General features: G+C 56.6%; 50 protein-coding genes and 1 other annotated feature (2 of these 51 cut by a window edge). Of the genes, 39 read left to right on the forward strand and 11 right to left on the reverse strand.

All coding sequences use genetic code 11. From position 1 onward, the window contains the following. The 6 genes from C2E16_RS03805 to deoD all read left to right on the forward strand — a co-directional run. Nucleotides 1-507, forward strand: partial view of a patatin-like phospholipase family protein gene (locus C2E16_RS03805; protein ID WP_084970038.1) — the 3' end only. 549 nt of this gene lie to the left of the window's left edge; only the last 507 of its 1056 coding nucleotides appear in the window; its start codon lies beyond the left edge, outside the window; it ends in the stop codon at nt 505-507. Beyond that, nucleotides 504-1277 carry a TatD family hydrolase gene (locus tag C2E16_RS03810; protein ID WP_038628452.1) on the forward strand — a complete coding sequence of 258 codons (774 nt, stop codon included), beginning with the start codon at nt 504-506 and terminating at the stop codon, nt 1275-1277. The genes C2E16_RS03805 and C2E16_RS03810 overlap by 4 nt, the downstream gene beginning before the upstream one ends. A 338-nt stretch (nt 1278-1615) precedes the next feature. Beyond that, nucleotides 1616-2395, forward strand: a complete 780-nt coding sequence (deoC, locus tag C2E16_RS03815; protein ID WP_084970037.1) for a deoxyribose-phosphate aldolase — start codon at nt 1616-1618, stop codon at nt 2393-2395. A gap of 107 nt (nt 2396-2502) precedes the next feature. Next, on the forward strand, nt 2503-3822 hold the full coding sequence (gene deoA, locus C2E16_RS03820) for a thymidine phosphorylase (protein WP_038628448.1): 1320 nt from the start codon (nt 2503-2505) through the stop codon (nt 3820-3822). Between the two features lie 164 nt (nt 3823-3986). After that, the gene (gene deoB / locus C2E16_RS03825; protein ID WP_038628446.1) at nt 3987-5210 is read left to right on the forward strand and encodes a phosphopentomutase; all 1224 of its coding nucleotides are present in this window, start codon (nt 3987-3989) and stop codon (nt 5208-5210) included. A gap of 67 nt (nt 5211-5277) precedes the next feature. Then, nucleotides 5278-5997, forward strand: a complete 720-nt coding sequence (gene deoD / locus C2E16_RS03830) for a purine-nucleoside phosphorylase (protein ID WP_038628443.1) — start codon at nt 5278-5280, stop codon at nt 5995-5997. Nucleotides 5998-6083: 86 nt separating this feature from the next. Here the strand turns inward: deoD and C2E16_RS03835 are convergent, their stop codons facing one another. Continuing rightward, nucleotides 6084-6746: a YtjB family periplasmic protein gene (locus tag C2E16_RS03835; protein WP_038628442.1), complete on the reverse strand. Its 663-nt coding sequence runs from the start codon at nt 6744-6746 to the stop codon at nt 6084-6086. 179 nt (nt 6747-6925) lie between these two features. Here C2E16_RS03835 and serB point away from each other — a divergent pair, with 179 nt between their 5' ends. From serB to C2E16_RS03855, 4 genes are all read left to right on the forward strand, one after another. After that, the gene (gene serB / locus C2E16_RS03840; protein ID WP_038628440.1) at nt 6926-7903 is read left to right on the forward strand and encodes a phosphoserine phosphatase; all 978 of its coding nucleotides are present in this window, start codon (nt 6926-6928) and stop codon (nt 7901-7903) included. Nucleotides 7904-7916: 13 nt separating this feature from the next. Continuing rightward, nucleotides 7917-9299: a DNA repair protein RadA gene (gene radA, locus C2E16_RS03845; RefSeq protein ID WP_084970036.1), complete on the forward strand. Its 1383-nt coding sequence runs from the start codon at nt 7917-7919 to the stop codon at nt 9297-9299. Nucleotides 9300-9366: 67 nt separating this feature from the next. Continuing rightward, complete coding sequence (gene nadR / locus C2E16_RS03850) at nt 9367-10599, forward strand: multifunctional transcriptional regulator/nicotinamide-nucleotide adenylyltransferase/ribosylnicotinamide kinase NadR (RefSeq protein ID WP_038628437.1); 1233 nt, start codon at nt 9367-9369, stop codon at nt 10597-10599. 637 nt (nt 10600-11236) lie between these two features. Continuing rightward, nucleotides 11237-12145 carry a LysR family transcriptional regulator gene (locus C2E16_RS03855; RefSeq protein ID WP_038628436.1) on the forward strand — a complete coding sequence of 303 codons (909 nt, stop codon included), beginning with the start codon at nt 11237-11239 and terminating at the stop codon, nt 12143-12145. 77 nt (nt 12146-12222) lie between these two features. Here C2E16_RS03855 and C2E16_RS03860 read toward each other — a convergent pair whose 3' ends face one another. Continuing rightward, nucleotides 12223-13224, reverse strand: a complete 1002-nt coding sequence (locus C2E16_RS03860; RefSeq protein ID WP_038628434.1) for a zinc-binding alcohol dehydrogenase family protein — start codon at nt 13222-13224, stop codon at nt 12223-12225. 95 nt (nt 13225-13319) lie between these two features. Here C2E16_RS03860 and C2E16_RS03865 point away from each other — a divergent pair, with 95 nt between their 5' ends. Further along, nucleotides 13320-14216: a LysR family transcriptional regulator gene (locus tag C2E16_RS03865; protein WP_084970035.1), complete on the forward strand. Its 897-nt coding sequence runs from the start codon at nt 13320-13322 to the stop codon at nt 14214-14216. A 29-nt stretch (nt 14217-14245) separates the two neighbouring features. On the opposite strand, the gene ettA is transcribed toward C2E16_RS03865, so the two are convergent. Further along, the gene (gene ettA, locus C2E16_RS03870; RefSeq protein ID WP_038628430.1) at nt 14246-15913 is read right to left on the reverse strand and encodes an energy-dependent translational throttle protein EttA; all 1668 of its coding nucleotides are present in this window, start codon (nt 15911-15913) and stop codon (nt 14246-14248) included. 144 nt (nt 15914-16057) lie between these two features. Then, nucleotides 16058-16822 carry a DNA-binding transcriptional repressor DeoR gene (deoR, locus tag C2E16_RS03875; protein ID WP_038628429.1) on the reverse strand — a complete coding sequence of 255 codons (765 nt, stop codon included), beginning with the start codon at nt 16820-16822 and terminating at the stop codon, nt 16058-16060. 204 nt (nt 16823-17026) lie between these two features. Between deoR and sltY the strand changes: the two genes are divergently transcribed. Further along, a complete protein-coding gene (gene sltY / locus C2E16_RS03880; RefSeq protein ID WP_244555258.1) occupies nt 17027-18958 on the forward strand; it encodes a murein transglycosylase in 1932 nt (643 codons plus the stop codon). A gap of 44 nt (nt 18959-19002) precedes the next feature. Further along, nucleotides 19003-19326 (forward strand): trp operon repressor, encoded by a 324-nt coding sequence (gene trpR, locus C2E16_RS03885; protein ID WP_084970033.1) that lies wholly within the window; start codon nt 19003-19005, stop codon nt 19324-19326. 6 nt (nt 19327-19332) lie between these two features. Here trpR and yjjX read toward each other — a convergent pair whose 3' ends face one another. Beyond that, the gene (gene yjjX / locus C2E16_RS03890) at nt 19333-19854 is read right to left on the reverse strand and encodes an inosine/xanthosine triphosphatase (protein ID WP_038628423.1); all 522 of its coding nucleotides are present in this window, start codon (nt 19852-19854) and stop codon (nt 19333-19335) included. Between the two features lie 51 nt (nt 19855-19905). Here yjjX and gpmB point away from each other — a divergent pair, with 51 nt between their 5' ends. Beyond that, complete coding sequence (gene gpmB / locus C2E16_RS03895; RefSeq protein ID WP_084970032.1) at nt 19906-20553, forward strand: 2,3-diphosphoglycerate-dependent phosphoglycerate mutase GpmB; 648 nt, start codon at nt 19906-19908, stop codon at nt 20551-20553. Between the two features lie 35 nt (nt 20554-20588). Here gpmB and robA read toward each other — a convergent pair whose 3' ends face one another. Beyond that, nucleotides 20589-21470: an MDR efflux pump AcrAB transcriptional activator RobA gene (robA, locus tag C2E16_RS03900; protein WP_038628418.1), complete on the reverse strand. Its 882-nt coding sequence runs from the start codon at nt 21468-21470 to the stop codon at nt 20589-20591. 198 nt (nt 21471-21668) lie between these two features. On the opposite strand from robA, the gene creA reads away from it, so the two are divergent. Further along, nucleotides 21669-22142 (forward strand): protein CreA, encoded by a 474-nt coding sequence (creA, locus tag C2E16_RS03905; RefSeq protein WP_038628416.1) that lies wholly within the window; start codon nt 21669-21671, stop codon nt 22140-22142. Nucleotides 22143-22178: 36 nt separating this feature from the next. Here creA and arcA read toward each other — a convergent pair whose 3' ends face one another. Then, the gene (gene arcA, locus C2E16_RS03910) at nt 22179-22895 is read right to left on the reverse strand and encodes a two-component system response regulator ArcA (protein WP_038628413.1); all 717 of its coding nucleotides are present in this window, start codon (nt 22893-22895) and stop codon (nt 22179-22181) included. 607 nt (nt 22896-23502) lie between these two features. Here arcA and C2E16_RS03915 point away from each other — a divergent pair. The 5 genes from C2E16_RS03915 (at nt 23503) to thrC (ending at nt 29226) form a co-directional block, all read left to right on the forward strand. Next, nucleotides 23503-24183 carry a tRNA/rRNA methyltransferase gene (locus tag C2E16_RS03915; protein WP_038628409.1) on the forward strand — a complete coding sequence of 227 codons (681 nt, stop codon included), beginning with the start codon at nt 23503-23505 and terminating at the stop codon, nt 24181-24183. A 205-nt stretch (nt 24184-24388) separates the two neighbouring features. Then, entirely contained in the window at nt 24389-24457 is a 69-nt protein-coding gene (thrL, locus tag C2E16_RS21345) for a thr operon leader peptide (protein WP_071883749.1), read from the forward strand. Further along, nucleotides 24396-24514, forward strand: a sequence feature (Thr leader region). It overlaps the preceding gene by 62 nt. A gap of 27 nt (nt 24515-24541) precedes the next feature. Next, nucleotides 24542-27004: a bifunctional aspartate kinase/homoserine dehydrogenase I gene (thrA, locus tag C2E16_RS03925; protein ID WP_084970031.1), complete on the forward strand. Its 2463-nt coding sequence runs from the start codon at nt 24542-24544 to the stop codon at nt 27002-27004. A gap of 2 nt (nt 27005-27006) precedes the next feature. After that, on the forward strand, nt 27007-27936 hold the full coding sequence (thrB, locus tag C2E16_RS03930) for a homoserine kinase (protein ID WP_038628404.1): 930 nt from the start codon (nt 27007-27009) through the stop codon (nt 27934-27936). 3 nt (nt 27937-27939) lie between these two features. Then, nucleotides 27940-29226, forward strand: a complete 1287-nt coding sequence (gene thrC / locus C2E16_RS03935; protein WP_038628401.1) for a threonine synthase — start codon at nt 27940-27942, stop codon at nt 29224-29226. A gap of 52 nt (nt 29227-29278) precedes the next feature. Here the strand turns inward: thrC and yaaA are convergent, their stop codons facing one another. Further along, on the reverse strand, nt 29279-30055 hold the full coding sequence (gene yaaA, locus C2E16_RS03940; RefSeq protein ID WP_038628399.1) for a peroxide stress protein YaaA: 777 nt from the start codon (nt 30053-30055) through the stop codon (nt 29279-29281). A 208-nt stretch (nt 30056-30263) separates the two neighbouring features. Between yaaA and tal the strand changes: the two genes are divergently transcribed. The 3 genes from tal to C2E16_RS03955 all read left to right on the forward strand — a co-directional run bounded on the left by tal (nt 30264) and on the right by C2E16_RS03955 (nt 33369). Beyond that, the gene (gene tal / locus C2E16_RS03945) at nt 30264-31217 is read left to right on the forward strand and encodes a transaldolase (RefSeq protein WP_038628396.1); all 954 of its coding nucleotides are present in this window, start codon (nt 30264-30266) and stop codon (nt 31215-31217) included. Nucleotides 31218-31351: 134 nt separating this feature from the next. Next, nucleotides 31352-31939 carry a molybdopterin adenylyltransferase gene (gene mog, locus C2E16_RS03950; protein WP_038630126.1) on the forward strand — a complete coding sequence of 196 codons (588 nt, stop codon included), beginning with the start codon at nt 31352-31354 and terminating at the stop codon, nt 31937-31939. A 119-nt stretch (nt 31940-32058) separates the two neighbouring features. Continuing rightward, the gene (locus tag C2E16_RS03955) at nt 32059-33369 is read left to right on the forward strand and encodes an MFS transporter (protein ID WP_174705311.1); all 1311 of its coding nucleotides are present in this window, start codon (nt 32059-32061) and stop codon (nt 33367-33369) included. Nucleotides 33370-33404: 35 nt separating this feature from the next. On the opposite strand, the gene satP is transcribed toward C2E16_RS03955, so the two are convergent. Next, nucleotides 33405-33977, reverse strand: a complete 573-nt coding sequence (gene satP, locus C2E16_RS03960; protein WP_038628391.1) for an acetate uptake transporter — start codon at nt 33975-33977, stop codon at nt 33405-33407. 303 nt (nt 33978-34280) lie between these two features. Between satP and dnaK the strand changes: the two genes are divergently transcribed. From dnaK to C2E16_RS03985, 5 genes are all read left to right on the forward strand, one after another. Further along, the gene (gene dnaK / locus C2E16_RS03965) at nt 34281-36185 is read left to right on the forward strand and encodes a molecular chaperone DnaK (protein WP_038628388.1); all 1905 of its coding nucleotides are present in this window, start codon (nt 34281-34283) and stop codon (nt 36183-36185) included. 108 nt (nt 36186-36293) lie between these two features. Beyond that, the gene (gene dnaJ, locus C2E16_RS03970) at nt 36294-37433 is read left to right on the forward strand and encodes a molecular chaperone DnaJ (RefSeq protein ID WP_038628385.1); all 1140 of its coding nucleotides are present in this window, start codon (nt 36294-36296) and stop codon (nt 37431-37433) included. A 255-nt stretch (nt 37434-37688) separates the two neighbouring features. Next, complete coding sequence (nhaA, locus tag C2E16_RS03975; RefSeq protein WP_038628382.1) at nt 37689-38840, forward strand: Na+/H+ antiporter NhaA; 1152 nt, start codon at nt 37689-37691, stop codon at nt 38838-38840. Nucleotides 38841-38900: 60 nt separating this feature from the next. After that, on the forward strand, nt 38901-39791 hold the full coding sequence (gene nhaR / locus C2E16_RS03980; protein WP_038628379.1) for a transcriptional activator NhaR: 891 nt from the start codon (nt 38901-38903) through the stop codon (nt 39789-39791). Between the two features lie 417 nt (nt 39792-40208). Then, the gene (locus tag C2E16_RS03985; RefSeq protein WP_052133951.1) at nt 40209-41453 is read left to right on the forward strand and encodes a ferredoxin reductase domain-containing protein; all 1245 of its coding nucleotides are present in this window, start codon (nt 40209-40211) and stop codon (nt 41451-41453) included. Between the two features lie 72 nt (nt 41454-41525). Here the strand turns inward: C2E16_RS03985 and rpsT are convergent, their stop codons facing one another. Beyond that, complete coding sequence (rpsT, locus tag C2E16_RS03990) at nt 41526-41789, reverse strand: 30S ribosomal protein S20 (RefSeq protein WP_038628374.1); 264 nt, start codon at nt 41787-41789, stop codon at nt 41526-41528. 317 nt (nt 41790-42106) lie between these two features. On the opposite strand from rpsT, the gene ribF reads away from it, so the two are divergent. The 9 genes from ribF (at nt 42107) to C2E16_RS04040 (ending at nt 55030) form a co-directional block, all read left to right on the forward strand. Beyond that, complete coding sequence (gene ribF, locus C2E16_RS04000) at nt 42107-43045, forward strand: bifunctional riboflavin kinase/FAD synthetase (protein WP_084970029.1); 939 nt, start codon at nt 42107-42109, stop codon at nt 43043-43045. 27 nt (nt 43046-43072) lie between these two features. Next, a complete protein-coding gene (gene ileS, locus C2E16_RS04005; RefSeq protein WP_084970028.1) occupies nt 43073-45889 on the forward strand; it encodes an isoleucine--tRNA ligase in 2817 nt (938 codons plus the stop codon). Then, on the forward strand, nt 45889-46401 hold the full coding sequence (lspA, locus tag C2E16_RS04010) for a signal peptidase II (RefSeq protein ID WP_038628366.1): 513 nt from the start codon (nt 45889-45891) through the stop codon (nt 46399-46401). Before ileS ends, lspA begins: the two co-directional genes overlap by 1 nt. Continuing rightward, a complete protein-coding gene (fkpB, locus tag C2E16_RS04015) occupies nt 46398-46853 on the forward strand; it encodes an FKBP-type peptidyl-prolyl cis-trans isomerase (protein WP_038628364.1) in 456 nt (151 codons plus the stop codon). The genes lspA and fkpB overlap by 4 nt, the downstream gene beginning before the upstream one ends. Next, nucleotides 46850-47803, forward strand: a complete 954-nt coding sequence (gene ispH, locus C2E16_RS04020; protein WP_038628361.1) for a 4-hydroxy-3-methylbut-2-enyl diphosphate reductase — start codon at nt 46850-46852, stop codon at nt 47801-47803. The genes fkpB and ispH overlap by 4 nt, the downstream gene beginning before the upstream one ends. 246 nt (nt 47804-48049) lie before the next feature. Continuing rightward, nucleotides 48050-48871, forward strand: a complete 822-nt coding sequence (gene dapB / locus C2E16_RS04025) for a 4-hydroxy-tetrahydrodipicolinate reductase (protein ID WP_084970027.1) — start codon at nt 48050-48052, stop codon at nt 48869-48871. 465 nt (nt 48872-49336) lie between these two features. After that, the gene (carA, locus tag C2E16_RS04030) at nt 49337-50482 is read left to right on the forward strand and encodes a glutamine-hydrolyzing carbamoyl-phosphate synthase small subunit (RefSeq protein ID WP_038628356.1); all 1146 of its coding nucleotides are present in this window, start codon (nt 49337-49339) and stop codon (nt 50480-50482) included. A 26-nt stretch (nt 50483-50508) separates the two neighbouring features. Continuing rightward, complete coding sequence (gene carB / locus C2E16_RS04035) at nt 50509-53736, forward strand: carbamoyl-phosphate synthase large subunit (RefSeq protein WP_038628354.1); 3228 nt, start codon at nt 50509-50511, stop codon at nt 53734-53736. Nucleotides 53737-53881: 145 nt separating this feature from the next. Beyond that, nucleotides 53882-55030 (forward strand): porin, encoded by a 1149-nt coding sequence (locus C2E16_RS04040; RefSeq protein ID WP_084970026.1) that lies wholly within the window; start codon nt 53882-53884, stop codon nt 55028-55030. 100 nt (nt 55031-55130) lie between these two features. Here C2E16_RS04040 and C2E16_RS20725 read toward each other — a convergent pair whose 3' ends face one another. Further along, nucleotides 55131-55589 (reverse strand): bactofilin family protein, encoded by a 459-nt coding sequence (locus tag C2E16_RS20725; protein WP_162287221.1) that lies wholly within the window; start codon nt 55587-55589, stop codon nt 55131-55133. A 957-nt stretch (nt 55590-56546) separates the two neighbouring features. On the opposite strand from C2E16_RS20725, the gene folA reads away from it, so the two are divergent. Both folA and C2E16_RS04055 read left to right on the forward strand, forming a co-directional pair. Next, a complete protein-coding gene (gene folA / locus C2E16_RS04050; RefSeq protein WP_038630125.1) occupies nt 56547-57026 on the forward strand; it encodes a type 3 dihydrofolate reductase in 480 nt (159 codons plus the stop codon). A gap of 103 nt (nt 57027-57129) precedes the next feature. Beyond that, on the forward strand, nt 57130-57671 hold the start of the coding sequence (locus C2E16_RS04055; protein WP_084970025.1) for a PhoX family protein. The gene runs 1342 nt beyond the window's last position; the window shows 542 of its 1884 coding nt (coding positions 1-542); it begins with the start codon at nt 57130-57132; its stop codon lies beyond the right edge, outside the window.

A 57671-nucleotide genomic window follows, 5' to 3' on the forward strand; every position in this document is an offset into this window, starting at 1 on the left:
GGCGGCATTACCGACGCCATACCGGTGCGCGAGGCGGCGCGACGCGGCGCTAATACCATCGTGGTGATCCGCACGGTGCCTTCGCAGATGTTCTATACGCCGGGCTGGATCAAACGCATGGAGCGCTGGTTTAGCGGCAGCCCGTGGCTGAACCTGCTGCAACAGCATGAAAAAAGCTATTATGAGATTCAGCAGTTTATCGAGCATCCGCCCGGCGATCTGCGCATCATTGAAATCTATCCTCCGCGTCCGCTGGCCAGCAGTGCGTTAGGCAGTCGCCTCAGGGCGCTGAATCAGGATTACCATCTGGGACGGCGCTGCGGACGCTATTTCCTCGCCTCGCTGGGGCAGTGGCTGAGCCAGAATGATATGCTGACAAGCCGTCCGATTATCACCCCGCCGGCGCCGGTCGCGAACGAACCAGATAACGTTCCGATAAGTCTGGATGAAGTCGTGAAGAAAAACGCAGAGAATGACGCCGACTACGACAAAGGATCGCTGGCATGAGGTTTATTGATACCCACTGTCATTTTGATTTTCCGCCCTTTACCGATCGTGAGGCGGAAAGCCTGGCGCAGGCGGCACAGGCGGGCGTGGAGCGCATTATCGTGCCGGCAATTGACGCCACGCGTTTCGCGCGCGTTTTGCAGCTAAGCCGACAGCACCCGCCGCTTTATGCCGCGCTCGGTCTGCATCCCATTGTGATTGATCAACACAGCGATGCATCGCTGGAACAGCTGGAGCGGCATCTGCGTCAGCGGCCGGAAAAGCTGGTGGCGATCGGCGAGATCGGCCTCGATCTCTATATGGAAGATCCGCGCTTCGATCGTCAGCAACACTTTCTTGATGCGCAGCTGCGGCTGGCGCGCGATTACGATCTGCCGGTGATCCTCCATTCGCGTCGCACGCACGATAAGCTGGCGATGCATCTGCGGCGTATCGACGTGCCGCGCCGTGGCGTAGTGCACGGCTTTGCCGGCAGCCTGCAACAGGCGCAGGCGTTTATCGCCGCCGGTTACGCGATCGGCGTCGGCGGCACCATTACTTATCCGCGCGCCAGCAAGACGCGCCAGACGATCGCCCGACTGCCGCTCTCTTCGCTGCTGCTGGAAACCGATGCGCCCGATATGCCGCTTAACGGCTTTCAGGGCGAACCTAACCGGCCAGAACGCGTGCGTAACGTGTGGCAGACGCTGTGCGAGCTGCGGGAGGAGCCGCCGGAAGAGATTGCCGACACTATCGCCGCCAATAGTGCGCGCCTGTTCCAGCTGAGCTAACGGATCGGCAGGCCGCTCATCGGTTAAAAAGGGCAAATGTGATAATTCTCACATTTGCCCTTCTGCGTTATGATACGCGGATAAAGCGGTTCCGGTTGCGACCTGTCGCGCTTTTTTGTGACTAAAATCACAGTGAATGTAAATATGACGGTAACGTTCCTTAATTAATTGTGAGCTTACGCACAACAATGAGTCTGCCCGTGGTGTTAAAATCGTAACATCAAAGCGAAACAGCATCGCTGGCAAGGTGAGATGGATCTCAACCCTCTTCAAGGAACCAAGACCTCGTGTTGAGTCTTCCACTGGCGGAAGCTCACTGAATTTGTCTGGAGAGCATTATGACTGATGTAACCGCTGCCGCGCTGCGTGCGCTGAAACTGATGGATCTGACCACCCTTAACGACGATGACACCGATGCGAAAGTGATCGCGCTGTGCCATCAGGCAAAATCCCCGGCGGGCAATACGGCCGCAATCTGCATTTATCCACGTTTTATTCCGGTTGCGCGTAAAGCGCTGCGCGAGCAGGGCACGCCCGATATCCGTATCGCCACCGTCACCAATTTTCCGCACGGTAACGATGATATCGATATCGCGCTGGCGGAAACCCGCGCGGCGATCGCCTACGGCGCCGATGAAGTGGACGTGGTCTTCCCTTATCGTGCGCTGATGGCGGGCGACGCCGATACCGGCTTTAAGCTGGTGAAAGCGTGTAAAGAGGCTTGCGCGGCGGCTAACGTGTTGCTGAAAGTCATTATCGAAACCGGCGAGCTGAAAGAAGAAGCGCTGATCCGTCAGGCTTCTGAAATCGCTATCGATGCGGGCGCCGACTTTATCAAAACTTCTACCGGTAAAGTGCCGGTCAACGCCACGCCGGAAGTGGCGAAAATCATGATGGAAGTGATCCGCGATAAAGGCGTTAAAGATCGCGTAGGCTTTAAGCCTGCCGGCGGCGTGCGCACGGCGGAAGACGCCGCGCGCTATTTGCAGCTGGCCGACGATATTCTGGGCAGCGACTGGGCCGACGCGCGCCACTTCCGCTTTGGCGCCTCCAGCCTGCTGGCCAGCCTGCTAAACGCGGCGGGCTACCAGAGCGCGAGCAGCGCCAGCAGCTACTGATTCTCCTTTCACAACAGCGGGCGTCCGCCGCCCGCTAAATATATCTGTTCTGCACAATTGGATCGGGACACCAGGCCTGACAGCGATCCGTTAAACAGGGGGTTACCTTGTTTCTACCACAAGAAATAATTCGAAAAAAACGTGACGGACACGCCCTGAGCGAAGAAGAGATCCGCTTCTTTATCAACGGCGTGCGTGATAACACCGTGTCGGAAGGGCAGATCGCCGCGCTGGCGATGACCATCTTTTTCCACGATATGACTCTGTCGGAACGGGTGGCGCTGACCATGGCGATGCGCGATTCCGGCACGGTGCTGAACTGGCAGGCGCTGAACCTGAACGGCCCGGTAGTGGATAAGCATTCTACCGGCGGCGTGGGCGACGTGACCTCGCTGATGCTCGGTCCAATGGTGGCCGCCTGTGGCGGCTACGTGCCGATGATCTCCGGGCGCGGGCTGGGTCATACCGGCGGTACGCTCGATAAGCTGGAGGCGATACCTGGCTTCGATATTTTCCCCAGCGATACACGCTTCCGCGAGATGATTAAGCAGAATGGCGTCGCCATTATCGGCCAGACGAATTCGCTGGCGCCGGCAGATAAACGCTTTTACGCCACGCGCGACATTACCGCCACCGTCGATTCGATTCCCCTGATCACCGCCTCGATTCTGGCGAAGAAGCTGGCCGAAGGGCTGGATGCGCTGGTGATGGACGTGAAGGTGGGATCGGGCGCCTTTATGCCGACCTTTGAACTTTCCGAACAGCTGGCGCAGGCGATCGTCGGCGTCGCCAACGGCGCGGGCTGCAAAACCACGGCGCTGTTGACCGATATGAATCAGGTGCTAGCCTCCAGCGCCGGCAACGCGCTGGAAGTGCGCGAAGCGGTACAGTTCCTGACCGGCAGCTACCGCAATCCGCGCCTGCTGGAAGTGACCATGGCGTTGTGCAGTGAAATGCTGCTTTCCGGCGGGCTGGCGAAAGATGACGCCGAGGCGCGGCAGAAACTGCAACAGGTGCTGGATAACGGTCGCGCGGCGGACATCTTCGCCCGTATGGTCGCGGCGCAGAGCGGACCCAACGATTTTATTGAACAGATTGACCGCTATCTGCCAGCGCCGATGCTGAGTAAAGCGGTTTACGCCGACGCGCCCGGCATCGTCACCGCGATGGATACGCGCGCGCTTGGTATGGCGGTCGTGGCGTTAGGCGGCGGCCGTCGCCGCGCCAGCGACGCCATCGATTACAGCGTCGGCTTTAGCGAAATGGCGCAGCTGGGCGATCGCGTGGATGGCGAACGGCCGCTGGCGGTGATTCATGCCGACAGCGAAGAGCGCTGGCAGGAAGCGGCGCAGGCGGTGAAGGCCGCCGTTACGCTCGGCGATCAACCGCCTGCCGCCACGCCGGTTATCTATCGCCGCATCGGCTAAAGGGGCTGGCTGCGAGACGCTGGCGGGAAAGCGCATGCGCAAGTCGCAGGCGCTAAAAATGCCGGAAAGGGCGCGGCTGGCTTGAAGTATGACCGGGATAGCCGTCATACTGTTCTGATCGCTTTTTTATATTTTCTCATCGCGCTAAGGCGCAGGAGAGTCACATGAAACGTGTATTTATCATGGTGCTGGACTCCTTCGGGATCGGCGCCAGTAAAGACGCTGAAAAATTCGGCGATACCGGTTCAGATACGCTGGGCCATATCGCTAAAGCCTGCTTTAACGGCGAGGCTGACCAGGGGCGCAAAGGCCCGCTGCATCTGCCGAATCTGACGGCGTTGGGATTGGGAAAAGCGGCGGAAGCCTCTACCGGCACCTTCCCGCCGGGCCTGGACCCGAACGCGAAAATTATCGGCGCATACGCCTACGCCAGCGAGCTATCGTCAGGCAAAGATACGCCGTCAGGCCACTGGGAAATCGCCGGCGTGCCGGTGCTGTTTGACTGGGGCTACTTCAGCGACACCGAAAACAGTTTCCCGCAGGAACTGCTGGATAAGCTGGTGGAGCGCGCCGATCTGCCGGGCTATCTCGGCAACTGCCATTCATCCGGCACGGTGATTCTGGATAAGCTCGGCGAGGAGCATATGAAAACCGGCAAGCCGATTTTCTACACCTCCGCCGACTCGGTATTCCAGATCGCCTGCCATGAAGAGACCTTCGGCCTGCAACGCCTGTATGATCTGTGCGAGATTGCCCGCGAGGAGCTGGATAAAGGCGACTACAACATCGGCCGCGTAATTGCGCGTCCATTCGTGGGCGATAAAGCAGGCAACTTCCAGCGTACCGGCAACCGTCACGATCTGGCCGTTGAGCCGCCATCGCCGACCATCCTGAAAAAGCTGGTGGAAGAGAAGCAGGGCGAGGTGATCTCCGTTGGTAAAATCGCAGATATCTACGCGCACGTCGGTATCACTAAAAAAGTGAAGGCGACGGGGCTGGACGCGCTATTCGATGCGACGGTGAAAGAGATGGCGGAAGCGCCGGACAATTCCATCGTCTTCACCAACTTTGTGGACTTTGATTCCACCTGGGGCCACCGCCGCGACGTGGCCGGTTACGCTGGCGGCCTGGAGCTGTTTGACCGTCGTCTGCCGGAGCTGATGGCGCTGGTGAAAGAGGGCGACATCCTGATCCTCACCGCCGACCACGGCTGCGACCCAACCTGGCACGGCACCGATCACACCCGCGAACATATTCCGGTGCTGATCTACGGACCAGGCGTTAAACCGGGCTTCCTCGGCTACCGCGAAACCTTCGCGGATATCGGTCAGACGGTAGCGAAATACTTCGGCCTTTCCGATATGGAATATGGCAAAAGCATGCTGTAATACGCGGCTTTCACTTTAACGCCAGCCTGCGGGCTGGCGTGTTTTATTTTTTCAAGGAATAACGACAATGGCTACGCCTCATATTAATGCTGAAATGGGTGATTTCGCGGACGTGGTTCTGATGCCGGGCGATCCGCTGCGCGCTAAGCATATCGCGGAAACCTTTCTGGAAGATGCGGTTGAAGTGAACAACGTGCGCGGCATGCTGGGCTATACCGGCACTTATAAAGGCCGTCGCATCTCTGTGATGGGTCATGGCATGGGCATTCCTTCCTGCTCCATCTATGCAAAAGAACTGATCACCGAATTTGGCGTGAAGAAGATCATTCGCGTCGGCTCCTGCGGCGCGGTGCGCGCCGATGTGAAACTGCGCGACGTAGTGATCGGCATGGGCGCCTGCACTGATTCTAAAGTGAACCGTATGCGCTTTAAGGATCACGATTTCGCGGCCATCGCCGATTTCGAAATGGTGCGCAATGCGGCGGACGCGGCAAAAGCGCTGGGCATCGAGGCGCGCGTGGGCAACATTTTCTCCGCTGACCTGTTCTATACGCCGGACCCGCAAATGTTCGACGTGATGGAGAAGTACGGCATCCTCGGCGTGGAGATGGAAGCGGCGGGCATCTATGGCGTGGCGGCGGAGTTCGGCGCGAAAGCGTTGACCATCTGCACCGTTTCCGACCATATCCGTACGCACGAGCAAACCACGGCGGCGGAGCGTCAGACCACCTTCAGCGACATGATCAAAATCGCGCTGGAGTCGGTGCTGCTGGGCGACAAAGCCTGATAAACCCACCGGGCGAGCCTCGCTCGTCCGGTTATCTTTTCTGTTCTTCGCGTGTTGCCGCCTTTTATTCCTGACACACCTTTTCGCTACGACTTTTCCGTTAAGGGCGTCTCATCCTGCTCGTCGTCATCTTCTTTTACCGGCGTGCTGGCGGTCAACAGGAAGGGAGATTGCTGCCAGCGGGTGCGGCGATCGCGCAGCAGCGTGCGGGTGAGGATAATGCCGATAGCCAGCGCCAGCAGCATCATCAGGCGCAAGATATTGGTGGTGTTGTCCACCTGCTTGGCTTCGGTGACTAATACGTGGGTATCGAGTGTCACGCGCAGAAAGCCCTGCGGGCCGTCGCTGTTCGCGAGCGGCTGCACCAGCTGATGGTTAAAATAGCTGCCCGCGCGTTTGCCATCCAGCGCCAGGCGATCGCGCACGCTGATGCCTTCGCCGCTGCGCGCCACTAACGAGCCTTCGCTGTCGTAAACCGAGGCGTCAAGGATGCGGCTGTTTTCCGTTATCTGCTTCAGGATGGCGACAATCTGCGCGCGATTTTCATCCTCGTTATCCATCAACGGCGTCAGCGTAAAGGCGACCTGACGGGTCAGGGTGCGCGCCAGATCTTCAACCTGCTCGGAGCGCGCCATCTGGTGCCCCAGGCTGAACCAGGAAGCGCCCTGCATCAGCACAACCAGCAGCGTAAGAGAGATCAGCACAATAACCGTGCGGTGCAGACGAAATTTGAGCCGGGATTTAGCCATTTCCAACCTTACTTCCTGAACAACAGGGGGGAGCCTGTTTTTGCGACTTTATGTTGCCAGAAGCGCGGCTGACAAGGTAGCCTCTTGCGAGGTTTTCTCTACAGGCTGTGGCCCGGCACGGATGTCAACAGAACGTCCTCTGATGGCGGCAGCCGATCATCTTCCCGACAGGAGCTGTAATGCCTAATCGTTTGACCTGGTGCGACCTGCCTACCGACGTTTCTCTCTGGCCAGGCCTGCCTCTTTCACTGAGCGGCGATGAAGTGATGCCGCTGGACTATCGCGCCGGGCGTACCGGTTGGCTGCTTTACGGGCACCAGCTTGATAAGGAGCGCCTGACGGCGTATCAACACCAGCTGGGAGCGGCGATGGTGATTGTCAGCGCCTGGTGCGTTGATGATTATCAGGTGATCCGCCTGGCGGGCTCGCTGACGCCGCGCGCCACCCGGCTCGCTCACGAGATGGGGCTGGACGTGGCGCCGCTGGGGAAAATCCCGCACCTGAAAACGCCGGGCCTGCTGGTGATGGATATGGACTCGACGGCGATTCAGATCGAATGCATTGATGAAATCGCGCGTCTGGCGGGATGCGGCGAGCAGGTGGCCGAAGTAACCGAGCGGGCGATGCGCGGCGAGCTGGATTTCACCGCCAGCCTGCGTCAGCGCGTGGCGACGCTGAAAGGCGCCGACGCCAATATTCTTAAACAGGTGCGCGACGCGCTGCCGCTGATGCCGGGCTTATGCACGCTGGTGCAGAAGCTGCAGGCGCTGGGCTGGCAGGTGGCGATCGCTTCCGGCGGCTTCACCTTTTTCGCCGAATACCTGCGCGACAGGCTGCATCTGGCGGCGATTGTCGCCAACGAGCTGGAAATCCGCGACGGCCTGCTGACCGGCGAAGTCATCGGTCCGGTGGTCGATGCGCAATATAAGGCGACGACGCTGGCGAAGCTGGCGCAGCGTTACGCTATTCCTGTTGAACAAACGGTGGCGATTGGCGACGGCGCCAACGATCTGCCAATGATTAAGGCGTCGGGGTTAGGCATCGCCTACCACGCCAAGCCGAAAGTAAACGAACAAACCGAAGTGACGATTCGGCATGCCGATCTGATGGGCGTCTTCTGCATCCTCAGCGGCAGCCTGAATCACGAGACCCGATAATCGAGGAGTTGAGTTGGCCAAAGCGGTAAAACGTGCCTTCGTCTGCAATGAATGTGGCGCAGACTATCCGCGTTGGCAGGGGCAATGCAGCGCCTGCCACGCCTGGAACACTATCACCGAAGTGAGGCTTGCGGCCTCGCCTGCGGCGGCGCGCAATGAGCGTCTTTCCGGCTATGCCGGCACCGCTGGCGCCAGCCGCGTGCAGAAGCTGTCGGAAATCAGTCTGGAGGCGCTGCCGCGCTTCTCCACCGGCTTTAAAGAGTTCGACCGCGTGCTGGGCGGCGGCGTGGTGCCGGGCAGCGCTATTCTGATCGGCGGCAGTCCGGGCGCCGGTAAAAGTACCCTGCTGCTGCAAACCCTCTGTAAGCTGTCGGTGGATATGAAAACGCTTTACGTCACCGGCGAAGAGTCGTTACAGCAGGTGGCGATGCGCGCGCATCGCCTCGGCCTGCCGACCGATAACCTGAATATGCTGTCGGAAACCAGCATCGAGCAGATCTGCCTGATCGCCGAGCAGGAGCAGCCGAAGCTGATGGTGATCGACTCCATTCAGGTCATGCATATGGCGGAGATTCAGTCTTCGCCAGGCAGCGTAGCGCAGGTGCGTGAAACCGCCGCTTATCTGACGCGCTTCGCCAAGACGCGCGGCGTGGCGATTATTATGGTCGGCCACGTCACCAAAGATGGCTCGCTGGCCGGTCCGAAAGTGCTGGAGCACTGTATTGACTGCTCCGTGCTGCTGGACGGCGACGCCGATTCCCGTTTCCGCACGCTGCGCAGCCATAAAAACCGCTTCGGCGCGGTGAATGAGCTGGGCGTATTCGCCATGACCGAGCAGGGGATGCGCGAAGTCAGCAACCCGTCGGCCATCTTCCTGTCGCGCGGCGACGAGGTGACTGCCGGCAGCTCGGTAATGGTGGTCTGGGAAGGCACCCGGCCGCTGCTGGTGGAGATTCAGGCGCTGGTGGACCACTCGATGATGGCCAACCCGCGCCGCGTCGCGGTCGGGCTGGAGCAGAATCGTCTGGCGATTCTGCTGGCGGTGCTGCATCGTCACGGCGGCCTGCAAATGGCGGATCAGGATGTGTTCGTTAACGTGGTGGGCGGGGTGAAGGTCACCGAAACCAGCGCCGACCTGGCGCTGATGCTGGCGATGGTCTCCAGTCTGCGCGATCGACCGCTGCCGCAGGATTTGGTTATTTTTGGCGAAGTCGGGCTGGCAGGCGAGATCCGCCCGGTGCCGAGCGGACAGGAGCGTATCTCTGAAGCGGCCAAGCATGGCTTCCAACGCGCGATCGTTCCTGCGGCTAATGCGCCGAAGAAAGTGCCAGCGAATATGAAGGTTTACCCGGTGAAAAAGCTGGCTGACGCGCTGGCGATTCTGGATGAGTTATAATTTTCACCGCAGGGATTAACCTGTCGTTGGGGTGGGCCTTAGCCCACCCCTTTTTGCAGGAGGCATTATGTCATCATTTGAATATCTGAAAACCGCCATTCGTCAGCAGGGGCACACGCTACAGCAGGTAGCGGACGCCAGCGGCATGACGAAGGGCTATCTGAGCCAGCTGCTCAACGCCAAAATTAAAAGCCCCAGCGCGCAAAAGCTGGAAGCGCTGCACCGCTTTCTGGGACTGGCCTTTCCGCGTCGTGAGAAGCGGGTCGGCGTGGTCTTCGGCAAGTTCTATCCTCTGCACACCGGACATATTTATCTGATTCAGCGCGCCTGCAGCCAGGTCGACGAACTACATATTATTATGGGCCACGATGAGCCGCGCGATCGGCAGCTGTTTGAAAACAGCGCCATGTCGCAGCAGCCGACCGTCAGCGATCGCCTGCGCTGGCTGTTGCAGACGTTTAAGTATCAAAAAAACATCCGCATCCACGCGTTTAACGAAGAAGGCATGGAGCCTTATCCGCACGGCTGGGATGTCTGGAGTGCAGGCATGACCGCCTTTATGGCGGAAAAGGGCATCGAACCGAACTGCGTCTATACCAGCGAAGAACTGGACGCGCCGCAGTATCGTCAGCATCTCGGCATTGAGACGATAGTCATCGATCCCAGACGTTCCTTTATGAATATCAGCGGTGCGCAAATTCGCCAGAACCCTTTCCGCTATTGGGAATATATTCCTACTGAAGTTAAGCCGTTTTTCGTGCGCACCGTAGCGATACTTGGCGGCGAATCAAGCGGCAAATCGGTACTGGTGAACAAGCTGGCCAATATCTTCAATACCACCAGCGCCTGGGAGTATGGCCGCGACTATGTTTTTTCCCACCTGGGCGGCGATGAGATGGCGCTACAATATTCGGATTATGACAAGATCGCGCTGGGCCACGCGCAGTATATCGATTTCGCGGTGAAGTACGCCAATAAGGTGGCGTTTATCGATACGGACTTTGTTACCACGCAGGCGTTCTGCAAAAAATATGAAGGGCGCGAACACCCCTTTGTTCAGGCGCTGATCGACGAATATCGTTTCGATCTGGTGATCCTGCTGGAGAACAATGTTCCCTGGGTAGCGGACGGTTTACGCAGTCTCGGCAGCTCGGTCGATCGGCGCGAGTTTCAGGATCTCTTAATAAAAATGTTGAATGAAAATCAGATAAAATATGAACACGTAACAGAAGACAGTTACGATGAGCGTTTTCTGCGCTGTGTGGAACTGGTAAGAAACATGCTAGAAAACGGTAAGTAAACGGTTTTTCAGGCTGGCCGTAGAGGAATACTGCCAGCGCTGGTTTTTAATTCGGAATGTTCTCATTGTTATTTACCCTCCTGTAATTCAGCTTAATAGTTTAGTTTTCAAAATAGATTTTCGGCTTTTTCGGTTTAATTTTTTTCAGGAAAAAGATGCCTGTTTCACAAGGCATATTAATATTTTTTCTATTTTTGCCATGACTTATCAGTTAGTTAATTGCGAAGTGCGCAGGGAGCGTTAACGCGCTTGTTTTATTAGATCGTTTTTATCGTTCTGGCTCTGGAATCTTCCATTCACAGGCGACCATTGAGCATCTGCGATAACTTGAGACATGACTTATATATTGTCTGAGCCATATTAACTATATTGAATTATATATTTAATTAAGAGACTCCCCTGGTTTAAATGCCAGGAAAGATCTAGATGAATTTAGATACATCTTCGGGCGCTTCAGAAAAGCAAGACGTCGCAGAGAGCTTTAGAGCATAACGCGATTAATAAAAAGATCGCATTACGGACTACGTTAAAAGACATTTTGTGCAATACGGCATTAAGTCATTTATCTCCAGGAAATAACTAACTGCGGCACGTTGCAGAATGGCTATAACCAGGAAGAATCAAGGGAGTGTGAAACATGCATAAAGACATTAATCATCTGGTAAGAATGGATTTAAACCTGCTGCCAATTTTGGATACGCTGTTGAATGAAAAAAGCGTCAGCAAAACGGCGGACAAACTTAATGTCACTCCGCCAGCCATCAGTAAGTCTTTGAATAAAATAAGGGATACCTTTCAGGATCAGCTGCTGGTGCGCTCCGGAATGAGCCTGGAGCTAACGCCGCTGGCGGTGCGTCTTAAGCCTCAGCTCCGGGAGCTGCTGGATAATATACAGACGGTGCTGCATCAGAATATTGAGCTGAACGGCAGCGAACTGCCGCGCTCCTTCAACATCGTGACAAATGATATCCTGATGTCGAAGCTCAGCTACAAGCTGATGAAGAAAAGCATTCAGGAAAATACCCACCACGTTTTTAATTTTAACTATGATAACGCGGCGACCTGCATGTTGCGCAGTGACGATATCGATCTTTATATCGGCGAGGATAAAAACCTTAGCCCGGAAGTTAAAATAAGAACCATCGGACACAGCGAATGCGTCTTTATTGCGAAAAAAGACCATCCCGTTCTGCAGATGGAAAAGTCGCTTAAAGAGTTAAAGGAATATATCCTTATTGTCTCAAAAAATAAGCTGAAGGAAGAGATGGAAAGTCTCTACCGGGAGCGCGGCTATAAGCGCAAAATCCATGGGGTTAGCGCCGGTTATCTTCCCATGGTCGAAAACGTCATTCAGACCGATAGCCTGGGCGTCGTCCCGCTCTATGTGGTTGAGGTTTTGCAACGAATGAATATTGAAGTGGATTTCTTCAGGCCGGAGTTTGAACTGCCGAAAGTCCGCATTATTCAGGCATGGCATCCGCGTTACCATAACTGCTCATCGCATAAATGGCTACGCGATATTTCTAAAGATCTGCTGGAGTTTTAAAGGTCTTAAGAGAGCGACAGATAAGCGCGTCGGCATGAATTAACGCCCCGGTTAAGGGGCGTTTTTATTGCGGCATATCAGTAAACGATAACCACTTTGCCGCGCATATGGCCTTCCAGAACTCTGGCGTGCGCCTGGGTTAAGCTTTCCACGCTCAGACCATGCAGCGTTTCATTCAGCGTTGTTGCCAGTTTCCCTTCATCCAGCAGCTGCGCAACGTCATTCAGGATTTCGCCCTGACGCGCCATATCCGGCGTGGTGTACATGCTGCGGGTGAACATAAATTCCCAGTGCAGCGCCGCGCTTTTTAACTTCAGCTGATCCATATCGAGCGGATGCGCGTTTTCAACGATAGTGCAGATCTGACCCTGCGGCGCGATCAGCTTGCCGATAGTCTCCCAGTGGCCATCGGTATCGTTCAGGCAAAAAATGTAGTCCACCTGCTGGATGCCGTGCTGCGCCAGTTCTTCCGGCATATTTTGATAGTTAATCACCAGATCCGCCCCGCGATCTTTACACCACTGAACGGAATCAGGACGGGAGGCGGTAGCGATCACTTTCACCTTGCTGTGCATTTTGGTGAAGGGAATCGCCAGCGAGCCGACCCCGCCCGCGCCGCCGATAATCAACAGCGTTTGCTCTTCCGTCGCTTCTTCAATACGCAGGCGTTCAAACAGGCCTTCCCATGCGGTTAATGCGGTCAGCGGGATTGCCGCCGCCTGTCCCCAGTCAAGCGTGCGTGGCTTATGGCCGGTAATGCGCGCATCCACCAGATGCAGCGTACTATTGCTGCCCGGACGCGTTACGTCGCCCGCGTAGTAAACCTCATCGCCCGTCTTAAAGCCGGTGACTTTGCTGCCCACTTCTACCACTACGCCGCTGGCGTCCCAGCCCAAAATGCGTGGCTGTTGCAGACCGCTTTTCTGCACGCCTTTATGGACCTTGGTATCGACCGGGTTGATCGAGACCGCTTTCACTTCCACCAGCAGATCATACTCGCCAGGCGTCGGCTGTTCCGGCTGAATTTCAATAAACTGTTCCGGGTTTTCCGGGTTAACGGCAATCGCTCGCATAGTCATTTCACTTCTCCTCAGTTGGTAAGGTAAGTGTAGAGGGGTGAGCCGAAAGTGATAAGATGGACAATAACTCACACAGTGTTCGTAACAGGTGAACAATGGGCTTAAAACGCTTACAGGATATGGCGCTGTTCGCGCTGGTCGCTGAAAGCGGCAGTTTTACTGCCGCCGCACGTCGCGCCGGGCTACCGAAATCGAGCGTAAGCCAGCGCATCAGTCAGCTGGAACAGGCGATTGGCCTGCGCCTGCTTAATCGCACCACGCGTCAACTTAACCTGACTTTTGCCGGCGAACGCTACCTTATCCACTGTCAGGAGATGATACAGGCCAGCGAGCGTGCGGATCTGGCGATTGAGCGTCTGCGCGACAACCCAAGCGGCCGCCTGCGCATCACCAGCCCCGCCGGCATCGGCGCGACGCTGCTGGCGCGCTGCAACGCCGAGTTTCAGCAGCACTACCCGGATGTGACGCTGGAGGTATCGGTCTCTGATGATATGCGCGATCTGGTGCAGGAAGGCTTTGATGTGGCGCTGCGCACCGGCAAGCCGCAAGACTCTTCGCTAATCGGTCGGCGCGTTGGCCTGTGTGAACGACTGTTGGTCGCTTCAGCGCGCTATCTGGCGCAAAAGCCGGTGATAACCCATCCGCAGCAGCTTTCAGCCCATCGTTGCATCGCCCATCGTGCCTGGGCGGAGTGGTTGTTGCGTCGCGGCGAAGAACACTATCGCTGGCTGCTGCCGTCCATGCATCTGACGGATAATCTGCTCTACGCGCGTGAGTGCGCGCTTAACGATGCGGGCATTACGCTGCTGCCGCGTTTTCTTACCGAAGCATTTATTGCGCAGGGCGAACTGGTGCAGGTATTGCCGGAGTGGGAAACGGAAGGGAACGAGCTCTGGCTGGTGTGGCCGGGACGTAAGCTAAACTCGCCGGCGCTGGCGCGCTTTATCGACTTCGCTTTGCAGAATGCGGCGTTTCGAGAATTCTACCGTTAAAAAAAGCGGCCCGTGGGCCGCTTTCTGCATTACTTGCTCATACGCTTGTACTTGATGCGCTTCGGCTCCAGCGCTTCGGCGCCGAGCGTACGCTTCTTGTACTCTTCGTATTCGGTAAAGTTGCCTTCAAAGAACTCCACCTTGCCCTCATCCTGGTAATCGAGGATGTGGGTGGCGATACGGTCAAGGAACCAGCGGTCATGCGAGATCACCATCGCGCAGCCGGGAAACTCCAGCAGGGCGTTTTCCAGCGCGCGCAGGGTTTCGATATCCAGGTCGTTGGTCGGTTCATCGAGCAGCAGCATGTTGCCGCCGACCTGCAGCAGCTTCGCCAGATGCAGACGACCGCGCTCACCGCCGGAAAGTTCGCCAACGCGTTTGCCCTGATCGACGCCTTTAAAGTTAAAGCGGCCGACGTAAGCGCGGCTCGGCATTTCGGTGTTGCCGATCTTCATGATATCCAGCCCGCCGGAGACTTCTTCCCAGACGGTTTTGGCATTATCCATGCTGTCGCGGAACTGATCGACAGAGGCCAGTTTCACCGTTTCACCCAGGGTGATGGTGCCGCTGTCCGGCTGTTCCTGGCCTGACATCATGCGGAACAGCGTCGATTTACCGGCGCCGTTCGGACCGATGATGCCGACAATCGCGCCTTTCGGCACCGAGAAGGAGAGATCGTCGATCAGCACGCGGTCGCCGTACGATTTACGCAGGTTGCTGACCTCCACCACTTTGTCGCCGAGGCGCGGACCCGGTGGAATAAACAGCTCGTTGGTTTCGTTACGTTTCTGGTATTCGGTGCTGTTCAGCTCTTCAAAGCGCGCCAGACGGGCTTTGCCCTTGGACTGACGGCCCTTCGCGCCCTGACGCACCCACTCCAGCTCTTTCTCAATGGATTTGCGACGCGCGGCTTCCTGAGACGCTTCCTGCGCCAGACGCTGATCCTTCTGCTCCAGCCAGGAAGAGTAGTTGCCTTCCCACGGAATGCCTTCGCCGCGGTCCAGCTCCAGAATCCAGCCCGCCACGTTATCAAGGAAGTAACGGTCGTGGGTGATCGCCACTACGGTGCCTTCGAAATCATGCAGGAAGCGTTCCAGCCACGCAACGGATTCCGCATCCAGGTGGTTGGTCGGTTCGTCGAGCAGCAGCATATCTGGTTTTTCCAGCAGCAGACGGCACAGCGCGACGCGACGGCGCTCACCACCGGAGAGGTTGCTGATTTTGGCGTCCCAGTCCGGCAGGCGCAGCGCATCGGCGGCGCGTTCCAGCTGGACATTGAGGTTGTGACCGTCGTGCGCCTGAATGATCTCTTCCAGCTTGCCCTGTTCAGCGGCCAGCTTGTCGAAATCGGCTTCTGGCTCGGCGTACAGCGCGTAGACTTCATCCAGACGCTTCAGCGCGCCGACCACTTCAGCCACCGCTTCTTCCACCGATTCGCGCACGGTGTGTTCCGGGTTCAGCTGCGGTTCCTGCGGCAGGTAGCCGATCTTGATGCCAGGCTGCGGACGCGCTTCGCCTTCGATATCTTTATCGATGCCCGCCATGATACGCAGCAGGGTGGATTTACCCGCGCCGTTTAAGCCCAGTACGCCAATTTTCGCGCCAGGGAAGAAGCTAAGAGAGATGTTTTTAAGAATGTGACGCTTCGGCGGAACGACTTTGCCGACGCGATGCATGCTGTAGACGAATTGAGCCACGTGAAATGAGCCTCTTATGGTCTGTGTGGTAATCGGGGCGTCATCGCCCGCTCAGAACAGCAAGTTTAGCGGTTTTCCCTGCTTAATCACAGCCGTCATCCCGGTGATTGTTCGCTTTTCGCCACCGTAGCGACGCGCGTCGTTTCAGGGCGTCAGCAGGGTCACGCCGGATTGCCGCAGATGCTGCGCCAGCGGTTCCGGCGGCGCGCTGTCGCTGATGAGCGTATCGAAGCGGCCGAGATCGCCGATGCGCGCCGGCAGCACCTTGTTGTACTTGCTGCTGTCCGCCAGCAGCAGCGCGCGCTGCGTTCGGGCGAGGGCGCGCTGCTTCATCGGCAGTTCGTTGAAGTTGTAGCAGGTGGCGCCCTGCTGCGCATCCAGACCTGCCGCTGAGATAAAGGCGAGCGTAGGGCAGATCTCATCGAGAATCGTGACGGCGCCGTGTGGAGAAAAGACGGCGTTGTCAGGATGAAATTCGCCGCCGCTGAGGATCACGCGGCACGCTTTCTTCTCTTTTAACGACAAAAAGGTATTGATCGCGCAGCAGACGGCGGTAAACGGCAGCGCGTCGTCAATCGCATCGATCACCCAGGGCATCGTGGTGCCGCAGTCGAAAAAGACGGTGTCATCGGGGCTAATCAGGCTGGCCGCCAGCTTTGCCAGCCGTTGTTTCTTATCGACATTATGCGATTGTTGATCGGAGACGAAATAGTGCTCATGTCCGCCTTTGGCGGCGCTGACGATATAGCCGCCCAGCAGAACCAGACAAGAAGGCTGTTCGTTAAGATCGCGTCGAATCGTCATCTCCGAGACGCCCAGCAGCCGTGCCGCCTCTTTCAGATGAATTTTATCAATGCGCCTGATCGCCTGCGCCAGTTTACCGATTCGCTCTTCGCGCCGGGTTTCCATGATGCCATTCCCTGTTTGTCTGTTTCTCTTATGTTAACCCTAAACAATCAGAGCGTCAGCCGCCGCAGTGCGACAAGATCCGTACCGCGTGAAATCGAAGAAAAGTAAATTTTGTGAAGAACGTGGCACGACGCCAGCGGCCTGGTTAGCATGAAGAATGCCTGGCATAGGGCCGGACCGGTTAACAACAGAGGAGAGCGTGTGGTGACTCACAGGAAGGAGAGATGGCGTTACTGGCTGGCCAGCATTTGCCTGCTTGCCGTTAGCGGCAGCGCACTGGCCGATTCGCTGGATGAACAGCGTAATCGCTACCAGCAAATTAAACAGGCCTGGGATAATAATCAGATGGACGTGGTGGCGCAGCTGATGCCCACGCTGAAGGATTACCCGCTTTATCCCTATCTGGAATATCGCCAGCTGTCGCAGCATCTCGATCAGGAAACCGGCCTGGCGGTCAACGATTTTATTAAACGCTATCCTACGCTGCCGCCGGTGCGCACGCTGGCGTCGCGCTTTGTCAACGAGCTGGCGCGGCGGGAAGACTGGCGCGGCCTGCTGGTATTCAGCCCGGAAGAGCCGACGCCGGTCGCCGCGCGCTGTAACTGGTACTATGCCAAATGGGCCACCGGCCAGCAGCAGGTCGCCTGGGAAGGCGCGAAGAAGATCTGGCTGCGTGGCACAGCGCTGCCGTCCACCTGCGATAAGCTGTTCAACGTCTGGCAGGCGGCGGGAGAACAGACGCCGATCGCCACGCTGGAGCGCATCCGTCTGGCGATGGTGGCGGGCAACGGCAGTCTGGTGAACTACCTCGCCAAACAGCTGCCGTCCGACTATCAAACGATGGCGAATGCGGTGATGGCGCTGCAAAACGATCCCGCCACGGTAGAAGGCTTCGCCCGCAGCGTCGGGCCGACCGACTTTACCCGTCAGGCGACCTCGCTGGCTTTCGCGCGCGTGGCGCGTGAAGATGCGGAAAACGCGCGGGCGATGATCCCGACGCTGGTGCGTTTGCAGCAGATGAGCGAGCAGGAAGCGCAGGAATTACGTGAGGCGGTGGCATGGCGGCTGATGGGCAACGACGTCACCAGCGAGCAGGCGCGCTGGCGCGATAATGTCGTAATGAGCAGCGGCTCTACTTCTCTTATCGAACGCCGCGTGCGCCTGGCGCTGAGCAACAACGATCGACGCGGATTAAATACCTGGATCGCGCGTCTCGACCCGGACGCCAAAGAGAAAGATGAGTGGCAATACTGGCAGGCGGATCTGCTGCTGGAACGCGGTCGCAAAGAGGAAGCGGAGGATATCCTGCATAAGCTGATGCAGTCGCGCGGCTTTTATCCGATGGTGGCGGCGCAGCGTCTGGGGATGAAATATCCGCTGCGGGTCGATGAGGCGCCGCGTCCCGACAGCTCGCTCGATAACGGGCCGGAAATCGCCCGTGTGCGCGAGCTGATGTACTGGGGAATGGATAACCTGGCGCGTTCTGAATGGAGCCGTCTGGTCGCCAGCAAAACCGCTTCACAGCAGCAGATGCTGGCGCGCTACGCGCTGAACCACGGCTGGTGGGATCTCAGCGTGCAGGCCACCATTACCGGCAAGCTGTGGAACCACCTCACCGAGCGTTTCCCGCTGGCCTGGCAAACGCAGTTTAACCAGTACACGCGCGATAAAAGCATTCCGCCAAGCTACGCCATGGCGATCGCTCGTCAGGAAAGCGCGTGGAACCCGAAAGCGCGATCGCCGGTCGGCGCGTCGGGGCTGATGCAGATCATGCCAGCTACCGCCAGCCATACGGTGAAGATGTACAGCATTCCGGGCTACGTTAACAGCAGTCAGCTGCTGGACCCGCAAACCAACATTCAGATCGGCACGCAATATCTGGAGTACGTTTATCAGCAGTTCGATCAGAATCGCATCTTCTCTTCCGCCGCCTATAACGCCGGGCCGGGAAGGGTGCGCACCTGGCAAAAAGTCAGCAACGGGCAGCTCGACGCCGTCGCCTTTATTGAGACCATTCCCTTCTCGGAGACGCGCGGCTATGTGAAAAACGTACTGGCCTATGACGCTTACTACCGTTATTTACTCGATCAGCCCGATAATATCCTGTCTGACAGCGAGTGGAAGCGCCGCTACTGAATATGCTACTCTTCCGTACTCGCCAATGAGTACGGAAGAATTTCATGACTTCACATTCCCCGATCCCGGTTACCGAACACCCGCAGGATGAAAACTGGCTCCGTTTCGTTAATCTGCTGGAGCGTGCTTTCCCACTGGATCTTCAACTGCCGCTGCTGCAACTGATGATGACGCCGGATGAACGCGAAGCCTTCGGCACGCGCCTGCGTATTATCGAGGAGCTGCTGCGTGGCGAGCTGAGCCAGCGCGAGCTGAAAAATGAACTCGGCGTCGGCATCGCCACCATTACGCGCGGCTCCAACAGCCTGCGCACCGCGCCGCCTGCGCTAACCGCCTGGCTGGAAGAGCAGCTGTCGATCAAGAAATAGCAGGGATTACGCCTGTTTGTAGATAGCATTATGGAACGGACACAGCGCCAGCACTAACGCCTGATGATAGACGCTGGTGCGCGTCAGCAGACCCTGAGTAAAGACGCCGATTGCGCCGCCCTGATGTTTGATATTGTCGATGCCGGTCAAACGCGCCATTTCTTCGCCCAGCTCATGCCCGGCATGAATGCCCGCCATGACCACCGCCGGCAGGGTAAAACTGGCAGAGCGGGACTCGCCGCGCTGCTGGTGATTTTCCACCACCATCCATGCGAAGGCGTCGTCGCCTTCTATGCCCGCTTCAATCGCGACCCAAAAGTCTGCTTCCGGTCTGACCTTTCGCGCGTTCATCACGCGCTGACGTGCGCCAGTTCGCGTTTCTGTATTTGTAAGCGGCTGGGCGGCCACGCCGCTGTCGACCTCGACGCCCTCGATATGGCAGGATCCTTCGCCAAACACATCGTTGAAAGCCTGAGAAATGGCGTTAATTTTTGCCGGATTGATGGTAGCAGCAACAACATGGTGCATAATTACTTGAACCTTCTACGCAATTTTGACGCAGTATAACGGAAAAAACGCATGTTACAGGTCTATCTTGTTCGCCACGGGGAAACGGTGTGGAACGCGGCCAGGCGCATTCAGGGACAGTCTGACAGCGCACTGACTGAAAAGGGAGAGCAGCAGGCTCGGCAGGTGGGGGAGCGGGCTAAATCGCTTGGCATCACCCATGTAATCGGTAGCGATTTGGGCCGTACGCGGCGCACGGCGGAAATTATCGCTGACGCCTGCGGTTGCAGCGTGACGCTGGACGCCCGGCTGCGCGAACTGAATATGGGCGTGCTGGAACAGCGTCCTATCGATTCGCTGAGCGAAGAAGAAGAAGGTTGGCGGCGCTCGTTGGTCAACGGTACGGCGAATGGCCGTATTCCTGAAGGCGAAAGTATGGCTGAGCTGGCGGCGCGCATGCAGCAGGCGCTTAACGCCTGTCTGGCTCTGCCGGCCGGCAGCCGACCGCTGTTGGTCAGCCACGGTATCGCGCTGGGCGTGCTGATCGGCACGCTGCTGGGGCTGCCCGCGCACGCCGAACGCCGCCTGCGGCTACGTAACTGTTCCATTTCACGCGTCGATCATCAGCAGAGCGCCTGGCTGGCGCCGGGATGGGTGGTTGAGACGGCGGGCGACGTTTCGCATCTCGATCTGCCTGCGCTGGATGAATTGCAGCGTTAAGCTAACGGGCCCGCATTAAGCGGGCCCGTACTGTTTCAGTCGGCGGTGCGACGAACGATGGGAATCAGGTATTCGCAGCGGATCTCTTTCGGCGGCTCGGCGCGCTTTTTGCCGCCGTGCGTGTAAAAGCGCTCGATATCCTGACCCTGGCGACGCGTTAGCTGTAACGTCGGCATACAGGTGCCATACAGCATCAGAATGAAATCCTGCAGCTGACTGCGCGGACCTTCGTAATTAAACTGTACGTAATCGCCGCCTTCCAGCAGAACGGTCTGCCCCGACTGCATGGTTTTCGCCAGCTGCTCAGACGGCACGGCGGTAGTGTAAAGGATCTCTTGCTCGTCATCCTTTTCCTGGCTCGGCCGCACCTGATGCAGGCCGTACAGCACGGGCGGCACGGTGTCGGTTTCCAGCAGGAACTGCTGCCAAAAATGGACGCGCATCTCGTCGCGGTAGCGGGAAATTTGCTCCAGCGTACAGGTATAGCTCTGGGTTTGCCCTATCAGCACCGTTTCCGGCAGCGTCACATAGTGCGCTTCAGGCAGCGGCATATCATCCAGGCGAATCGGCGGGCGCAGGCCGTAAGCGTTCCATTCGGAAGCGCGACGATACCAGGCGGGCGTTTGAGCAAACTGCTTTTTAAAGGCGCGCGTAAAAGTCTGCTGTGAATCGAAGCGGTACTGTAACGCGATATCGAGAATAGGACGGCTGGTCAGCCGCAGCGCCACCGCCGCTTTCGACAGGCGTCGGGCGCGAATATAAGCGCCAATCGCATGACCGGTCACTTCTTTGAACATTCTTTGCAGATGCCATTTGGAGTAACCCGCTTTCGCCGCCACGTTATCCAGTGACAGCGGCTGATCGAGATGGCTCTCCAGCCAGACAAGCAAATCGCGAATGATACCAGCTTGGTCCATAAAACATCCTCTTGTACTTAGATTGGCGCAGGCAACGCAAAGTCGCGGGATCATAGCACTAAATGCGCAAAAAACGCCGAAGGTTTTACTTGTTAGATTGTGCTATATCCTTGCAAAGGGAGAGCGGGAAAATTAGCAGCGCTTATCCTTAGCGGAGCGTAATAGCTAACGAAACTAATAATATATAATGGTAACGGTATGATAATAAAAAAATTGTTAATAATTACAATGGCGACTTTGTTTACCGCCAGCGTCGGCGCTGAAGAGATCGGTTCGGTGGATACCGTCTTTAAGATGTTTGGCCCGGATCATAAGATCGTGGTTGAAGCGTTTGACGACCCGGATGTGCAAAACGTGACCTGCTATATCAGCCGGGCAAAGACGGGCGGGATTAAAGGCGGGCTGGGGCTGGCGGAAGATACTTCCGACGCGGCGATCTCCTGTCAGCAGGTGGGACCGGTTACGCTTAGCGACCGCATCGCGCAGGGAAAAGCGCAGGGCGAAACGGTGTTCCGCAAGCGAACCTCGCTGCTGTTTAAGAAGCTGCAGGTGGTGCGTTTTTATGACCAGAAACGCAATGCGCTGATCTATCTCTCATATTCGGATAAGGTGGTGGAAGGTTCGCCGAAGAATGCATTGAGCGCCGTGCCGATTATGCCGTGGGGACGCTAAAAGAAGAAACGGCGAGGAGACTCGCCGTTTGTTTGTTTATTCCTGCAGGTCGCCGCAGAACCGGTACCCTTCGCCATGAATAGTGGCGATAATTTCCGGCGTATCCGGCGTCGATTCGAAATGTTTGCGAATACGACGGATAGTCACGTCAACCGTACGATCGTGCGGCTTCAGCTCGCGGCCGGTCATTTTTTTCAGCAGGTCGGCGCGGGTTTGAATCTTGCCCGGGTTCTCGCAGAAGTGCAGCATGGCGCGGAACTCGCTGCGCGGCAGCTTATACTGCTCGCCGTTCGGGCTGATCAGAGAGCGGCTGTTGATGTCCAGCTCCCAGCCATTAAACTTATAGCTTTCGACCTGCTTGCGCTCTTCGCTGGTGGCGGAGAGGTTCATAGTGCGGGAAAGCAGATTGCGCGCGCGAATGGTTAATTCACGTGGGTTGAATGGCTTGGTGATATAGTCATCTGCGCCAATTTCCAGGCCAAGAATTTTATCCACTTCATTGTCGCGGCCGGTTAAAAACATCAGTGCGACATTTGCCTGTTCGCGTAGCTCACGCGCCAGTAACAGACCATTTTTACCTGGCAGATTAATGTCCATAATCACCAGATTAATATCGTTATCGGTCAATACCTGATGCATCTCTGCGCCATCCGTCGCTTCGAACACTTCGTAGCCTTCAGCTTCAAAGATGCTCTTTAGAGTGTTGCGCGTGACTAGTTCATCTTCAACGATAAGAATATGCGGGATCTGCATGAGTTCGCTACCTAAAATTTGCCAACAAAATCGGAAACAGGATGTACTGCGTTAACGCCGGAAATGATGTTTGCCGGATAACCGAAGTACAGAATTATGTTCTTGATGCACCATCCATCAACGTCAACAACATTGTCAGCTCAGCCATAAGGATGAATCCTGCATGCCCCGGCAGTGCCAAATGGCCGTTATCCTAACTGTATTAACAGCAACATAACAGCGCAGAGTACAACCGATAAGCATTAAAACAACGCTTCGTTGACTTATATCAAATCAAGTGTAGCACGTTAACACTTTTGTGAAAAATGCTCATCAGAATGCCAGCTTAGCTCACAATAATCAGGCTTTACCCCTGGTCTCAGCCTCCTGATAGTGTGCGAAAGTTTACTAAGTTAATTATTAAAATACAATTTTGATTTATAAGAACTTATTTATGATATTTCTTTGTTATTAATGTTTGTATGAGTTGAATTGTTTAAAGGCGTTAAAACCAAATTTTACTATCCTTCTGCGTAAAGTTACTTATTTGTTATGTGATTGATACTGTTATTTAACATGACGTCGTGTCAGAGTAACGGCTACGAGTTTGTTTACTTTCAGGGTTTATATGCGTTTTCCGCTTATTCTTGTTTCTCCCGCCCGTCCGGAAAATATCGGCGCCGCCGCGCGCGCGATGAAAACTATGGGTTTTTCTGAGTTGCGCATTGTGCAAAGCGATGCCTGGCGGCAGCCTGCGGCGCGCATTGTGGCGCATGGGGCAGGCGAGATTATTGATAATATTCAACATTACTCCTCGCTTTCCGCTGCGCTGGCGGATATCGATTTTTCCGTCGCCACTACCGCGCGCAGCCGTGCGAAATTCCGCTATTACGCCACGCCGCAGCAGGTAGAAACTATTCTGCGTGAAAAACAGCAGTGGGTGGGCAGCATGGCGCTGGTGTTTGGCCGGGAGGATAGCGGGCTGACCAACGACGAGCTGGCGCAGGTGGATCTGTTGACCGGCATTCCAATGGCGAACGACTATCCTTCGCTGAATCTGGGGCAGGCGGTAATGGTGTACTGCTATCAACTCTCTGCGTTGATGCAGGTAGCGCCTGCGGTGCCTGCGTTGGCGGACGGCCAGCAGCTGGACGCGCTGCGCCAGCGTGTGACGGCGTTGCTGGAGCGGCTGAATGTCGCCGACGATGAAAAACTGGCGGACTGGCTCCAGCAGCGCATCGGGCTACTGGAGCAGCGCGACAGCGCGATGCTCCACCGGTTGTTGCACGATATTGAAAAAAATCTTTAGCGGAAAATCTGGTCTGATCGCTGAAAGCTGGATAATGATGCCGGAATTAAGGGGCCAGATAATAGATTAGCCCGGCGGGAAGCGGAATTCGGCCTTTCCGCTGTTGTCCGTTTCGCCGTGGGTTGCCGATAAATCCATTGACTTCATTCGGCAATTGCTTTACTTCTGAAAAGCAGACAGACGCGAAACAGACAGACAAAATCACATGCGTACAAACAGCCTGAACACCATCATTATTACTACCACCATTACCACAGGTAACGGTGCGGGCTGACGCATACAGGAAAAAAGAGAAAAAGCCCGCACCTGACAAGGTGCGGGCTTTTTTTTCGGCTTAAATTCAGGAGATCTTTAAACGATGCGAGTGCTGAAATTCGGTGGAACCTCAGTGGCAAATGCGGAACGCTTTCTGCGTGTTGCCGACATACTTGAAAGCAACGCGCAACAGGGACAGGTGGCCACCGTACTCTCCGCGCCAGCTAAAATCACTAACCATCTGGTGGCCATGATTGAGAAAACCATCAGCGGTCAGGATGCCGCGCCGAATATCAGCGACGCCGAACAGATTTTTGCTTCGTTGCTACAGGGCCTACAGGCTGCGCAGCCGGGCTTCGCCTTGGAGAAGATGCAGGCGCTGGTCGATAAAGAGTTCGCGCAGCTGAAGCAGACGCTGCACGGCATTAGCCTGCTGGGGCAGTGTCCCGACAGCGTCAACGCGGCGATTATCTGTCGTGGCGAAAAGCTCTCTATCGCGATTATGGAAGCATTGCTGCAGGCGCGAGGCCATCGCGTCAGCGTTATCGATCCGGTCAGTATGCTGCTGGCGCACGGCCACTACCTGGAATCGACAGTCGATATCGCCGAATCTACGCGTCGCATCGCCGCCAGCCATATTGCGGCCGACAGCATGATCCTGATGGCGGGCTTTACCGCCGGTAACGAACGCGGCGAGCTGGTGGTGCTGGGGCGCAACGGCTCTGACTACTCCGCCGCCGTGCTGGCCGCCTGCCTGCGCGCCGACTGTTGTGAAATCTGGACCGACGTCGACGGCGTCTATACCTGCGATCCGCGTCAGGTGCCGGACGCCCGCCTGCTGAAATCGATGTCCTACCGGGAGGCGATGGAACTCTCCTACTTCGGGGCGAAAGTGCTGCATCCGCGCACCATCGCGCCAATCGCTCAGTTCCAGATCCCCTGCCTGATTAAAAATACCGCTAACCCGCAGGCGCCAGGCACGCTGATCGGCGGCGACGTCAGCGATGACGTCAATCCGGTGAAGGGCATTACCAACCTGAACAGCATGGCGATGTTCAACGTCTCCGGCCCCGGCATGAAGGGCATGATCGGCATGGCGGCGCGCGTCTTCGCCGCGATGTCGCGCGCCGGCATTTCCGTTGTGCTGATTACGCAGTCTTCTTCCGAATACAGCATCAGCTTCTGCGTGCCGCAGAACGAGCAGGCGCGCGCGCGCCGCGTGCTGGAAGATGAGTTTTATCTGGAGCTGAAAAACGGCCTGCTGGAGCCGCTGGATGTGATGGAGCAACTGGCTATCGTTTCCGTCGTCGGCGACAACATGCGCACCCAGCGCGGCATTTCCGCGAAATTCTTCGCGGCGCTGGCGCGCGCCAATATCAATATCGTCGCTATTGCCCAGGGCTCGTCAGAGCGCTCAATCTCCGTGGTGGTCAATAATGATGACGCCACCACCGCCGTGCGCGTGGTGCACCAGATGCTGTTTAACACCGATCAGGTGATTGAGGTCTTCGTGGTCGGCGTCGGCGGCGTCGGCGGCGCGCTGCTGGAGCAGCTGCACCGTCAGCAGGCGTGGCTAAAGAACAAGCATATCGATCTGCGCGTCTGCGGCATCGCCAATTCAAAAGCGCTGCTGACTAACGTGCACGGCATCGATCTCAGCAACTGGCAGGGCGCGTTGCGCGAAGCCAGCGAGCCGTTCAACGCTGAGCGTCTGATCCGGCTGGCTAAGGAGTATCATCTGCTGAACCCGGTGATCGTCGACTGTACCTCAAGCCAGGCGGTCGCCGATCAATATGCCGATTTCCTGGCGGAAGGCTTCCATATCGTCACGCCGAATAAAAAGGCCAACACTTCCTCCTGGAATTACTATCAGCAGCTGCGCGCGGCGGCGGCAAAGTCGCGACGCAAATTCCTCTACGACACCAATGTCGGCGCCGGTCTGCCGGTCATTGAAAACCTGCAAAATCTGCTCAATGCGGGCGATGAGCTAATCAGTTTCTCCGGGATTCTCTCTGGATCGCTTTCCTTTATTTTCGGTAAGCTGGATGAAGGGATGTCGCTGTCCGAGGCGACGAAGCTGGCGCGCGAGATGGGCTTTACCGAGCCGGATCCGCGCGACGATCTGTCGGGTATGGATGTGGCGCGCAAACTGCTGATTCTGGCGCGTGAGGCAGGCTATCAGCTGGAGCTGAGCGATATCGACATCGAAGCGCTGCTGCCGCCGGAATTTACCGCCATCGCCGACGTCGACGCCTTTATGCAGCGTCTGCCTGAGCTGGATGACGCTTTCGCCAGCCGGGTGCAGGCGGCGCGCGAGGCGGGCAAAGTGCTGCGCTTTGTCGGCGCGATAGAAGAGGGCGGGCGTTGCCGCGTGAAGATCGATGCGGTAGACGGCAACGATCCGCTGTATAAAGTGAAAAACGGCGAGAATGCGCTGGCGTTTTACAGTCGTTACTATCAGCCGATTCCGCTAGTGTTGCGCGGCTACGGCGCTGGCAATGACGTCACTGCCGCCGGGGTGTTCGCCGATCTGCTGCGCACGCTGTCATGGAAGTTAGGAGTTTAAACATGGTGAAAATTTACGCGCCGGCCTCAATCGGCAACGTCAGCGTCGGCTTTGACGTATTGGGCGCGGCGGTGTCGCCGGTGGACGGTTCGCTATTGGGCGACTGCGTCACCGTTGAAGCGGCGGAAACATTCAGCCTGGTGAATCAGGGGCGTTTTGTCAGCAAGCTGCCGACGAAGACGGAAGAGAATATCGTCTACCAGTGCTGGGCGCGCTTTTGCGAAGCGATCGGCAAAACCGTGCCGGTGCGCATGACGCTGGAAAAAAATATGCCGATAGGCTCCGGCCTCGGCTCCAGCGCCTGTTCCGTCGTCGCCGGTCTGATGGCAATGAACGAATTCTGCGGCAGGCCGCTGGATGATAACCAGCTCCTGACGCTAATGGGCGAGCTGGAAGGACGCATCTCCGGCAGCGTGCATTATGACAACGTGGCGCCCTGTTTCCTGGGCGGCCTGCAGCTAATGCTGGAAGAGAACGGCATTATCAGCCAGGCGGTGCCCTGTTTTGACGACTGGCTGTGGGTGATGGCCTATCCCGGTATTAAGGTCTCCACCGCAGAGGCGAGGGCGATCCTGCCGGCGCAGTATCGCAAAGAGGATTGTATTAAGCACGGGCGCTATCTGGCGGGCTTCATTCACGCCTGCCATACCGCGCAGCCGCAGCTGGCGGCGAAACTGATGCGCGATGTGATTGCTGAGCCATACCGTACTAAGCTGCTGCCGGGCTTCGCCGACGCGCGTCAGGCGGCGCAGGATATCGGCGCGCTGGCCTGCGGCATTTCCGGTTCAGGCCCGACGCTGTTCGCGGTTTGCGACAATATGGAAACAGCGCAGCGTATGGCGGACTGGTTGCAACAACACTATCTGCAAAATGATGAAGGCTTCGTCCATATATGCCGTGCCGACACGGCGGGCGCACGAAAACTGGGATAACGCATGAAACTCTACAATCTTAAGGATCACAACGAGCAGGTCAGTTTCGCACAGGCCGTCAAGCAGGGCCTGGGCAAGCAGCAGGGGCTGTTCTTTCCACTGGAGCTGCCGGAATTTGAGCTGACCGAAATCGATGCCATGCTGGAGATGGATTTCGTCACCCGCAGCAGCAAGATTCTTTCCGCTTATATCGGCGACGAAATCGCTGCGCATCAGCTGGCGGAGCGCGTAAAAGCGGCGTTCGCGTTTCCGGCGCCGGTGGCGCAGGTGACGGAAGATATCGCCTGCCTGGAGCTGTTCCACGGCCCGACGCTGGCGTTTAAAGATTTCGGCGGCCGCTTTATGGCGCAAATGCTTTCTTACATCAGCGGCACGGATGAGCAAATCACTATTCTCACCGCGACCTCCGGCGATACCGGCGCGGCGGTGGCCCACGCTTTCTACGGCATGGAAAACGTGCGCGTGGTCATCCTCTATCCGCAGGGCAAAATCAGCCCCTTGCAGGAGAAGCTGTTCTGTACGCTGGGCGGCAATATCCACACTATCGCTGTCGACGGTGATTTCGACGCCTGTCAGGCGCTGGTGAAGCAGGCGTTTGACGATGAAGCGCTGAAAAAAGCGATTGGCCTGAACTCGGCGAACTCCATCAACATCAGCCGCCTGCTGGCGCAGATCTGCTACTACTTCGAGGCGGTAGCGCAGCTGCCGCAGGAAAAGCGTAATCAGCTGGTGATCTCGGTGCCGAGCGGCAACTTCGGCGATTTAACGGCGGGCCTGCTGGCGAAATCGCTGGGGCTGCCGGTGAAACGCTTTATCGCCGCCACTAACCGCAACGACACCGTGCCGCGTTTTCTCGCCAGCGGCGCCTGGCAGCCGAACACCACTGTCGCCACGCTGTCGAACGCGATGGACGTCAGCCAGCCGAACAACTGGCCGCGCGTGGAGGAGCTGTTCCGCCGTAAAACCTGGCGCCTGACCGATCTCGGCTTCGGCGCGGTGGATGATGAGACGACCCGCAGCACCATGCGCGAGCTGGCGCAGCTGGGCTATATCTCTGAGCCGCATGCCGCTATCGCGTACCGCATGCTGCGCGATCAGCTGCAGCCGGGCGAGTTCGGCCTGTTCCTCGGCACCGCGCATCCGGCGAAGTTTAAGGAGAGCGTCGAGGAAATTCTGCAGCAGACGCTGCCGCTGCCGCCGGAACTGGCGGAGCGCGCCGAACTGCCGCTGCTCTCGCATGAGATGAAGCCTGACTTTACTGAGCTGCGCTTTTTCTTAACGCAGCTGTAAAAGGCAGCGATAAAAAAGCCGCCTTTCGGGGCGGCTTTTTGCTGCGTGGCGCTTACGCCTGTTCGTGGCGCTTAAACACCAGCTCGTCGCCGCGGCTGCTCGCCGCATCGAAGAAGTAGCCTTCCCGATCGAATTCGGTCAGCTGCTGCGCGTCGCTCAGACGATTTTCAATGATGTAGCGACACATCAGGCCGCGCGCCTTTTTGGCATAGAAGCTGATGACTTTGAATTTGCCGTTTTTCTCGTCAAGGAAAACCGGCTTGATAATCCGTCCGTTGATCTTTTTCGGCTGCACGGCGCGGAAGTATTCGTCCGAGGCGAGGTTAATCAGCAGATCGTCGCCCTGCGCCGCCAGCGCCGCGTTCAGCGTCTGCGTCAGGGTTTCGCCCCAGAAACTGTAAAGATCTTTTCCCGCCGGGTTTTCCAGCTTCGTTCCCATTTCCAGACGGTAAGGCTGCATCAGATCCAGCGGACGCAGCACGCCGTACAGTCCTGACAACATGCGTAAATGCTGCTGGGCGAAATCAAAATCCGCTTCGCTAAAACGCTCCGCCTGAAGGCCGGTATAAACATCGCCTTTGAAAGCCAGAATCGCCTGGCGCGCATTTTCCGGTGTGAACTGCGGATGCCAGTCGTTAAAACGTTCGGCGTTTAACAGCGCCAGTTTGTCGCTGATGCTCATCAGTGAGGCGAGAGCGGCGGGCGACAGCTGTCGCGCCACGGCGACCAGCTCCTGTGATTTTTCTAACAGCGCGGGCTGCGTATAGCGCTGCGTCGCAAGCGGCGTCGTGTAGTCAAGCGTCTTGGCTGGCGATATGACCATCAACATAGGGAATTCCTTAGCGTAACCCGCAGGTTCTGTTCTCTTTTCTCGGTTCTCGCCGCCGATGTTAGCAAAAAAGCGCTGCGCTCAGGCAAATCATTACTATCGGTCTGGCCTGTGCGATTTGCATCATCCGCGCATTGCGCGTCGGATTGCGCATGATATTATCGCAACAGACTTTACCCCTGACAGTGACATATCAAGAGAACCCATCATGACGGATAAACTTACTTCTTTACGTCAGCTGACGACTGTCGTTGCCGATACCGGCGATATCGCAGCGATGAAGCTGTACCAGCCGCAGGACGCTACCACGAACCCTTCTCTGATTCTTAACGCCGCACAAATCCCGGAATACCGCAAACTGATCGACGAAGCTATCAGCTGGGCGCGTCAGCAGAGCAGCAATAAAGAAGAACAAATTCAGTACGCCTCTGACAAGCTGGCGGTAAACATCGGTCTGGAAATTCTGAAACTGATCCCAGGCCGCATCTCTACCGAAGTTGACGCCCGTCTCTCTTACGATACCGAAGCAAGCATCGCTAAAGCGCGCAGCCTGATTAAACTCTACAACGATGCGGGTATCAGCAACGATCGCATCCTGATCAAGCTCGCCTCCACCTGGCAGGGCATTCGCGCCGCCGAGCAGCTGGAAAAAGAGGGCATCAACTGTAACCTGACGCTGCTGTTCTCCTTCGCTCAGGCGCGCGCCTGCGCCGAAGCGGGCGTTTACCTGATCTCTCCGTTCGTGGGCCGTATCTTGGACTGGTATAAAGCCAATACCGACAAGAAAGAGTACGCGCCGCATGAAGATCCGGGCGTGGTCTCCGTCAGCGAAATCTATGAGTACTACAAACAGCACGGCTATGAGACCGTGGTGATGGGCGCCAGCTTCCGCAACGTCGGCGAAATTCTGGAGCTGGCCGGCTGCGACCGCCTGACCATCTCTCCGTCTCTGCTGAAAGAGCTGGCCGAGACCGAAGGCAGCGTTGAGCGTAAACTCTCCTTCAGCGGCGAAGTGAAAGCGCGACCGGCGAAAATGACCGAAGCGGAATTCCTGTGGCAGCATAACCAGGATCCGATGGCGGTAGATAAGCTGGCGCAGGGCATCCGCAACTTTGCGGTTGACCAGGGCAAACTGGAAAAAATGATCGCAGATCTGCTGTAATCAGACGCTGCCGCAGTCGAAAAACCGGCTGCGGCAGCGCAGGACAGGCAACTTTTCTCTCCCTGTAGTATCCTTGGCGACAATCCCAAACCCTTACCGATCGCGCTGCGGCGGTACCTGTCATGACTAACATTATGAATACCTTACGCATTGGACTTATATCCGTTTCAGATCGCGCCGCTAACGGCATTTATCAGGATCAGGGCATTCCGGCGCTGGAAAGCTGGCTCTCTACCGCGCTGACTACGCCTTTTGTTATTGAAACGCGTCTTGTGCCCGATGAGCAGCCGCTGATCGAAGAAGCGCTTTGCGAGCTGGTGGATGAGCGTTTCTGTCATCTGGTATTGACCACCGGCGGCACCGGTCCGGCCCGTCGCGACGTGACGCCGGACGCCACGCTGGCCGTCGCCGATCGGGTGATGCCGGGATTCGGCGAGCAGATGCGTCAAATCAGCCTGCACTTTGTGCCAACGGCGATCCTGTCGCGTCAAACCGGCGTGATCCGCAAACAGTCGCTGATCCTGAATCTGCCGGGCCAGCCGAAATCGATCAAAGAGACGCTGGAAGGGCTGAAGGATGAACAAGGAAAAGTAGTGGTACAGGGCATTTTCGCCAGCGTGCCGTACTGCATTCAGCTGCTGGAAGGCCCGTATATTGAAACGGACCCGCAGGTGGTAGCAGCATTTCGTCCGAAAAGCGCCCGACGTGATACAAATACCTGAAAATCCGCTTTTTAAGGCATAAAATCCAGCGTCGCTGGTGTCGAGAAAAGTTGACGTTATAGTAACGGTTGTTTTACAGCCAAACGCCAACTTTTTTCAACCCTCTGGAAGCGCACGCAATGCTGGATCATCAACAGACCCGCCGGCTCAACCGGCAGGATTACAAGACGCTGTCGCTGGCTGCCCTCGGCGGCGCGCTTGAATTCTACGATTTTATTATCTTCGTTTTCTTCGCGGCGGTGATAGGCGAACTGTTCTTTCCGCCCGACATTCCCGACTGGCTGCGCCAGCTGCAAACTTTCGGCATTTTTGCCGCCGGTTATCTGGCGCGTCCGTTAGGCGGCATTGTAATGGCGCACTTTGGCGATCGGGTCGGAAGGAAAAAGATGTTCAGCCTGAGCATTCTGCTGATGGCGCTGCCGACGCTGGCGATAGGCATGCTGCCCGATTACCATGCTATTGGGATTGCTGCGCCATTGCTGCTTTTGCTGATGCGCATGTTGCAGGGCGCCGCCATTGGCGGCGAAGTGCCGGGCGCCTGGGTTTTTGTCGCGGAGCATGTGCCGGAAAAACGCATCGGTATCGCCTGCGGCACGCTGACCGCGGGTTTGACCGCCGGCATTCTGCTGGGATCGCTTGTCGCTACGTTGATTAACACCACACTTTCGCCTGCGACGCTCGTCGGCGGCGGCTGGCGTATTCCCTTCTTTTTAGGCGGCGTGTTTGGGCTGGTGGCGATGTATCTGCGCCGCTGGCTGCATGAAACACCGGTGTTTCAGCAGATGCAGGCGCGCAAGGCGCTCTCTGAGGCGCTGCCGCTGCGTCGCGTTTTACAGCATCACAAACGCGCTGTAGTTATTTCCATGCTGCTGACCTGGCTGCTTTCCGCCTGCATTGTGGTCGTGATTCTGATGGCGCCCGCGCTGATGCAAAAGCAGCATGGCCTCTCCGCCGCGCTCACGTTACAGGCTAACAGTCTGGCTACCGTGATGCTGCTGCTGGGCTGCATTATCTATGGGCTGCTGGCCGATCGCTTCGGCGCTGCGCGCACGCTGATTGGCGGCTCATTGCTGCTGGCATTATGCAGCTGGCTGTTCTTCACCAGCGCCGCCAGTTCCGTTACGGCGCTGTTTGTCACCTATGCGGCGGCGGGGCTGAGCGTTGGGGTTGTCGGCGTGGTGCCTTTCGTGATGGTGCGCGCGTTTCCGGCGGCGATACGTTTTAGCGGCATCTCTTTTTCCTACAATCTCTCTTACGCGATTTTCGGCGGCCTGACGCCGATTTGCGTCACTCTGATGATGACGTTGACGCCGCTGGCGCCCGCCTTGTATGTGTTGGCGCTCGCCATTATCGGCCTGCTGCTGGGCGTTTGGCTCAAACGCGATCGTGACGGCGCGCCGTTCGCCCAACGCGCCGATATCTGCGGTTAAAAAAAGCCCTGCCGTTCCGGGCAGGGCTTTTAGCCTTAGCAGGTTGCCGTCTCACCGATCGGCAGTACTTTACAACCCAGCTGCTCGTTGATGACTTCCGCCATCGCCAGATAAATGGCGCTGGCGCCGCACAAGATGCCTTCATAGCTCGCAAAGGTCAGCAGCGCTTTATTACCGGTAATATTGCCGATGGCCAGCAGCGCGAACAGCACAGTCAGGCTGGCGAAAACAAACTGCAATGCCCGGTTTGCGCGCAGCGTGCCGAAAAACATAAACAGCGTAAAAACACCCCATAGCGCCAGCCATACGCCAAGGAAAACGGCGCTGGTCGGTTCCGCCAGTCCCATGGCCGGCAGCAGCAGGACGCCGACCAGACTCAGCCAGAAGCAGCCGTAAGAGGTAAAGGCCGTGAGGCCGAAGGTATTGCCCTTTTTATATTCCAGCAGGCCTGCGAAAATCTGCGCCAACCCGCCAAAAAACAGTCCCATGCTGATAATGACGGAAGTCAGGGGAAAAAAGCCCGCATTGTGCAAATTCAGCAGGACGGTGGTCATCCCGAATCCCATCAGGCCGAGTGGGCCAGGATTTGCCAGTTTATTGTTATGCATAAATCCTCTGCATTTAAAAAATGTAAAGTCATTGAATAGATAAGCAGTAAAGACCGGCCGTCCTGGCCAGTACGCGCGGCATCATAATGAGCAGCCGTCCGGCAAACGTTGATCTGAAGAGTGGTAAAACCGAATTTTTTTTCTTCTGGCCCTTGATGCCGTCAGGGATGGCCCCATCTTATTTGGCATCCGAGGTTATGTACCCGGAAAAAAAGCGCGGCGCCGGGAGTTGAAACGGCAAAAACCGCCCGCATTAAGTGTGCATAACCTGATTTGCAATGAATTCAAGTGGGAGACGTTTAGATGGGTAAGATTATTGGTATTGACCTTGGTACAACCAACTCATGTGTTGCCATTATGGACGGCACCAAAGCGCGCGTGCTGGAGAATGCCGAAGGCGACCGCACCACGCCGTCAATTATCGCGTATACACAGGATGGTGAAACGCTGGTTGGTCAGCCTGCTAAACGTCAGGCTGTGACGAACCCGCAGAATACCCTGTTTGCGATCAAACGTCTGATTGGTCGTCGTTTCCAGGACGAAGAAGTACAGCGTGATATTAAAATCATGCCTTACAAAATCACTCAGTCCGACAACGGCGATGCATGGCTTGACGTGAAAGGCCAGAAAATGGCGCCGCCGCAGATTTCTGCGGAAGTGCTGAAAAAAATGAAGAAAACGGCTGAAGATTACCTGGGCGAACCGGTAACGGAAGCGGTTATTACTGTACCAGCCTACTTCAACGATGCTCAGCGTCAGGCGACCAAAGACGCCGGCCGTATCGCAGGTCTGGAAGTAAAACGCATCATTAACGAACCGACTGCTGCTGCGCTGGCTTACGGCCTGGACAAAGGGCAGGGCAACCGTACTATCGCGGTCTATGACCTGGGCGGCGGTACCTTCGATATCTCTATCATCGAAATCGATGAAGTGGACGGCGAAAAAACCTTTGAAGTTCTGGCGACCAACGGTGATACCCACCTGGGCGGCGAAGACTTCGACAGCCGTCTGATTAACTATCTGGTGGCTGAATTTAAGAAAGATCAGGGCATCGATCTGCACAACGATCCGCTGGCGATGCAGCGTCTGAAAGAGGCGGCTGAAAAGGCGAAAATCGAGCTTTCTTCCGCTCAGCAGACCGACGTTAACCTGCCGTACATCACGGCGGACGCCACCGGCCCGAAACACCTGAACATCAAAGTGACCCGTGCGAAACTGGAATCGCTGGTGGAAGATCTGGTTGCCCGTTCTATCGAGCCGCTGAAAGTCGCGCTGCAGGACGCTGGCCTCTCCGTGTCTGACATCAACGACGTTATTCTGGTCGGCGGTCAGACCCGTATGCCGATGGTGCAGGCGAAAGTTGCTGAATTCTTCGGTAAAGAGCCGCGTAAAGACGTTAACCCTGACGAAGCGGTAGCCGTGGGCGCTGCGGTACAGGGCGGCGTGCTGGCGGGCGACGTGAAAGACGTACTGCTGCTGGACGTGACCCCGCTGTCGCTGGGTATCGAAACCATGGGCGGCGTGATGACGTCGCTGATTGCGAAAAACACCACCATCCCTACCAAGCACAGCCAGGTGTTCTCTACCGCTGAAGACAACCAGTCTGCGGTAACCATCCATGTGCTGCAGGGCGAGCGTAAACGCGCAGCGGATAACAAATCGCTGGGTCAATTTAATCTGGACGGCATTCAACCGGCGCCGCGCGGCATGCCGCAGATCGAAGTCACCTTCGATATCGACGCCGACGGTATCCTGCATGTTTCCGCGAAGGATAAAAACTCAGGCAAAGAGCAGAAGATCACCATCAAGGCCTCTTCTGGTCTGAATGAGGATGAAATTCAGAAAATGGTGCGCGACGCGGAAGCGAACGCGGAAGCCGACCGTAAATTCGAAGAGCTGGTGCAGGCGCGCAACCAGGGCGACCAGATTGCCCACAGCACCCGTAAGCAGCTGGACGAAGCGGGCGACAAGATCTCCGCCGAGGATAAAGCGCCGATCGAATCCGCGCTAAACGATCTGAACACCGCGCTGAAAGGCGAAGACAAAGCGGACATCGAAGCGAAAATCCAGGCGCTGGTGCAGGTTTCCGGCAAGCTGATGGAGTTCGCTCAGCAGCAGGGCCAGCCGGCTGACGCCGCTGACGCTTCTGCTAAAAAAGAAGATGACGTTGTCGACGCTGAATTCGAAGAAGTGAAAGACAAAAAATAATTGCCCCTGACCGGGCGCGGCGGTTGCCCTGACAACCGCTGGTAACCAGCACGGGCGTAGGAGTTTCTCCACGCCCGTGCACGCATGTTAAGGGCAGGAAAGATAACAATGGCGAAAACAGACTATTACGAGATTTTAGGCGTCCCGAAGTCTGCGGAAGAGCGTGAAATCAAAAAGGCCTATAAACGCCTGGCGATGAAGTACCATCCTGACCGCAATCCGGGCGACAAGGAAGCCGAAGCCAAATTTAAAGAAGTCAAAGAGGCTTATGAAGTCCTGACCGATGCGCAGAAACGCGCCGCGTACGATCAGTACGGCCATGCGGCCTTTGAACAGGGCGGCATGGGCGGCGGTGGTTTTGGCGGCGGCTTCGGCGGCGGCGCGGACTTCAGCGATATCTTTGGCGACGTCTTTGGCGACATCTTTGGCGGCGGCCGTCGGCAGCGCGCGGCCCGTGGCGCCGATTTACGCTACAACATGGAGCTGACGCTGGAAGAAGCGGTCCGCGGCGTGACCAAAGAGATCCGTATCCCTACGCTGCAGGAATGTGACGTTTGCCACGGCAGCGGCGCGAAATCCGGCACGCAGCCGCAGACCTGTCCGACCTGTCACGGTGCGGGCCAGGTGCAGATGCGTCAGGGCTTTTTCACCGTACAGCAGGCGTGCCCCAGCTGTCATGGTCGCGGCTCTATCATTAAAGATCCCTGCAACGCCTGTCATGGACATGGCCGCGTAGAAAAATCGAAAACGCTGTCGGTGAAAATTCCGGCTGGCGTGGATACCGGCGACCGTATTCGCCTGAGCGGCGAAGGCGAAGCGGGCGAGCATGGCGCGCCGGCGGGCGATCTTTATGTTCAGGTCTCGGTGAAAAAACACCCGATCTTCGAGCGTGAAGACAATAACCTCTATTGCGAAGTGCCGATCAACTTTGCGATGGCGGCGCTCGGCGGCGAAATCGAAGTCCCGACGCTGGATGGCCGCGTGAAGCTGAAAGTGCCGGCGGAAACGCAGACTGGTAAGCTGTTCCGCATGCGTGGCAAAGGGGTTAAATCGGTGCGCGGCGGTAATCAGGGCGACCTGCTGTGCCGCGTAGTGGTGGAAACCCCGGTCAGCCTGAGCGAAAAACAGAAATCGCTGCTGCGTGAGCTTGAAGAGAGCTTTGGCGGACCAAGCGGTGAGAAAAACAGCCCGCGCTCGAAAAGCTTTTTCGACGGCGTGAAAAAATTCTTCGACGATTTGACGCGTTAATCGCATCGCCTCCAGACGCCCCGTCCAGGGGCGTTTTTTTATCTTCCGTTTCTCCTCTGTTCCTCTTCCATCCCTGCATATCTTTCACGCTTTACTATGATTCAGCGCTGGCCCATATCTTTGCACCACGGCGCCGTAACAAGCGAATAGTTCGTTTTTACCGAGCAATAACCGCAAAATAACCTGTTATTGCCGAATCATTAAAAGACGTATGCTTAGCAGCAAAAGCAATCGTATCGGGATGAGGAGATCGGGATGGTTAAGCGTTTTTTTGCCAATGAGGCGTCGGGCGGCATTGTGCTGATCGTGGCGGCGGCGTTAGCGATGCTGCTGGCGAATATGGATGCGACCCAACATTTTTACGCCTCGCTGCTGGCGATGCCGGTAGAGCTTCGTTTTGGCGATCTGCATATCAATAAGGATATGCTGCTGTGGATCAACGATGCGCTGATGGCGGTTTTCTTTCTGTCGATCGGGCTGGAGGTGAAGCGGGAGATGGTTTCTGGTGCGCTCGCCAGCCGTGAAAAAGCGATATTTCCGCTGATCGCCGCGCTTGGCGGCATGGTGGCGCCTGGGGTGATCTTCCTGCTGTTTAACGGCGGCGATGAGGCGACGCGCAGCGGCTGGGCGATTCCCACCGCTACCGATATCGCCTTCGCGCTCGGCGTGCTGGCGCTGCTGGGTAGCCGGGTGCCGGCGGTGCTGAAAATCTTCCTGATGGCGCTGGCGATTATCGACGACCTGGGGGCGATAGTGATCATTGCGCTGTTCTACACCAGCGATCTTTCTCTGCTCTCGCTGTCCGTGGCTGGCGCAGCTATCGTGGCGCTGGCGCTGCTGAACTACTTTGACGTGCGACGCACCTCGGTATATATGGTGGTGGGCGCGGTGCTGTGGGTAGCGGTGCTGAAGTCAGGCGTACATGCGACGCTGGCGGGCGTGATTATCGGCTTTTTTATTCCCCTGGCGGAAAAAGAGGGGAAATCGCCGGCGCGCGTGTTGGAGCATGGACTGCATCCCTGGGTCACCTGGCTGATTCTGCCGCTGTTCGCCTTTGCCAACGCGGGCGTCGCGCTGGATGGCGTATCGGCGAGCGATATCTTCTCGCTGCTGCCGCTGGGCATTATTCTTGGTCTGTTTATCGGCAAGCCGCTGGGCATTACGCTTTTCTGCTGGCTGGGTATTCGCCTGGGCATCGCGAAACTGCCGCAGGGAAGCTCGCTGCGCGATATCGCCGCCATCGGCGTGCTGTGCGGCATCGGCTTTACCATGTCGATTTTTATCGCCTCGCTGGCCTACGGCGATCTGAGCGCTGAGCTGATCGTGTTGGCGAAGCTGGGGATCCTGAGCGGTTCGTTGATCTCGGCGGTAGTAGGGTATCTGCTGCTGCGTAACAGATTGCGTTAAGCGCATAGCTGGCAGGCCGCAGGGAAGGATGATGCTGAGGCTTAGCACAAGGAGTCATTGATGTCGCAGATTAACTATAACCACCTCTACTATTTCTGGCAGGTTTGCAAGCAGGGTTCGATTGTCAGCGCGGCGGAGACGCTTTTTCTCACGCCGCAGACTATCACCGGCCAGATTAAGGCGCTTGAGGAACGGTTGCAGGGCAAGCTGTTCAGGCGACAGGGCAGGGGTATTGTGCCGACTGAGTTAGGGCAGCTGGTGTTCCGCTACGCCGATCGCATGTTTACGCTCAGCCAGGAGATGATGGACATCGTGAACTACCGCAAGGAGTCCAACCTGCTGTTTGATGTCGGCGTGGCGGACGCGCTGTCGAAGCGGCTGGTGAGTAAAGTGCTGGAAACGGCGGTACAGGATGATGAACGCATCCATTTACGCTGTTTCGAATCGACCCATGAAATGCTGCTGGAACAGCTTAGCCAGCATAAGCTCGATATGATCCTGTCCGACTGTCCGGTAGATTCTACCCAGCAGGAGGGGCTGTTCTCCGTTAAGCTGGGCGAATGCGGCGTCAGCTTCTGGTGCACGCCGCCGCTGCCGCAGCGGCCGTTTCCCGCCTGTCTTGAGGAGCGGCGCCTGTTGATCCCCGGACGGCGCTCTATGCTGGGCCGTCAGCTGCAGCGCTGGCTGAGCGCGCAGGCGCTGCAGGTAGAGATTCTCGGCGAGTTTGACGATGCGGCGCTGATGAAAGCCTTCGGCGCCGCTAATCATGCCATTTTTGTCGCGCCCACGCTTTACGGTCAGGATATTTATCACGACAGCGACATTCAGGAGGTGGGAAGGCTGGAAGAGGTGATGGAAGAATACTATGTGATTTTCGCCGAACGCATGATCCAGCATCCAGCCGTGCAGCGTATTTGCAATCATGATTTTTCCGCATTATTTTGCGGTTGATAACGAATTATCATTTAGCGGGATCTCTTTTCCGCGCGGCCTTTATTTTCTTTATTACAGCAGGTGGAAAAACAGATTGTTTCGCTACGACTTTCGATCCACCTGTTAACAGAGTTTTTGCAGTTTTGTCTGGTTTCCTTCATCCATTGGCAATTAGGCAAAATTCTCATTTTTTCAATATTCATTTACTGCCATTTTACCTTTCTTTACGCTACGCCCTGATAACCCACAACCTTGAGGACCCCATACCTCCCCGGCGCGCTGACGGCGGTGTTATGACGTCCATCCAACGGACGGAATAAGGTCATCTCAGGAGCAAATATGCAAAACGAAAAGAATAAAACGGCGTCTGTTTTAAACGTTCCCCACCCGGGATTAACACGGCAATTTTCTTTCCCCGCACTGTCTCATTATCAAATGCTGTTTATTACGGTCAGCATGATCAATTTATCGATAATGAGCTGGGCATTCGCCAGCGGCAGCTGGTGGAACGAGAACCATATTTCCACAGGCAACTTCGGCAATATGGTGATCGCTAATCTTTGCGTTACGGTGCTTATTCGTCAGCAATATCTGATTAACGGACTGTTTCAGCTGGTCTGGCGGGTGCCGACGCACTGGCCGCTGGCGCTGCGTCGGCATCTGGCAAACGTCTATCAGTTTGGCGGGCTGCACTCCGGCTGCGCCACCTTTAGCTGCATCTGGCTGCTGCTGTTTACCCTGGCGGCGTTTTATCAGCAGCGGGCGCAGGGCGGCCTGTCAACGGAGCTGCTGACGATTAACGCGCTGCTGGTGATAATGCTCACTCTGATCTGCCTCACCGCGTTGCCGCAGGTAAGGCGGCGCTATCATAACCTGTTCGAGCATATGCACCGTTACGTCGGCTGGGGCTCGCTGGCATGCTCCTGGCTGCAGGTGCTGTGGTTTATTCGCGACAGCCACCATGGAGAATGGCGCTGGCATCACGTCAGTCACGCGTTCGCCTTCTGGGGACTGCTGACCATTACCTGCAGCATCATCCTGCCCTGGCTGCGTCTGCGACGCGTGCCGGTGAAAGTGACGCGGCCTTCCTCGCACGCCGTCATTATTGAGTTTGCGCTACCGCACGATCCCTTCCCGGGATCGACGCTGCCCATCAGCCTCGATCCGCTGACGGAATGGCATGCGTTCGCTAATATTCCGCTGGTGACTCGACCGGGCTGCCGGATGCTGATCTCGCGCGCCGGCGACTGGACCGGACGCTTTATTGATAACCCGCCTTCGCACGTCTGGTTTAAGGGCATTCCTACCCCTGGCGTCGGCAGCATGAACAAAATTTTCAACTCGGTGGTTTACGTGGCGACCGGCAGCGGCATTGGCCCGTTGTTGCCGCATCTGGTGAACAATCCGCGGCCCTGCAAACTCATCTGGTCAACGCGCAATCCAATCGTGACCTACGGCGAAGCTTTCGTGAATGAGATTATCGCGGCGCATCCCGGCGTGCTGATTTGGGATACCGACGCCCACGGCAAGCCCGACCTGCTTTCGCTGGCCTGTCAAAAGGTGAAGGAGATCGATGCGGAGGCGGTGATTTGTATCGCTAACCGGCCGCTGACCGACTATGTGGTGGAAGGGTGCGAAGCGCAGGGGATTGCGGCCTACGGCGCCATTTGGGATTCGTGATTCGCCTGAATCGCAGACAAAAAAAAACCGGCCAGATGGCCGGTTCTTTCAAAGCTGATTAACAAGCGGCGATTAAGCCAGTTTGTTGATCTGTGCAGTCAGGTTTGCTTTATGACGTGCAGCTTTGTTCTTGTGGATCAGACCTTTAGCAGCCTGACGGTCCACGATCGGTTGCATTTCGTTAAATGCTTTCTGTGCAGCTTCTTTGTCGCCAGCTTCAACTGCTGCGTATACTTTCTTGATGAAAGTACGCATCATGGAACGACGGCTTGCGTTATGCTTGCGACGTTTCTCAGATGTTACGGCGCGTTTCTTAGCTGATTTGATATTAGCCAAGGTCCAACTCCCAAATATGTTCTATACGGACAAATCAAAGGCCGAGGACTATGCCTTTTACGCCTTATTTTGTCAATGGATTTGTGCAAATAAGCGCCGTTTTACAAACAACGCCCGGTTACGTAATTGATGGCGCAAGATTCTACCAGTTTCCCTTCGCTGAATACAGTATTTCGCAAGAAAAAAAGCGCTATTCCCGGCGCTCAGGCTCTGCGGCAAGGAAATCGTCGCCAGAACGACGGAAAGGCGCCGCGACGGGTTAACCTTGGCGGTTGTACAAGGTATAATCCGCTGATTTCCACCAACTTGAGTCAGCCATGAAGTTTATACGCGGCATTCACAATCTTCGGACGCAGCATCGCGGCTGTGTGCTGACTATCGGCAATTTCGATGGCGTGCATCGTGGCCATCAGGCGCTGCTGGCTCGCCTGCGCGAAGAGGGACAGCGTCGCGGCCTGCCCGTGATGGTTATGCTGTTCGAGCCGCAGCCGCTTGAGCTGTTCGCAGCCGATAAAGCGCCGGCGCGCCTGACGCGTCTGCGTGATAAACTGAAATACTTGGCGCAGGAGGGCGTCGACGCCGTGCTGTGCGTACGCTTCGACCGCCGTTTCGCCGCGGTTAGCGCGCAAAGCTTCGTGAACGATCTGCTGGTCGATAAGCTGGGCGTACAGTTTCTCGCCGTTGGTGATGATTTCCGTTTCGGCGCTGGTCGCGAAGGGGATTTCCTGTTATTACAGAAGGCGGGCGCGGAGTATGGCTTTGACGTCATCAGCACCCAAACCTTCAGTGAAGGCGGCAGACGCATCAGCAGCACGGCGATTCGCCAGGCGCTGGCGGAAGATAATCTGACGCTGGCCGAGGCGCTTCTGGGGCACCCGTTCGCCCTGTCGGGCCGTGTTGTGCATGGCGATGCCCTGGGCCGCACCATCGGTTTCCCTACGGCGAATATTCTGCTGCGGCGCATTGTTTCGCCGGTAAAGGGCGTTTATGCCGTAGAAGTCCACGGCTTAAGCGAACATCCCCTGCCTGGCGTGGCGAACATCGGAACGCGGCCAACGGTCGCCGGCCTGCGTCAGCAGCTGGAGGTGCATCTGCTGGATACGGCGATGAATATGTACGGACGCCATATCGACGTGGTGCTGCGCCAAAAAATACGTAACGAGCAGCGTTTTCCATCCCTGGATGCGCTTAAAGAGCAAATTGCTAAAGATGTGGTGACGGCCCGCGCATTCTTCGGGCTTAAAACACCGGTGTAACAACCGAAACACGGAATCGAGAATCTGATGAGTGACTATAAATCTACCCTGAATTTGCCGGAAACGGGGTTCCCGATGCGTGGCGATCTCGCCAAACGCGAACCGGGTATGCTGCAACGCTGGTATGATGACAATCTGTACGGCATCATCCGCGAAGCCAAAAAAGGGAAAAAAACCTTTATTCTGCACGATGGCCCTCCCTATGCGAACGGCAGCATTCACATTGGTCACTCAGTCAATAAGATTCTGAAAGACATTATTATCAAATCCAAAGGTCTGTCGGGCTTCGACTCGCCGTACGTGCCGGGCTGGGACTGTCACGGTCTGCCGATCGAACATAAGGTCGAGCAAATGATCGGCAAGCCGGGCGAGAAAGTCAGCGCCGCCGAATTCCGCGAAGCCTGCCGTAAATATGCGGCTGAGCAGGTCGCCGGCCAGAAAACCGACTTTATACGTCTTGGCGTGCTGGGCGACTGGGAACATCCTTATCTCACGATGAACTTCCAGACGGAAGCCAACATCATCCGTGCGCTGGCGAAAATCATCGGCAACGGCCACCTGCATAAAGGCGCGAAGCCGGTGCACTGGTGTCTCGACTGCCGTTCCGCGCTGGCGGAAGCGGAAGTGGAATACTATGACAAAACGTCGCCGTCTATCGACGTGATGTTCAACGCCACCGACGCCGCCGCGGTCGCCGCGAAATTCGGCGCGAGCAGCGTACAAGGCCCGATTTCGCTGGTGATCTGGACCACCACGCCGTGGACCATGCCGGCCAACCGCGCCATCTCGCTGCACCCAGAGTTCGAATATCAGCTGGTGCAGATCGAAGGCCGCGCGCTGATCCTGGCGAAAGACCTGGTGGAAAGCGTGATGAAGCGCGCTGGCGTCAGCGAATGGACGGTATTAGGCAGCACGACCGGCGCGACGCTGGAGCTGATGCGTTTCCAGCACCCGTTCCTCGCTTTTGACGTGCCGGTCGTACTGGGCGAACACGTCACGCTGGATGCCGGTACCGGCGCGGTGCATACGGCGCCGGGCCACGGCCCGGATGACTATGTGATCGGTCAGAAATATGGTCTGGAAACCGCTAATCCGGTAGGGCCGGACGGCTGCTATCTGCCAGGCACCTACCCTGAACTGGACGGCGTGAACGTTTTCAAAGCCAACGATATGATCGTCGAGCTGCTGCGCAGCAAAGCGGCGCTGCTGCACGTTGAAAAGCTGCATCACAGCTATCCGCACTGCTGGCGGCATAAAACGCCGATCATCTTCCGCGCGACGCCGCAATGGTTCGTCAGCATGGATCAGAAAGGGCTGCGCGCGCAGTCGTTGAAAGAGATCAAAGGCGTGCAGTGGATCCCGGACTGGGGTCAGGCGCGCATCGAATCGATGGTGGAAAACCGTCCTGACTGGTGTATCTCTCGCCAGCGCACCTGGGGCGTGCCGATGGCGCTGTTCGTGCATAACGAAACCGAACAGCTCCACCCGGATACCCTGACGCTGATGGAAAAAGTGGCGAAGCGCGTTGAGCAGGACGGCATTCAGGCGTGGTGGGATCTCGATCCGCGCGATCTGATGGGCGACGATGCCGATCATTATCGCAAGGTGCCGGATACGCTGGACGTCTGGTTCGACTCTGGATCGACGCACGCGTCGGTGGTCGACGTGCGCCCGGAATTCCACGGCCACAGCGCCGATATCTATCTGGAAGGTTCGGATCAGCACCGCGGCTGGTTCATGTCCTCACTGATGATTTCCACGGCGATGAAAGGCAAAGCGCCTTACCGTCAGGTGCTGACGCACGGCTTCACCGTCGACGGCCAGGGCCGCAAGATGTCCAAATCGTTGGGCAACACCGTCAGCCCGCAGGATGTGATGAACAAGCTGGGCGCGGATATTCTGCGTCTGTGGGTCGCCTCGACCGACTACTCCGGCGAAATGGCCGTATCGGACGAGATCCTGAAGCGCTCTGCCGACGCCTACCGTCGTATCCGCAACACCGCGCGTTTCCTGTTGGCCAACCTGAACGGCTTTAACCCGGAAACCGATCTGGTGAAGCCGGAAGAGATGGTGGTGCTGGATCGCTGGGCCGTGGGCCGCGCGCAGGCGGCGCAGGCGGACATCATCAACTCTTACGAAAACTATGATTTCCATGAAGTGGTGCAGCGCCTGATGCAGTTCTGCTCGGTGGAGATGGGGTCGTTCTACCTCGACATCATCAAAGACCGTCAGTACACCGCGAAAAGCGACAGCGTGGCGCGTCGCAGCTGCCAGAGCGCGCTCTGGTATATCGCCGAGGCGCTGGTGCGCTGGATGGCGCCGATCATGTCCTTTACCGCCGACGAAATCTGGAGCTACCTGCCGGGCAAACGCGCGCAGTATGTCTTCACCGAAGAGTGGTACGACGGCCTGTTCGGTCTGGCGGACAATGAGTCGCTGAACGACAGCTACTGGGCTGAGCTGCTGAAAGTGCGCGGCGAAGTCAACAAGGTGATCGAGCAGGCGCGCGGCGACAAGCGCATCGGCGGCTCGCTGGAAGCGACGGTCACGCTGTATGCCGACGCCGCGCTGGCCGAAAAGCTGACCGCGCTGGGCAACGAGCTGCGCTTCGTGCTGCTGACTTCCGGCGCGCAGGTGGCGGACTACGCGCTGGCGCCTGAAGAAGCGCAGCAGAGCGAGACGTTAAAAGGTCTGAAAATTGCGCTGCATAAAGCGGAAGGGGAGAAATGCCCGCGCTGCTGGCATTACACTACCGATATTGGCCTGGACGCCGCGCACCCGGATATTTGCGGACGCTGCGTCACTAACGTCGCCGGTAATGGCGAAGAGCGTAAGTTTGCCTGATGCGTAAATCACTTTCTGCAACCGGACTGCGCTGGCTCTGGCTGGTGCTGGTGGTTATCGCCGTCGATTTCGCCAGTAAGCAATGGGTATTGGATAACCTTGCGCTGCACGAAACGATGCCGGTAATGCCGTTTTTTAATCTGTTTCATGCTCATAACTACGGGGCGGCGTTTAGCTTCCTCGCGGATAAGGGCGGCTGGCAACGTTGGTTCTTCGCCGGCATCGCTATCGCTATCGTTGTGGCGCTGCTGGTGATGATGTATCGCACAGCGGCCAGCCAGAAACTTAACAATATCGCCTACGCGCTGATTATCGGCGGCGCGCTGGGCAACCTGTTTGATCGCGCCTGGCACGGCTTTGTCGTCGATTTCATCGACTTCTATATTGGCGGGTGGCATTTCGCCACCTTCAATATTGCCGACTGCGGCATCTGCGTCGGCGCCGCGCTGATCGTGCTGGAGGGCTTTTTTACCCCTTCCGGCAAACAGGCGAAGCAAAAGGGCAAGGCATGACCGACTCTGTACAGCGCGATAGCGCGGTGCTGCTGCACTTCACGTTAAAGCTGGAAGATGGTTCGACGGCGGAATCGACGCGCGCCAACGGCAAACCGGCGCTGTTTCGCCTTGGCGACGGCAGCCTCTCTGACGCGCTGGAAACGGCGCTGCTCGGACTGCGCGTCGGCGAGAAAAAAGCGTTTACGCTGGAGCCGGAAGCGGCGTTCGGCAGCGTCAGCCCCGATCTGATTCAGTACTTCTCACGACGCGATTTTATTCAGACGGGCGAGCCGGAAGTCGGCGCCATCATGCTGTTTACCGGTATGGACGGCAGTGAAATGCCGGGCGTTATCCGCGAAATCGCGGGTGACTCGATTACCGTTGACTTTAACCATCCGTTAGCCGGTCGCACCGTTCACTTCGATGTCGAGGTGCTGGAGATCGACCCGGCGCTGGAGAGTGACGCATGAAAATCCTGTTAGCGAATCCGCGCGGCTTTTGCGCCGGCGTCGATCGCGCCATCAGTATCGTAGAACGCGCGCTGGAGATGTACGGCGCGCCAATCTACGTGCGTCATGAGGTGGTGCATAACCGCTACGTGGTGAACAGCCTGCGCGAACGCGGCGCCATTTTTATCGAGGAGATCGCAGAGGTGCCGGACGGTGCCATTCTGATCTTCTCGGCGCACGGCGTGTCACAGGCGGTGCGCGCGGAAGCGAAAGCGCGCCAGCTGACGATGCTGTTCGACGCCACCTGTCCGCTGGTGACTAAAGTGCATATGGAAGTAGCGCGCGCCAGTCGCAAGGGCACCGAAGCGATCCTGATTGGTCACGCTGGCCACCCGGAAGTGGAAGGCACCATGGGGCAGTACAGCAATCCGGCGGGCGGCATGTATCTGGTGGAATCGCCGGAAGATGTCTTTACGCTGCAGGTGAAGAATGAAAACAACCTGTGCTTTATGACGCAAACCACGCTGTCGGTTGATGATACATCAGCCGTTATTGATGCGCTGCGCCAGCGTTTCCCGCAGATAGTCGGGCCGCGTAAGGATGATATCTGTTATGCCACGACTAATCGCCAGGAAGCGGTGCGTAGCCTGGCCGCAGAGGCAGATGTGGTATTAGTGGTGGGGTCGAAAAACTCCTCTAACTCTAACCGCCTGGCTGAGCTGGCGCAGCGCGCCGGCAAGCGCGCGCAGCTGATCGATTCCGCAGAGGATATTCAGGAAAGCTGGCTGGACGGCATTGATTGCGTCGGGGTTACCGCAGGCGCCTCCGCGCCCGATATCCTGGTGCAGGAAGTGATCCAGCGGCTGCGGCAGTTTGGCGGCCAGGAGGTGATCGAGCTAAGCGGCCGTGAAGAAAACATCGTTTTCGAAGTGCCGAAAGAGCTGCGTCTCGAAGCGCGCCAGGTCGATTAATTCTCTTAGCCCGGAACGGTTTCACCTTCCGGGCTTTCTTTATGCGCTTTTCTATTCCCCAGCTTCTTTTCCCGCTCAGCTGCTTGCCCCGACGGCATCAGCGATCTGTCCTGTTGATTTCACTCGCTAATAACGTCCGAATGCTGGCGCAAATTTCTTATTATCGCCGCGCAGCACTGGTAGAGTCTCTCATCGGAGATTAACCTGTTTGGCTGAGTAAGCGAAACCTGAATTGAGAAAACAGCGATGACACAAACACAATGCCGTATAGCGATTGTTGGCGCCCCTGGACGCATGGGCCGACAGTTAATCCAGGCCATTCAGCAGGCTGAGGGCGTTTCACTCGGCGCCGCGCTGGCGCGTAAAGGCTCCTCACTGGTTGGCAGCGACGCGGGCGAGCTGGCGGGCATCGGCGCGCTGGGCGTACCGGTTAGCGACAGTCTGGATGCGGTGGTTAATGATTTCGATATCCTGATCGATTTCACCCGCCCGGAAGCGACGCTGGCGTATCTGGATTTCTGCCGTCAGCATAAAAAGAACATGGTTATCGGCACCACCGGTTTTGATGAGGCGGGAAAGGCGGCGATCCAGCAGGCCGCGCAGGAGATTGGCATTGTGTTCGCCGCGAACTTCAGCGTCGGAGTCAACCTGATGCTGAAGCTGCTGGAGAAGACGGCGAAAGTGATGGGCGACTATGCCGACATCGAAATTATCGAAGCGCATCACCGGCATAAAGTCGATGCGCCATCCGGCACCGCACTGGCGATGGGCGAAGCCATTGCGGATGCTATGAACTGGGATTTAAAGCAGCATGCGGTCTATGCCCGTGAGGGGCATACCGGCGAGCGTGCGGAAAAAACCATCGGTTTCGCCACCGTGCGTGCAGGCGATATCGTGGGAGAGCATACCGCGATGTTTGCGGATATCGGCGAGCGCATAGAGATTACCCATAAGGCTTCCAGCCGTATGACGTTTGCAAAAGGAGCAGTACGCGCCGCGATATGGGTAAATAGCTCAAAATCGGGGCTTTATGATATGAGAGATGTGCTTGAACTGGAAGATATCTAAAGGTAGATACGTCAGGGTATCTTTCTTTGTTGTGTAAGTTGCTGATACTAAGGGTGGAAAATTCCACCCTTTTTGTTTATTTATAAAATGAGAATTTTAGCGTTATTTTTTTATTTAATGCCTGTAATGTGGTGTTTGTTACGTTTTTTTTCCGTTCCTGTCGCTAATTTTGACCATTTGGTCCACTTTTTACCGTCTCCGGGATGTCTTTCCTTTATCTTCAGCTATGCAAACGGTTTTCCTGCCATGAAATGCCTCCTTTTTAAGGCTAATCCTGATTGTTTTATATGGGACAGGTAAAAAAGCAATAAAAAGTGCCCTTCAGGGTAGACAATGCCCAGGTCGATCATTAGAATGCGCGCAATTTGCCAAAAATCGACCGGTCAGGCGGTTTTTGCATTGATTCGACCATGCGTTCTGAATTAATATGCAAATATTATGACTGTTTATTCCCTGGAGGACGTTTTGAATAAGTCAGCGATTTTGGTTCTGGAAGACGGAACCCAATTCCACGGTCGGGCCATTGGGGCGACGGGATCGGCGGTGGGAGAGGTAGTTTTCAATACTTCAATGACCGGTTATCAAGAAATCCTCACAGATCCCTCCTATTCCCGCCAGATTGTCACTCTCACTTATCCCCATATTGGTAATGTCGGCGCCAATGCCGCTGATGAAGAATCCTCTCAGGTACATGCGCAAGGGCTCGTTATTCGTGACCTGCCGCTGATCGCCAGCAACTACCGCAGCGAAGAAGGTCTGTCGGCTTACCTGAAGCGCAATAACATCGTCGCTATCGCCGATATCGACACGCGCAAACTGACGCGTCTGCTGCGTGAAAAAGGCGCGCAGAACGGCTGCATCATCGCGGGCGACGCGCCGGATGCACAGCTGGCGCTGCAAAAAGCGCAGGCGTTCCCTGGCCTGAAAGGCATGGATCTGGCGAAAGAAGTCTGTACGCGTGAAAGCTACAGTTGGCTGCAAGGGAGCTGGACGCTGGAAAGCGAACTGCCGGCGGCGAAAGAGGAGGCTGAACTGCCTTATCACGTGGTCGCTTACGATTACGGCGTGAAGCGCAATATCCTGCGTATGCTGGTGGATCGCGGCTGCCGTCTGACGGTGGTGCCGGCGCAAACGCCGGCTGAAGAGGTGCTGAAGCTCAACCCGGACGGCATCTTCCTGTCGAACGGCCCTGGCGACCCGGAGCCGTGCGACTACGCCATCCGCGCCATCCAGCGTTTTCTGGAAACCGATATTCCGGTTTTCGGCATCTGCCTGGGCCATCAGCTGCTGGCGCTGGCCAGCGGCGCGAAAACGGTAAAAATGAAGTTGGGCCATCATGGCGGCAACCATCCGGTAAAAGACCTTGATAACAACACCGTGATGATCACCGCGCAGAACCACGGTTTCGCCGTTGATGAAAATGACCTGCCCGCCAACCTGCGCGTGACGCACGTTTCCCTGTTTGACCAGACGGTACAGGGCATTCATCGCACAGACAAACCGGCGTTCAGCTTCCAGGGACACCCGGAAGCGAGCCCAGGCCCGCACGATGCGGCTCCGCTGTTCGACCACTTTATCGAACTGATTGAAGCCGCCCGCGCCGGCCAGTAATCCATTTCAGGAGAGGAAGAGTAACCATGCCAAAACGTACCGACATAAAATCCATCCTGATTCTGGGCGCCGGTCCGATCGTTATCGGCCAGGCGTGCGAGTTCGACTACTCTGGCGCGCAGGCGTGTAAGGCGCTGCGTGAAGAGGGTTACCGCGTCATTCTGGTCAACTCCAACCCGGCGACCATTATGACCGACCCGGAAATGGCGGACGCCACCTATATAGAGCCGATTCACTGGGAAGTGGTCCGCAAAATCATCGAAAAAGAGCGCCCTGACGCAGTACTGCCGACCATGGGCGGCCAGACGGCGCTGAACTGCGCGCTGGAGCTGGAGCGTCAGGGTGTGCTGGCGGAGTTCGGCGTGACGATGATCGGCGCCACCGCCGACGCGATTGATAAAGCGGAAGACCGCCAGCGTTTCGATAAGGCGATGAAGAAGATCGGCCTGGACACCGCGCGCTCCGGCATCGCCCACAATATGGAAGAGGCGCTGAAAGTCGCTGCAGATGTCGGCTTCCCCTGCATTATCCGTCCTTCCTTTACGATGGGCGGCACCGGCGGCGGCATCGCTTACAACCGCGAAGAGTTTGAAGAGATTTGCGAGCGCGGCCTGGATCTGTCGCCGACCAATGAGCTGCTGATTGACGAGTCGCTGATTGGCTGGAAAGAGTATGAGATGGAGGTGGTGCGCGATAAGAACGACAACTGCATCATCGTCTGCTCGATCGAAAACTTCGATCCGATGGGCATCCATACCGGCGACTCCATCACCGTTGCGCCAGCCCAGACGCTGACCGATAAAGAGTATCAGGTCATGCGTAATGCCTCGATGGCGGTGCTGCGTGAAATCGGCGTCGAAACCGGCGGCTCCAACGTACAGTTCGCGGTGAACCCGAAAAATGGCCGTCTGATCATTATCGAAATGAACCCGCGCGTATCGCGTTCTTCCGCACTGGCCTCCAAAGCCACCGGCTTCCCGATCGCTAAAGTCGCGGCGAAGCTGGCGGTAGGCTATACGCTCGATGAGCTGATGAACGACATCACCGGCGGCCTGACTCCGGCTTCGTTCGAGCCGTCAATCGACTACGTCGTCACTAAAATTCCGCGCTTTAACTTTGAGAAATTCGCCGGCGCCAACGATCGCCTGACCACCCAGATGAAATCGGTGGGCGAAGTGATGGCGATTGGCCGTACGCTGCAGGAATCGATGCAGAAAGCGCTGCGCGGGCTGGAAGTGGGCGCGAACGGCTTCGATCCGAAAGTCCATCTGGATGACGCCGATGCGCTGACCCGCATCCGCCGCGAGCTGAAAGACGCAGGCGCCGAGCGTATCTGGTATGTGGCCGACGCATTCCGCGCCGGACTGTCGGTGGATGGCGTGTTCAACCTGACCAATATCGACCGCTGGTTCCTGGTGCAGATTGAAGAACTGGTGCGCCTGGAAGAGCGCGTGGCGCAGGAAGGCGTTAATGGCCTTAACGCAGATTTCCTGCGCACGCTGAAGCGCAAAGGCTTTGCCGACGCGCGTCTGGCGCAGCTGGCTGGCGTCAGCGAAGCGGAAGTGCGCAAGCTGCGCCAGCAGTACAACCTGCACCCGGTCTACAAGCGAGTTGACACCTGCGCCGCCGAGTTCTCCACCGATACCGCCTATATGTACTCTACTTATGAAGAAGAGTGCGAAGCGAACCCGAATCAGGATCGCGAAAAAATCATGGTGTTGGGCGGCGGACCAAACCGTATCGGCCAGGGCATCGAATTTGACTACTGCTGCGTCCACGCCGCGCTGGCGCTGCGCGAAGATGGTTACGAGACCATTATGGTCAACTGTAACCCGGAAACCGTCTCCACCGATTACGACACCTCCGACCGTCTCTATTTCGAGCCGGTGACGCTGGAGGATGTGCTGGAAATCGTCCGCATCGAGCAGCCGAAAGGGGTGATCGTGCAGTATGGCGGCCAGACCCCGCTGAAGCTGGCGCGCGCGCTGGAAGCGGCAGGCGTGCCGGTTATCGGCACCAGCCCTGACGCCATCGACCGCGCGGAAGACCGCGAACGCTTCCAGCAGGCGGTTGACCGTCTCGGCCTGAAACAGCCAGCCAACGCCACGGTAACGGCGCTGGAGCAGGCGGTGCAGAAAGCGACTGAAATCGGCTATCCGCTGGTGGTGCGTCCTTCCTATGTGCTGGGCGGCCGCGCAATGGAAATCGTCTACGACGAGCAGGATCTGAAGCGCTACTTCCAGACCGCGGTTTCCGTCTCCAACGATGCGCCGGTGCTGCTGGATCGCTTCCTGGACGATGCGGTGGAAGTGGACGTCGACGCGATTTGCGACGGTGAACGCGTGCTGATCGGCGGCATCATGGAGCATATCGAACAGGCTGGCGTGCATTCCGGCGACTCCGCCTGCTCGCTCCCTGCCTACACGCTGAGCCAGGATATTCAGAACGTGATGCGTCAGCAGGTAGAAAAGCTGGCGTTCGAACTCTGCGTCCGCGGCCTGATGAACGTGCAGTTTGCGGTGAAGGATAACGAGGTTTACCTGATTGAGGTCAACCCGCGCGCCGCGCGCACCGTGCCTTTCGTCTCCAAAGCGACCGGCGTGCCGCTGGCGAAAGTAGCCGCGCGCGTGATGGCGGGCAAAACGCTGGTGGAGCAGGGCGTTACTGAAGAAGTGATCCCGCCGTACTACTCGGTGAAAGAGGTCGTGCTGCCGTTCAACAAGTTCCCTGGCGTCGACCCGATTCTTGGACCGGAAATGCGCTCAACGGGTGAAGTGATGGGCGTCGGCCGCACCTTTGCCGAGGCGTTCGCCAAGGCGATGCTGGGCGCACAGTCCAATATGAAGAAAAAGGGCCGCGCGCTGCTGTCAGTGCGGGAAGGCGATAAGAAACGCATCGTCGACCTGGCGGCTAAGCTGCTGAAGTTCGGCTTTGAACTGGACGCGACGCACGGCACCGCAGTTGTGCTGGGCGAGGCAGGCATTAACCCGCGGTTGGTGAACAAGGTGCATGAAGGTCGTCCGCATATTCAGGATCGCCTCAAGAACGGTGAGTACAGTTACATCGTCAACACCACCGCCGGACGCCAGGCGATTGAGGATTCACGCGTGATTCGCCGCAGCGCGCTGCAATATAAAGTGCATTACGACACCACGCTGAACGGCGGATTCGCGACCGCCATGGCGCTGAACGCCGACCCGACGGAGAAAGTGATTTCCGTTCAGGAGATGCACGCGCAAATTAATGCTAAATAAGTCGCTGATTTAACCGATAACGGCTCTTCCGGGAGCCGTTTTTTTATGGGTGCGATTTACGCGCCGTAAAGGACGCGGACTTTGACTGGCGAGAGGGTAATGGACCTTATCGCGCCGGGTCTGTCAGGATGTTTAAGGATAAAGAATGAATTTTTCTAAGCGCGTTATTGCATTTTATTGTGGCGTTGGCCTGCTCGCTGCATTGCCTTTCGCCAGCCAGGCGGAAATTACCCTGATTAAACAAGATGCGCAACCGGACGATGCGTTAAGCCGTCTGAAGTTTGCGGTGGGCGGCAGCATCCGTCCGCAGTTCAACAATATCACCGGCGACAGCGATCGCGGCTCTTATAAGCGCAACGGCTTTGATGGCGGCACGCGTTTCCGCTTCGGTGCGGAATATTATCTGACCGAAGATATCAGCTGGCTGGGCTATTACGAGCTGGGCGTGAATATTCCGGCACTGTTCAACTGGGATAACCACTACGCCGAAGGCGCGCACGACACTTCGCGCCGCCAGCTTTACACCGGCTTTAAAAGTCAGCGCTGGGGCCAGCTAACCTTTGGTCAGCAGAACAGCGTTTACTATGACGTCGTCGGCGCCAAAACGGATATCTGGGATTACGATATGCTGGCCCAGGCGTCAAATATCGGCATCAACGGCGATTACGACGGCACCTACCGCGCGCGTAAACAGCTGAAGTATAAAAATCGCTTCGGCGATGCCGATCTTTACGCCTCCTGGCTACTGGAAGACACTGAGTACCTGCCAGGCAACGGCCTGCGCTACAAGCGTCAGGGCGGTGGCTCGCTGGGCGTGGATTACCATTTGACGCCGGATCTGACCTGGGGCACCGCATGGAACTACACCCGTGCTGAAATGCGCAACCCAGGCAACGGCGACAGCAAAGGTTACGATCAGAATATCGTCGGCACCTCGCTGAGCTGGAAGCCGGACAACTGGACGCTGGCGTTGGGCGGCGGCTGGTATCAAAACTTCTCGCCAAGCAAGAAACGCAGCGTCGATAACTACTTCGCTAATGAAGCGTGGGGCGTGGAATATTTCGTTGGCTACACCATTCCGGTGCAGCGTTATGCGGTGAAATCGGTGCAGCCTTACGTGATGGGCGATCGTCTGGAATATACCAGCGGCCGCGATTACCAGCGCATCGATAACGGCGTTGGCGTGACGTTACAGCTCGATTACGGCTTCCGTATCGATTATGAGCACGTCTTCACCTCCAGCAGCGACGACCTGGGTGATATGAACCTGGTGCGCCTGCGTTACGATTTCTGATAATCGCTATACGGCCTGGCGCCGTTAACTGACGAAAGCCTGAACGTCATCGCTGGCGTTCAGGCTTTTTTTAACGCTCATTGCGCTGCCGCATAGCGGTTCAGGCGTGGCTGGCTTTGCTTTTTTTCTGCGTAGGGGGTAATTCCTTATCGGAAATGGCAGGCGCGGGCGCAATGCCGATCACGTTAGCGGCACGCTCAGGCGCTCTGGTGGTTTCGGCATTACCGACAAACAGACCGCCTTTTTTCACCGATAGCGTGGCATAATTCAGCGTGCCGCGAACATGGGCATGCTCGCCAATCTCTATCGATTCCGCTTTGCATTCGCCCTGAATATTGCCGTCGGCAAGCAGCTCATGGCAGTTGATATCGCCATGCACCAGGCCGTTGCGCATGACTTTTACTATCCCCTCGCTGGCGGTAATGTTGCCTTTAACTTCGCCATAGACGTAAACCTGGCCGACAGCCGTAATATTGCCTTCAAAGCAGACCTCACGGGCAATAACGGTATTGCTGATTTTTTCTTCCGGCTGCGGAAGCGTTTTTTCAACCGGCGCCATAGTTTGAACGGTTTCTGTATCTACGGGTTTAACGGGTTTTTTGAACATTTTCGATACCTTCCATTGCAATGCATAAAGTAAAAACGAACCTGCCGCCAGCAGGCCAAATATCCCTGTCCAGTTGAAAGAGGAAAAGCTGGTTACCAATGCCAGGGACCAAAAGCCGATCCCAGTATTAAAAAAGATATATCGCCTGTCCATATCAGCTTTCCTGAATATCCTTATGCTGCGAAAAGCGTATGCTTTAAATGGCATTTTGCGCCTGTATGAAGCTGGGTATGTTCAGCTGCGATACCGTCAGACGTCACGCGTTTTTTCTGGCAGCGCGCCGCTTACGCATGCGCCGGTTCTGCTTACTAAATTGGGTCTGTTATTCTTAAACATTTATTAAGAAATAATGATCATCTTTATTGATTTTTTCCGGCTGGAAGACACTTTCATAAAAACGTCTGTTATTTCCTGAAGCAAGAAAAGATCACGTAAAGTTATATTCAGTCAGTAACGTTATCGCTATTTGAAAAATAATCAAGTAGGGTTTTCCATTTTTGCGTTCGCCTGGCGTCACTTATTAATAAAGCTAATAACTTTCAGCGGCAATGGCATAAATAAATCGCAAAACTATAACAAACAGGTTATTAGCGCGAAAAAAATTATCTGATTTCGCTCTACAAATAGCGTGACGCTGAGCGGTAATCCCAACTGTTAACAATAAGCACCGTCTTTCCAATAAACAAAGCCTGATTAACAGCAAACCTGTCGCGGCGACCTAACGTGTCTCACCCTGAACACGCCGCCTTCAATAAGAGGAGAGGGCTAACCTGTCGCGTTCGATTGTTACGTTAGCCAACGGTAAAAGGCTCTTTACAACCTTTACGTAAATCCCTTCATCCGCCTATCGACGAAAGTTTCGCCTTTCCGTATGATGGCGCCAATTTTACACCCTGTAGAGAACCTATGATGATAAGCCTGATAGCGGCTTTAGCAGCCGATCGCGTTATTGGGATGGAAAACGCTATGCCGTGGGATCTGCCTGCGGATTTAGCCTGGTTTAAACGTAATACGCTGAATAAGCCGGTCATTATGGGCCGTCTGACCTGGGAATCGATTGGCCGTCCGCTGCCGGGACGGCAGAACATCGTCGTCAGCAGCCAGCCGGCGCAGGCCGAAGGCGTCACCTGGGTCAGCTCGCTGGATGAGGCGCTGGCGGCGGCGGGTGATGTGGAAGAGGTGATGGTTATTGGCGGTGGACGTATCTATGAGCAGATGCTGCATCGCGCCGATCGTCTCTATCTGACCCATATCGACGCTGAAGTGGAAGGCGACACGCACTTTCCCGACTATGAGCCGGACGAGTGGCAGTCGGTCTTCAGCGAGTTTCATGATGCCGATGAGAAAAACTCCCACAGCTACTGCTTTGAAATTCTCGAGCGCCGCTGATCGCCCACATTAACCGTTTCTGTTAGCCAGTTGTAACATGGCTGTCATTTTTGACCTCTAGCATTGCTTCCACTCTGGGACACCATAAAGGAAGCAATGCAAAATGACCGATAAAATTCTTGCGCTTAACAGCGATTCGTTGCTCAATCCAACACGTCGTAAACTGCTGGCCGGCGGCGGCGCGCTGGGGCTCGCTGGCTTTCTCGGCGGCGGCGTCAGCCTGCCCGCCTTCGCGCAGGTCACTTCTGCGCCGACCAACAGTCCGCTGCTGGGATTCACCGGCATTCCCGCCTCAACTGCCGATGAAATCGCTATTGCGCCCGGCTATCGGGCCGAAGTGCTGATCTCCTGGGGCGAGCCGCTGGTAGACGGTGCGCCGCCCTTCGATCCGCAGGGCAACAACAGTGCGGCCGATCAGGAAAAACAGTTTGGCGACAATAACGACGGCATGAGCTTTTTCGCCATCGACGATAATCGTGGCGTAATGGCGATTAACAATGAGTACGTCAACGAACAGTACCTGTTCGCGCACGGCGGCAGCAAAGCGACCAGCGTGGAAGATGTAAAAAAATCGCAGGCCGCGCACGGCGTTTCTGTGGTTGAGGTGGCGCGCGGCGAAGGGAACCGCTGGCATGTGGTGCGTCC

It is taken from the genome of Mixta calida, assembly GCF_002953215.1.
GTDB lineage: Bacteria > Pseudomonadota > Gammaproteobacteria > Enterobacterales > Enterobacteriaceae > Mixta > Mixta calida.

What these genes read in the sequence shown, in the direction of transcription:
- C2E16_RS03810 (WP_038628452.1), top strand. Translation starts at nt 504, where the DNA reads ATGAGGTTTATTGATACCCACTGTCATTTTGATTTTCCGCCCTTTACC.
- deoC (WP_084970037.1), top strand. Translation starts at nt 1,616, where the DNA reads ATGACTGATGTAACCGCTGCCGCGCTGCGTGCGCTGAAACTGATGGAT.
- deoB (WP_038628446.1), top strand. Translation starts at nt 3,987, where the DNA reads ATGAAACGTGTATTTATCATGGTGCTGGACTCCTTCGGGATCGGCGCC.
- deoD (WP_038628443.1), top strand. Translation starts at nt 5,278, where the DNA reads ATGGCTACGCCTCATATTAATGCTGAAATGGGTGATTTCGCGGACGTG.
- C2E16_RS03835 (WP_038628442.1), bottom strand. Translation starts at nt 6,746, where the DNA reads ATGGCTAAATCCCGGCTCAAATTTCGTCTGCACCGCACGGTTATTGTG.
- serB (WP_038628440.1), top strand. Translation starts at nt 6,926, where the DNA reads ATGCCTAATCGTTTGACCTGGTGCGACCTGCCTACCGACGTTTCTCTC.
- nadR (WP_038628437.1), top strand. Translation starts at nt 9,367, where the DNA reads ATGTCATCATTTGAATATCTGAAAACCGCCATTCGTCAGCAGGGGCAC.
- C2E16_RS03855 (WP_038628436.1), top strand. Translation starts at nt 11,237, where the DNA reads ATGCATAAAGACATTAATCATCTGGTAAGAATGGATTTAAACCTGCTG.
- C2E16_RS03860 (WP_038628434.1), bottom strand. Translation starts at nt 13,224, where the DNA reads ATGACTATGCGAGCGATTGCCGTTAACCCGGAAAACCCGGAACAGTTT.
- C2E16_RS03865 (WP_084970035.1), top strand. Translation starts at nt 13,320, where the DNA reads ATGGGCTTAAAACGCTTACAGGATATGGCGCTGTTCGCGCTGGTCGCT.
- deoR (WP_038628429.1), bottom strand. Translation starts at nt 16,822, where the DNA reads ATGGAAACCCGGCGCGAAGAGCGAATCGGTAAACTGGCGCAGGCGATC.
- trpR (WP_084970033.1), top strand. Translation starts at nt 19,003, where the DNA reads ATGACTTCACATTCCCCGATCCCGGTTACCGAACACCCGCAGGATGAA.
- yjjX (WP_038628423.1), bottom strand. Translation starts at nt 19,854, where the DNA reads ATGCACCATGTTGTTGCTGCTACCATCAATCCGGCAAAAATTAACGCC.
- gpmB (WP_084970032.1), top strand. Translation starts at nt 19,906, where the DNA reads ATGTTACAGGTCTATCTTGTTCGCCACGGGGAAACGGTGTGGAACGCG.
- robA (WP_038628418.1), bottom strand. Translation starts at nt 21,470, where the DNA reads ATGGACCAAGCTGGTATCATTCGCGATTTGCTTGTCTGGCTGGAGAGC.
- creA (WP_038628416.1), top strand. Translation starts at nt 21,669, where the DNA reads ATGATAATAAAAAAATTGTTAATAATTACAATGGCGACTTTGTTTACC.
- arcA (WP_038628413.1), bottom strand. Translation starts at nt 22,895, where the DNA reads ATGCAGATCCCGCATATTCTTATCGTTGAAGATGAACTAGTCACGCGC.
- C2E16_RS03915 (WP_038628409.1), top strand. Translation starts at nt 23,503, where the DNA reads ATGCGTTTTCCGCTTATTCTTGTTTCTCCCGCCCGTCCGGAAAATATC.
- thrA (WP_084970031.1), top strand. Translation starts at nt 24,542, where the DNA reads ATGCGAGTGCTGAAATTCGGTGGAACCTCAGTGGCAAATGCGGAACGC.
- thrB (WP_038628404.1), top strand. Translation starts at nt 27,007, where the DNA reads ATGGTGAAAATTTACGCGCCGGCCTCAATCGGCAACGTCAGCGTCGGC.
- thrC (WP_038628401.1), top strand. Translation starts at nt 27,940, where the DNA reads ATGAAACTCTACAATCTTAAGGATCACAACGAGCAGGTCAGTTTCGCA.
- yaaA (WP_038628399.1), bottom strand. Translation starts at nt 30,055, where the DNA reads ATGTTGATGGTCATATCGCCAGCCAAGACGCTTGACTACACGACGCCG.
- tal (WP_038628396.1), top strand. Translation starts at nt 30,264, where the DNA reads ATGACGGATAAACTTACTTCTTTACGTCAGCTGACGACTGTCGTTGCC.
- mog (WP_038630126.1), top strand. Translation starts at nt 31,352, where the DNA reads ATGAATACCTTACGCATTGGACTTATATCCGTTTCAGATCGCGCCGCT.
- C2E16_RS03955 (WP_174705311.1), top strand. Translation starts at nt 32,059, where the DNA reads ATGCTGGATCATCAACAGACCCGCCGGCTCAACCGGCAGGATTACAAG.
- satP (WP_038628391.1), bottom strand. Translation starts at nt 33,977, where the DNA reads ATGCATAACAATAAACTGGCAAATCCTGGCCCACTCGGCCTGATGGGA.
- dnaK (WP_038628388.1), top strand. Translation starts at nt 34,281, where the DNA reads ATGGGTAAGATTATTGGTATTGACCTTGGTACAACCAACTCATGTGTT.
- dnaJ (WP_038628385.1), top strand. Translation starts at nt 36,294, where the DNA reads ATGGCGAAAACAGACTATTACGAGATTTTAGGCGTCCCGAAGTCTGCG.
- nhaA (WP_038628382.1), top strand. Translation starts at nt 37,689, where the DNA reads ATGGTTAAGCGTTTTTTTGCCAATGAGGCGTCGGGCGGCATTGTGCTG.
- nhaR (WP_038628379.1), top strand. Translation starts at nt 38,901, where the DNA reads ATGTCGCAGATTAACTATAACCACCTCTACTATTTCTGGCAGGTTTGC.
- C2E16_RS03985 (WP_052133951.1), top strand. Translation starts at nt 40,209, where the DNA reads ATGCTGTTTATTACGGTCAGCATGATCAATTTATCGATAATGAGCTGG.
- ribF (WP_084970029.1), top strand. Translation starts at nt 42,107, where the DNA reads ATGAAGTTTATACGCGGCATTCACAATCTTCGGACGCAGCATCGCGGC.
- ileS (WP_084970028.1), top strand. Translation starts at nt 43,073, where the DNA reads ATGAGTGACTATAAATCTACCCTGAATTTGCCGGAAACGGGGTTCCCG.
- lspA (WP_038628366.1), top strand. Translation starts at nt 45,889, where the DNA reads ATGCGTAAATCACTTTCTGCAACCGGACTGCGCTGGCTCTGGCTGGTG.
- fkpB (WP_038628364.1), top strand. Translation starts at nt 46,398, where the DNA reads ATGACCGACTCTGTACAGCGCGATAGCGCGGTGCTGCTGCACTTCACG.
- ispH (WP_038628361.1), top strand. Translation starts at nt 46,850, where the DNA reads ATGAAAATCCTGTTAGCGAATCCGCGCGGCTTTTGCGCCGGCGTCGAT.
- dapB (WP_084970027.1), top strand. Translation starts at nt 48,050, where the DNA reads ATGACACAAACACAATGCCGTATAGCGATTGTTGGCGCCCCTGGACGC.
- carB (WP_038628354.1), top strand. Translation starts at nt 50,509, where the DNA reads ATGCCAAAACGTACCGACATAAAATCCATCCTGATTCTGGGCGCCGGT.
- C2E16_RS04040 (WP_084970026.1), top strand. Translation starts at nt 53,882, where the DNA reads ATGAATTTTTCTAAGCGCGTTATTGCATTTTATTGTGGCGTTGGCCTG.
- C2E16_RS20725 (WP_162287221.1), bottom strand. Translation starts at nt 55,589, where the DNA reads ATGGCGCCGGTTGAAAAAACGCTTCCGCAGCCGGAAGAAAAAATCAGC.
- folA (WP_038630125.1), top strand. Translation starts at nt 56,547, where the DNA reads ATGATAAGCCTGATAGCGGCTTTAGCAGCCGATCGCGTTATTGGGATG.